Annotated in this window: 56 protein-coding genes and 1 pseudogene; 32 read left to right on the top strand and 25 right to left on the bottom strand. The window is 71.7% G+C overall.

Features of this window, described 5'->3' with window-relative positions; genetic code table 11:
- Window positions 1-224 precede the first annotated feature (224 nt).
- Window positions 225-548: a hypothetical protein gene (locus ACWEOE_RS38175; RefSeq protein WP_452018033.1), complete on the top strand. Its 324-nt coding sequence runs from the start codon at window positions 225-227 to the stop codon at window positions 546-548.
- A 13-nt stretch (window positions 549-561) separates the two neighbouring features.
- On the opposite strand, the gene ACWEOE_RS38180 is transcribed toward ACWEOE_RS38175, so the two are convergent.
- Together ACWEOE_RS38180 and ACWEOE_RS38185 are read right to left on the bottom strand one after the other, a co-directional pair.
- Window positions 562-1,533, bottom strand: coding sequence for an AraC family transcriptional regulator (locus ACWEOE_RS38180; protein WP_452018035.1), 972 nt, complete (start codon window positions 1,531-1,533; stop codon window positions 562-564).
- Between the two features lie 21 nt (window positions 1,534-1,554).
- Window positions 1,555-2,658, bottom strand: coding sequence for an LLM class flavin-dependent oxidoreductase (locus tag ACWEOE_RS38185; RefSeq protein ID WP_452018037.1), 1,104 nt, complete (start codon window positions 2,656-2,658; stop codon window positions 1,555-1,557).
- Window positions 2,659-2,783: 125 nt separating this feature from the next.
- Between ACWEOE_RS38185 and ACWEOE_RS38190 the strand changes: the two genes are divergently transcribed.
- The 4 genes from ACWEOE_RS38190 to ACWEOE_RS38205 all read left to right on the top strand — a co-directional run bounded on the left by ACWEOE_RS38190 (window position 2,784) and on the right by ACWEOE_RS38205 (window position 5,707).
- Window positions 2,784-3,113: an antibiotic biosynthesis monooxygenase family protein gene (locus ACWEOE_RS38190; protein ID WP_452018039.1), complete on the top strand. Its 330-nt coding sequence runs from the start codon at window positions 2,784-2,786 to the stop codon at window positions 3,111-3,113.
- 95 nt (window positions 3,114-3,208) lie between these two features.
- Window positions 3,209-3,508, top strand: coding sequence for a hypothetical protein (locus ACWEOE_RS38195; RefSeq protein ID WP_452018041.1), 300 nt, complete (start codon window positions 3,209-3,211; stop codon window positions 3,506-3,508).
- Window positions 3,509-3,519: 11 nt separating this feature from the next.
- Window positions 3,520-5,154: a phytoene desaturase family protein gene (locus ACWEOE_RS38200; RefSeq protein ID WP_452018043.1), complete on the top strand. Its 1,635-nt coding sequence runs from the start codon at window positions 3,520-3,522 to the stop codon at window positions 5,152-5,154.
- 100 nt (window positions 5,155-5,254) lie between these two features.
- The gene (locus ACWEOE_RS38205) at window positions 5,255-5,707 is read left to right on the top strand and encodes a hypothetical protein (protein ID WP_452018045.1); all 453 of its coding nucleotides are present in this window, start codon (window positions 5,255-5,257) and stop codon (window positions 5,705-5,707) included.
- On the opposite strand, the gene ACWEOE_RS38210 is transcribed toward ACWEOE_RS38205, so the two are convergent.
- The 5 genes from ACWEOE_RS38210 to ACWEOE_RS38230 all read right to left on the bottom strand — a co-directional run bounded on the left by ACWEOE_RS38210 (window position 5,704) and on the right by ACWEOE_RS38230 (window position 10,821).
- Window positions 5,704-6,843, bottom strand: a complete 1,140-nt coding sequence (locus ACWEOE_RS38210; protein ID WP_452018047.1) for a CoA transferase — start codon at window positions 6,841-6,843, stop codon at window positions 5,704-5,706. The two genes, ACWEOE_RS38205 and ACWEOE_RS38210, sit on opposite strands and share 4 nt — an antisense overlap.
- Complete coding sequence (locus tag ACWEOE_RS38215; RefSeq protein WP_452018049.1) at window positions 6,836-7,651, bottom strand: enoyl-CoA hydratase/isomerase family protein; 816 nt, start codon at window positions 7,649-7,651, stop codon at window positions 6,836-6,838. Before ACWEOE_RS38215 ends, ACWEOE_RS38210 begins: the two co-directional genes overlap by 8 nt.
- A gap of 341 nt (window positions 7,652-7,992) precedes the next feature.
- On the bottom strand, window positions 7,993-8,157 hold the full coding sequence (locus ACWEOE_RS38220) for a hypothetical protein (RefSeq protein ID WP_452018051.1): 165 nt from the start codon (window positions 8,155-8,157) through the stop codon (window positions 7,993-7,995).
- A gap of 208 nt (window positions 8,158-8,365) precedes the next feature.
- Window positions 8,366-9,700, bottom strand: a complete 1,335-nt coding sequence (locus ACWEOE_RS38225) for an NtaA/DmoA family FMN-dependent monooxygenase (protein ID WP_452018053.1) — start codon at window positions 9,698-9,700, stop codon at window positions 8,366-8,368.
- Window positions 9,701-9,711: 11 nt separating this feature from the next.
- Window positions 9,712-10,821 carry an LLM class flavin-dependent oxidoreductase gene (locus ACWEOE_RS38230; protein ID WP_452018055.1) on the bottom strand — a complete coding sequence of 370 codons (1,110 nt, stop codon included), beginning with the start codon at window positions 10,819-10,821 and terminating at the stop codon, window positions 9,712-9,714.
- A gap of 167 nt (window positions 10,822-10,988) precedes the next feature.
- Between ACWEOE_RS38230 and ACWEOE_RS38235 the strand changes: the two genes are divergently transcribed.
- Window positions 10,989-11,387: a DUF302 domain-containing protein gene (locus ACWEOE_RS38235; protein WP_452018057.1), complete on the top strand. Its 399-nt coding sequence runs from the start codon at window positions 10,989-10,991 to the stop codon at window positions 11,385-11,387.
- A 77-nt stretch (window positions 11,388-11,464) separates the two neighbouring features.
- On the opposite strand, the gene ACWEOE_RS38240 is transcribed toward ACWEOE_RS38235, so the two are convergent.
- The 5 genes from ACWEOE_RS38240 to ACWEOE_RS38260 all read right to left on the bottom strand — a co-directional run bounded on the left by ACWEOE_RS38240 (window position 11,465) and on the right by ACWEOE_RS38260 (window position 16,836).
- Window positions 11,465-13,714: an FUSC family protein gene (locus tag ACWEOE_RS38240; RefSeq protein ID WP_452018059.1), complete on the bottom strand. Its 2,250-nt coding sequence runs from the start codon at window positions 13,712-13,714 to the stop codon at window positions 11,465-11,467.
- Between the two features lie 125 nt (window positions 13,715-13,839).
- A complete protein-coding gene (locus ACWEOE_RS38245) occupies window positions 13,840-14,199 on the bottom strand; it encodes a nitroreductase/quinone reductase family protein (RefSeq protein WP_452018061.1) in 360 nt (119 codons plus the stop codon).
- A gap of 201 nt (window positions 14,200-14,400) precedes the next feature.
- Window positions 14,401-15,468, bottom strand: a complete 1,068-nt coding sequence (locus tag ACWEOE_RS38250; protein WP_452018063.1) for a 4-oxalomesaconate tautomerase — start codon at window positions 15,466-15,468, stop codon at window positions 14,401-14,403.
- The gene (locus ACWEOE_RS38255; protein ID WP_452018065.1) at window positions 15,465-16,169 is read right to left on the bottom strand and encodes a 4-carboxy-4-hydroxy-2-oxoadipate aldolase/oxaloacetate decarboxylase; all 705 of its coding nucleotides are present in this window, start codon (window positions 16,167-16,169) and stop codon (window positions 15,465-15,467) included. Before ACWEOE_RS38255 ends, ACWEOE_RS38250 begins: the two co-directional genes overlap by 4 nt.
- Before the next feature lie 13 nt (window positions 16,170-16,182).
- A complete protein-coding gene (locus ACWEOE_RS38260) occupies window positions 16,183-16,836 on the bottom strand; it encodes a GntR family transcriptional regulator (protein ID WP_452018067.1) in 654 nt (217 codons plus the stop codon).
- A gap of 159 nt (window positions 16,837-16,995) precedes the next feature.
- Between ACWEOE_RS38260 and ACWEOE_RS38265 the strand changes: the two genes are divergently transcribed.
- The 5 genes from ACWEOE_RS38265 to ACWEOE_RS38285 all read left to right on the top strand — a co-directional run bounded on the left by ACWEOE_RS38265 (window position 16,996) and on the right by ACWEOE_RS38285 (window position 21,733).
- Entirely contained in the window at window positions 16,996-18,357 is a 1,362-nt protein-coding gene (locus ACWEOE_RS38265; protein ID WP_452018069.1) for an MFS transporter, read from the top strand.
- A 110-nt stretch (window positions 18,358-18,467) separates the two neighbouring features.
- On the top strand, window positions 18,468-19,361 hold the full coding sequence (locus ACWEOE_RS38270; RefSeq protein ID WP_452018071.1) for a DUF1932 domain-containing protein: 894 nt from the start codon (window positions 18,468-18,470) through the stop codon (window positions 19,359-19,361).
- The gene (locus ACWEOE_RS38275) at window positions 19,358-20,374 is read left to right on the top strand and encodes an amidohydrolase family protein (protein WP_452018073.1); all 1,017 of its coding nucleotides are present in this window, start codon (window positions 19,358-19,360) and stop codon (window positions 20,372-20,374) included. The genes ACWEOE_RS38270 and ACWEOE_RS38275 overlap by 4 nt, the downstream gene beginning before the upstream one ends.
- Window positions 20,371-21,258, top strand: a complete 888-nt coding sequence (locus ACWEOE_RS38280; protein WP_452018074.1) for an amidohydrolase family protein — start codon at window positions 20,371-20,373, stop codon at window positions 21,256-21,258. The genes ACWEOE_RS38275 and ACWEOE_RS38280 overlap by 4 nt, the downstream gene beginning before the upstream one ends.
- Before the next feature lie 172 nt (window positions 21,259-21,430).
- Window positions 21,431-21,733 (top strand): hypothetical protein, encoded by a 303-nt coding sequence (locus ACWEOE_RS38285; protein ID WP_452018076.1) that lies wholly within the window; start codon window positions 21,431-21,433, stop codon window positions 21,731-21,733.
- A gap of 23 nt (window positions 21,734-21,756) precedes the next feature.
- Here ACWEOE_RS38285 and ACWEOE_RS38290 read toward each other — a convergent pair whose 3' ends face one another.
- Together ACWEOE_RS38290 and ACWEOE_RS38295 are read right to left on the bottom strand one after the other, a co-directional pair.
- Window positions 21,757-22,671, bottom strand: coding sequence for a hypothetical protein (locus ACWEOE_RS38290; RefSeq protein ID WP_452018078.1), 915 nt, complete (start codon window positions 22,669-22,671; stop codon window positions 21,757-21,759).
- 261 nt (window positions 22,672-22,932) lie between these two features.
- The gene (locus tag ACWEOE_RS38295) at window positions 22,933-23,964 is read right to left on the bottom strand and encodes an LLM class flavin-dependent oxidoreductase (protein ID WP_452018080.1); all 1,032 of its coding nucleotides are present in this window, start codon (window positions 23,962-23,964) and stop codon (window positions 22,933-22,935) included.
- Between the two features lie 140 nt (window positions 23,965-24,104).
- Between ACWEOE_RS38295 and ACWEOE_RS38300 the strand changes: the two genes are divergently transcribed.
- Window positions 24,105-25,310: an MFS transporter gene (locus ACWEOE_RS38300; RefSeq protein ID WP_452018082.1), complete on the top strand. Its 1,206-nt coding sequence runs from the start codon at window positions 24,105-24,107 to the stop codon at window positions 25,308-25,310.
- Window positions 25,311-25,313: 3 nt separating this feature from the next.
- On the opposite strand, the gene ACWEOE_RS38305 is transcribed toward ACWEOE_RS38300, so the two are convergent.
- Both ACWEOE_RS38305 and ACWEOE_RS38310 read right to left on the bottom strand, forming a co-directional pair.
- A complete protein-coding gene (locus ACWEOE_RS38305) occupies window positions 25,314-25,493 on the bottom strand; it encodes a hypothetical protein (protein ID WP_452018139.1) in 180 nt (59 codons plus the stop codon).
- A 94-nt stretch (window positions 25,494-25,587) separates the two neighbouring features.
- Window positions 25,588-26,193, bottom strand: a pseudogene (locus ACWEOE_RS38310) (LysR family transcriptional regulator); the annotation flags it as partial.
- 83 nt (window positions 26,194-26,276) lie between these two features.
- On the opposite strand from ACWEOE_RS38310, the gene ACWEOE_RS38315 reads away from it, so the two are divergent.
- A complete protein-coding gene (locus tag ACWEOE_RS38315; protein ID WP_452018084.1) occupies window positions 26,277-27,125 on the top strand; it encodes an EamA family transporter in 849 nt (282 codons plus the stop codon).
- Here the strand turns inward: ACWEOE_RS38315 and ACWEOE_RS38320 are convergent.
- Both ACWEOE_RS38320 and ACWEOE_RS38325 read right to left on the bottom strand, forming a co-directional pair.
- Entirely contained in the window at window positions 27,122-28,303 is a 1,182-nt protein-coding gene (locus tag ACWEOE_RS38320) for an RNA polymerase sigma factor (RefSeq protein ID WP_452018086.1), read from the bottom strand. The two genes, ACWEOE_RS38315 and ACWEOE_RS38320, sit on opposite strands and share 4 nt — an antisense overlap.
- 6 nt (window positions 28,304-28,309) lie before the next feature.
- On the bottom strand, window positions 28,310-28,666 hold the full coding sequence (locus ACWEOE_RS38325; protein WP_452018087.1) for a YciI family protein: 357 nt from the start codon (window positions 28,664-28,666) through the stop codon (window positions 28,310-28,312).
- 200 nt (window positions 28,667-28,866) lie between these two features.
- On the opposite strand from ACWEOE_RS38325, the gene ACWEOE_RS38330 reads away from it, so the two are divergent.
- Window positions 28,867-29,493 (top strand): DsbA family oxidoreductase, encoded by a 627-nt coding sequence (locus tag ACWEOE_RS38330; protein WP_452018089.1) that lies wholly within the window; start codon window positions 28,867-28,869, stop codon window positions 29,491-29,493.
- Window positions 29,494-29,554: 61 nt separating this feature from the next.
- Here ACWEOE_RS38330 and ACWEOE_RS38335 read toward each other — a convergent pair whose 3' ends face one another.
- Both ACWEOE_RS38335 and ACWEOE_RS38340 read right to left on the bottom strand, forming a co-directional pair.
- Entirely contained in the window at window positions 29,555-30,052 is a 498-nt protein-coding gene (locus ACWEOE_RS38335; RefSeq protein ID WP_452018091.1) for an ATP-binding protein, read from the bottom strand.
- 190 nt (window positions 30,053-30,242) lie between these two features.
- Window positions 30,243-31,619, bottom strand: coding sequence for a M20 family metallopeptidase (locus ACWEOE_RS38340; protein WP_452018093.1), 1,377 nt, complete (start codon window positions 31,617-31,619; stop codon window positions 30,243-30,245).
- A 119-nt stretch (window positions 31,620-31,738) separates the two neighbouring features.
- Here ACWEOE_RS38340 and ACWEOE_RS38345 point away from each other — a divergent pair, with 119 nt between their 5' ends.
- Both ACWEOE_RS38345 and ACWEOE_RS38350 read left to right on the top strand, forming a co-directional pair.
- Entirely contained in the window at window positions 31,739-32,248 is a 510-nt protein-coding gene (locus ACWEOE_RS38345) for a SigE family RNA polymerase sigma factor (protein WP_452018095.1), read from the top strand.
- Complete coding sequence (locus ACWEOE_RS38350) at window positions 32,245-32,916, top strand: hypothetical protein (protein WP_452018097.1); 672 nt, start codon at window positions 32,245-32,247, stop codon at window positions 32,914-32,916. The genes ACWEOE_RS38345 and ACWEOE_RS38350 overlap by 4 nt, the downstream gene beginning before the upstream one ends.
- A 499-nt stretch (window positions 32,917-33,415) precedes the next feature.
- Here ACWEOE_RS38350 and lepB read toward each other — a convergent pair whose 3' ends face one another.
- The 5 genes from lepB to ACWEOE_RS38375 form a co-directional block, all read right to left on the bottom strand.
- Complete coding sequence (gene lepB / locus ACWEOE_RS38355) at window positions 33,416-34,330, bottom strand: signal peptidase I (RefSeq protein ID WP_452018099.1); 915 nt, start codon at window positions 34,328-34,330, stop codon at window positions 33,416-33,418.
- Window positions 34,331-34,534: 204 nt separating this feature from the next.
- Entirely contained in the window at window positions 34,535-36,169 is a 1,635-nt protein-coding gene (locus ACWEOE_RS38360) for a thiamine pyrophosphate-binding protein (RefSeq protein ID WP_452018101.1), read from the bottom strand.
- Window positions 36,166-36,945 carry a cyclase family protein gene (locus tag ACWEOE_RS38365; protein ID WP_452018103.1) on the bottom strand — a complete coding sequence of 260 codons (780 nt, stop codon included), beginning with the start codon at window positions 36,943-36,945 and terminating at the stop codon, window positions 36,166-36,168. Before ACWEOE_RS38365 ends, ACWEOE_RS38360 begins: the two co-directional genes overlap by 4 nt.
- Window positions 36,946-37,015: 70 nt before the next feature.
- The gene (locus ACWEOE_RS38370; RefSeq protein WP_452018105.1) at window positions 37,016-37,735 is read right to left on the bottom strand and encodes a FadR/GntR family transcriptional regulator; all 720 of its coding nucleotides are present in this window, start codon (window positions 37,733-37,735) and stop codon (window positions 37,016-37,018) included.
- A gap of 86 nt (window positions 37,736-37,821) precedes the next feature.
- The gene (locus ACWEOE_RS38375; RefSeq protein WP_452018107.1) at window positions 37,822-38,889 is read right to left on the bottom strand and encodes an enoyl-CoA hydratase/isomerase family protein; all 1,068 of its coding nucleotides are present in this window, start codon (window positions 38,887-38,889) and stop codon (window positions 37,822-37,824) included.
- Window positions 38,890-39,018: 129 nt separating this feature from the next.
- On the opposite strand from ACWEOE_RS38375, the gene ACWEOE_RS38380 reads away from it, so the two are divergent.
- From ACWEOE_RS38380 to ACWEOE_RS38455, 16 genes are all read left to right on the top strand, one after another.
- Window positions 39,019-39,441: a cobalamin B12-binding domain-containing protein gene (locus ACWEOE_RS38380; protein ID WP_452018109.1), complete on the top strand. Its 423-nt coding sequence runs from the start codon at window positions 39,019-39,021 to the stop codon at window positions 39,439-39,441.
- Window positions 39,441-40,862, top strand: coding sequence for a phenylacetate--CoA ligase family protein (locus ACWEOE_RS38385; protein WP_452018111.1), 1,422 nt, complete (start codon window positions 39,441-39,443; stop codon window positions 40,860-40,862). Before ACWEOE_RS38380 ends, ACWEOE_RS38385 begins: the two co-directional genes overlap by 1 nt.
- Window positions 40,859-41,830 carry a methylmalonyl Co-A mutase-associated GTPase MeaB gene (gene meaB / locus ACWEOE_RS38390; protein ID WP_452018113.1) on the top strand — a complete coding sequence of 324 codons (972 nt, stop codon included), beginning with the start codon at window positions 40,859-40,861 and terminating at the stop codon, window positions 41,828-41,830. The genes ACWEOE_RS38385 and meaB overlap by 4 nt, the downstream gene beginning before the upstream one ends.
- Window positions 41,827-43,554: a methylmalonyl-CoA mutase family protein gene (locus ACWEOE_RS38395; RefSeq protein ID WP_452018115.1), complete on the top strand. Its 1,728-nt coding sequence runs from the start codon at window positions 41,827-41,829 to the stop codon at window positions 43,552-43,554. The genes meaB and ACWEOE_RS38395 overlap by 4 nt, the downstream gene beginning before the upstream one ends.
- 56 nt (window positions 43,555-43,610) lie before the next feature.
- Window positions 43,611-45,296: an L-lactate permease gene (locus ACWEOE_RS38400; RefSeq protein WP_452018117.1), complete on the top strand. Its 1,686-nt coding sequence runs from the start codon at window positions 43,611-43,613 to the stop codon at window positions 45,294-45,296.
- The gene (locus tag ACWEOE_RS38405; RefSeq protein WP_452018119.1) at window positions 45,293-45,736 is read left to right on the top strand and encodes a hypothetical protein; all 444 of its coding nucleotides are present in this window, start codon (window positions 45,293-45,295) and stop codon (window positions 45,734-45,736) included. The genes ACWEOE_RS38400 and ACWEOE_RS38405 overlap by 4 nt, the downstream gene beginning before the upstream one ends.
- Before the next feature lie 201 nt (window positions 45,737-45,937).
- The gene (locus tag ACWEOE_RS38410; protein ID WP_452018120.1) at window positions 45,938-46,666 is read left to right on the top strand and encodes a FadR/GntR family transcriptional regulator; all 729 of its coding nucleotides are present in this window, start codon (window positions 45,938-45,940) and stop codon (window positions 46,664-46,666) included.
- A 196-nt stretch (window positions 46,667-46,862) separates the two neighbouring features.
- Window positions 46,863-48,272, top strand: a complete 1,410-nt coding sequence (locus tag ACWEOE_RS38415) for an ABC transporter substrate-binding protein (protein ID WP_452018122.1) — start codon at window positions 46,863-46,865, stop codon at window positions 48,270-48,272.
- A 5-nt stretch (window positions 48,273-48,277) separates the two neighbouring features.
- Entirely contained in the window at window positions 48,278-49,321 is a 1,044-nt protein-coding gene (locus ACWEOE_RS38420) for an ABC transporter ATP-binding protein (protein ID WP_452018124.1), read from the top strand.
- A gap of 1 nt (window position 49,322) precedes the next feature.
- Entirely contained in the window at window positions 49,323-50,261 is a 939-nt protein-coding gene (locus ACWEOE_RS38425; RefSeq protein WP_452018126.1) for a carbohydrate ABC transporter permease, read from the top strand.
- Window positions 50,258-51,139: a carbohydrate ABC transporter permease gene (locus tag ACWEOE_RS38430; RefSeq protein WP_452018128.1), complete on the top strand. Its 882-nt coding sequence runs from the start codon at window positions 50,258-50,260 to the stop codon at window positions 51,137-51,139. Before ACWEOE_RS38425 ends, ACWEOE_RS38430 begins: the two co-directional genes overlap by 4 nt.
- Window positions 51,140-51,248: 109 nt before the next feature.
- Window positions 51,249-51,827, top strand: coding sequence for an HD domain-containing protein (locus ACWEOE_RS38435; RefSeq protein WP_452018130.1), 579 nt, complete (start codon window positions 51,249-51,251; stop codon window positions 51,825-51,827).
- A 64-nt stretch (window positions 51,828-51,891) separates the two neighbouring features.
- Complete coding sequence (locus tag ACWEOE_RS38440; RefSeq protein WP_452018132.1) at window positions 51,892-52,326, top strand: L,D-transpeptidase; 435 nt, start codon at window positions 51,892-51,894, stop codon at window positions 52,324-52,326.
- A 117-nt stretch (window positions 52,327-52,443) separates the two neighbouring features.
- Window positions 52,444-53,649 carry an MFS transporter gene (locus ACWEOE_RS38445; protein WP_452018134.1) on the top strand — a complete coding sequence of 402 codons (1,206 nt, stop codon included), beginning with the start codon at window positions 52,444-52,446 and terminating at the stop codon, window positions 53,647-53,649.
- Between the two features lie 84 nt (window positions 53,650-53,733).
- Window positions 53,734-54,234, top strand: a complete 501-nt coding sequence (gene tsaA, locus ACWEOE_RS38450) for a tRNA (N6-threonylcarbamoyladenosine(37)-N6)-methyltransferase TrmO (RefSeq protein ID WP_452018135.1) — start codon at window positions 53,734-53,736, stop codon at window positions 54,232-54,234.
- 117 nt (window positions 54,235-54,351) lie between these two features.
- Entirely contained in the window at window positions 54,352-55,683 is a 1,332-nt protein-coding gene (locus ACWEOE_RS38455; protein ID WP_452018137.1) for an NtaA/DmoA family FMN-dependent monooxygenase, read from the top strand.
- Window positions 55,684-55,779 lie beyond the last annotated feature (96 nt).

Below are 55,779 nucleotides of genomic sequence, written 5' to 3' on the forward strand. Positions count from 1 at the left end.
CCCCCGGATCATGGGTTCGACTGGGGGCGTTAGTCATGCCGGGTCTGGTGACCACAGCTCCTTGATCAGGAACTACGAAAAAGGTAACGGGGGGGAGCTGGGCCTGCCCTACGCGTTCGCCCACCACCTGGGCGCCCGCCGCGCCGTCGAGGCGCTCGCCGAGTAACGGCGGATCACGGTGTGCCCGACCTTGCTCAGCGTCGCCGTGATCGCAGCGGACACCGATGTGGACGCAGAGTGGCTCGCCGGAGCCGCGCCTGAAGATCCTCAGCCGCCACCACGGTCGGCGGATCCTGTTGCCGGAGCCGGAAACGGCCGCCGCGGGATTGGCCGGCTTGGATCCCGAGGAGATCCTGGCCCGGTGCGCTCACCTGGTGGTGGGTGCGCCGTCGGCCGTGGGGGAGCGGCTGCAGGACCTGCTGGACCGGGCCGGGCCGCACGAGCCGATGATCACCACGCCGGTGTTCGACCACGCGGACCGGCGGCGCTCCTCCGAGCTGGTCGCCGAGATCGCGCGGGGGCTGCGGCCGGTGCACAGCGAGCAGTGACCGTCCACTGTGGTCACCGCGCCCGGCGTGCCGTTTCCGAAGGCAGTTCCCCGAACCGTGCGCGGTAGTCCTGGGCGAAGCGGCTCAGGTGGGTGAACCCGCACGAACTCGCCACCTGCGCGACACTTCCGCCTTCGCCGCCGAGGAGGGTGCGGTGGGCGTGGCCGAGGCGGACGTCGCGCAGCAGCGCCGTCGGGGTCGTGCCGAGGCGGTGGTGGAACCGCGCTTGCAGCTGGCGCGGGCCGAGGCCGGCCACGCGGGCGATGTCCGCCACGGTCAGCGGTTCGGGGTAGTGCTCTTCGAGCCACGCGCGGGCGCGGTCGACCGCGTCGGCCGGTGCGGTGGCGGGACCCGCCAGGAGTTCGGCCGACGACGTGTGGGGGAGCCCGAGCAGGACCGCGGTCAGCAACTGGTCTTCCAGAGCCCGAAGCACGGCCGGTCCGAGGGGCACGCGGGTGTCGGCCAGCGCCAGGCAGGCCGTGCGCCACGCGGAGTCGAGCAGAGCGGGCGGGCCCGCCGCCGGTGCGCTCGGCGGGAGGAACCGCAGCGCGGCGCGCGGCGGGTGCCCCACCAGCGTGCCGAGGTGTTCTTCGACGCGGGTCATGCGTGCCGACAACACGAGCGCGCCGGCGTCGGGATCGGGGCGCATGACCGTGTGTGCGTCGGCAGCGAGGGCGAAGCCGGACGTGAGCACCTCGTCCGTGACGTCCGGCGCCGAAACCCGCATCGGGCCCAGCGGCACGGTGAGCGCTAAGCGGTTGCGGGTGGGGAAGGCGTCCACGGTCACCTGGGCGCCGTAGCGGACCACGACCAGGTTGAGCGCGCCGAGCGCCGCCACGGCGACCGTGCCGTCCGGGCGGCCGCGGCGGACGCCGATCTCGTGCACCACGGTGGCGTCCTGCACCCGGTCGCGCAGGTCGGCCAGCCGGGTGGAGCGCAGCGAAGGCGCGAGCAGCTCGGAGCTTCCCGGATGCGGCACGGTCACCGGCGGCTCCTCTCCGTCGCGTCAGCCGGCGGGGGCCCGGATCCCGCGGGCCTCCAGGCGCGGCAGCACCTCCTGGGCAAAGTAGCCAAGCTCGCCGACGTAGTCCACGAAAGACAGCGTCATCCCGGCGAACCCGGCTTCGTGGAACGCGGCGATGCGGTCCGCGACGTCGTCGGGCGTGCCGATCAGGGGGCAGCTGCCGTGGCCGGCGGCGAAGCGAGCGCGGAACGTCTCCAGCATCTCCGGCGTGAACGACTGGGCGTGCAGCCCCTGCAGCCGCATGAGGTTGTCGACGGCGACCCAGTCGGCGTGCTCGGTGGCGTAGTAGTGCAGGTACTCCTCGGCCTCGGCGCGCGTCGGACGGCAGACGACGTGACCGAGGGTGAACACGCCGGCCTGGCGTGCGTACTCGCGCTTCGCCTGGGCCCGGATCGACTCGACGATCCCGGCACCGTCCTCGGGCCCGCCGACGATGGTGAACGCGACGTCGGCGTTGCGCGCCGCGAAGCCGCGTCCCTGCTTCGACGAGCCGGCGTTGAGCACCGGCAGCGGCCCGTCGTGCGGCTTGGGCATCCCCTCGACGCCTTCGAGCTGGTAAAAGCGTCCGTCGTGGTCGAACCGGCCGTCCTCGGTCCAGATCCGGCGGACGATGTCCCACCACTCCTGGGCGAGTGCGTAACGGGCGTCGTGCTCCGTCGGCAGGTCGGCGCCCAGAGCCCGGTACTCGGGCTCATTCCAGCCGGCGACGATGTTGATCCCCGCACGGCCGGCGCCGACCAGGTCCGCGGTGGCGAGCTGCTTGGCGACCACCACCGGGTGGGTGAAGGCGGTGTGCACGGTGGTGAACACCGTGATCCGCCGGGTGCGGGCGAGCAGCGCCGCCGCCAGCGTGCTCGGGTCGAGCACGCCCTCGTGGAAGTTGGTCTCGCCGCCGTAGCCGATCCAGCGCGCGATGGGCAGCAGGAAGTCGAGCCCGACCTCGTCGGCCAGCTCGGCCAGACGCAGGTTGTCCTCCCAGCTCCCGGACCAGCGCTCGGGAATCTTCGTCACGGCCAGCCCGGACGAGCAGTTGGCCGAGAACAGCCCCAGCTTGAACCCCGAGCCGTCGGCGACGGGCTTGACCATGGCCACTCCTTGGTGGGTGCGCTGCCGATGTGGTGTGTGGAAGTCTCACCCGGCCGCCGCCGCGGGGCCATCCGTTTCGCGCGACGGGCAGCCGGATCGCGCGGGGAGCGCACCAGGAAGACGCATTGCGTACTTGTGACGATCGGCAGCTGCGGATGTTCGAGCGGGCCCGCGAGGTGCCGGGGTTCGTCGCGCTGCACCGGGTCGACGTGCCGGGCGGCCGGGAGCCGGCGATCGCGTACTTCGAGACCGAGGAGCACATGCGGGCCTGGTACGACGATCCCGAGCACCGCGCCGGGGAAACGCTGGGCCGCCGGGAGATCCTGGAGGACTACACGATCGAGATCCTCGAGATGACGCGTTCGTGCACCAAGGCGTCCTCGACGTTCGAGCCGTGCGCCGACGATCAGCGGGCGGCAGAGGAGCTGTTGTCCGGTCTGCGCGCGAAGTCGTAGATCCCGCCGGCCGAAGTCACACCCTCACCTCCGGCCGGTGCGGCAGACTCGGCGGCACGCACCTGCTGCGAGCGGGTCGGAGAGGAGAACACGGCGTGAAGGTCGTCATCAGCGCACAGCGGCGAGCGACGGTGGTCGAGGTCGGGGAGCTGACCTCCCTGTCGGTCGAACGGGCCGAGGACGTGACCGAGGCCGACGTCGACTCGGCGCTGCGGGCGGCCGGCGCGGGCACGGCGGCCGACGGGCACGCCTGGCTCACGGTGGCCTGGTTGCGGGGCGCGGGCCCGGCCGACGATCCACAGTGGACGGAGGCGTTCGGGAAGATGATCGCCTACGCCGCGTCGAAGGGCTGGACCGATCCGCAGCGGCAGTCGGTGCGGGCGCACCTGGCGTGAGGGGGCAGGAGATGCCGGACGCGATCGTGGTCGGCAGCGGCGTCAACGGGCTGGTCGCCGCGGCCGAGCTGGCCGGCGCCGGTTGGTCGGTCACGCTCGTGGAGCGCAACGAGCGGCTCGGCGGGTTCATCGCGAGCGAGGAACGCACGCTGCCGGGTTACCTGCACGACACGTACTCGTCCTGGCATCCGCTGTTCGTCTCCGGTGGCGCGTACGCGGCGCTGGGGGAGGACCTGCACCGGCACGGGCTCGGTTACCGCAACACCGAGGGGCCACTGGTCGCGAGCATCGCCGACGACGGGCGCGTCGTGGTCGCACACCGCGATCCCGAGCGCACGGCGGCGCGGTTCGCGCACGCCGAGGACCGCGGCCGGTACCTGAAGGCGCTGCAGGACTTCCTCGACCACGCCGGCCCGGTCGGCGGGTTGCTGGGCTCGGAGCTGCGGTCCCCCGCGTTGCTGTGCCACGTCGGCGGGCTCGCGCGCGGCCTCGGCCGGGGCGGCACGGAGCGGTGGCTGCGCGACTTCGTGAGCAGCGGCCGGTCGTGGTGCGCGCGGGAGTTCACCGGCACCGAGGTCGACCACCTGTGGATCCCGTGGCTGCTGCACGCCGGCCTCGCGCCCGACCAGGCGTCGGGCGGGTTCCTGGTGCCGGTGCTCGCCGCGACCCTGCACGGCTTCGGCCTGCCCGTGGTCGAGGGTGGGGCCGGGCGGTTCGTCGACGCGTTCCGATCGCTGCTCGAAGAACGCGGGGTGGAGATCCGCACGGGCGCGTCCGTGGAGCGCATCGTCGTCGAGAACGGCCGCGCGACCGGCGTGGTGGCCGGCGGCGAGACCCTGCGCGCCACGCGGGCCGTGGTCGCGTCGGTCACGCCGACGGCGCTCTACGGTTCGTTGCTTCCGGCGGAGTCCGTGCCCGCGGCGGTCGCCGACGAGACCCGCCGCTTCCGCTACGGCCGGGCGGAAATGCAGATCCACGTCGCCCTCTCCGCGCCGGCGGACTGGCGCGACGAGCGGCTGCGGGAGATCCCGCTCGTCCACGTCACCGACGGTTCGGCCAGCACCGGCATCGCTTGTGCCCAAGCCGAAGCCGGCCTGCTGCCCGAACACCCGACGGTCGTGGTCGGCCAGCAGTACCTGCTCGACCCGTCGCGGGTCCCCGCGGGCGCGGGCGCGTTGTGGCTGCAACTGCAGGAAACGCCCTTCGCCCCGTCCGGCGACGCAGCCGGCGAGCTCGACGTCACCGCCGGCTGGACACCCGGCCTCGCCCGCGCTTACGCCGACCGCGTGCTCGACCGCGTCGCCCGCCACGCACCCGGCCTGCGTGACACGGTGCTGGCCGTCGACGTGATCACCCCGCCCGACCTCGCGGCGGCGAACCCGAACGCCGTCGCCGGGGATCCGTACGGCGGATCCGCCGAGCTCGACCAGAGCTTCCTCTGGCGTCCCCTGCCCAGCGCCGCCCACCACCGCACGCCCGTCCCGGGCCTCTGGCACATCGGCGCCTCGACCCACCCGGGCGCCGGCCTCGGCGGCGGCTCGGGCCATCTCGTCGCGCAGAGCCTGGTCGCTCCTTCGCGCATCGAGGCCACGAAGGCGGCGGCCACGTCGTGGCTGAGCCGACTGTGGAGGCCGGCCTCGTCCTGAGGGATGAGGCGGCGCTCGAGGTTCGTCCGCGCGGTCGATCTTCGCCGGTGCGTGATCCGCGAGTGTCGACGCATCCGCACGCGACGGACGGAGAGACCCGATGCTGAAGACGGACTTCATCCCCGAGACACCCGAGGCGCACCGACTGCCGCAGGGCCGGATCGCCGGGCTGCCGGCGTGGTACTTCGTGCTCGTGGGCCTGCTGGCGGCCAGCGGCGACTTCACGGCGCAGTTCCAGGACCGCTACCCCTGGGTGGCGCTGCTGCCGCTCGCGGTGCTCGGCGTCCATGCGGTGCTGTGGTCGACGATGCTCATGCGGCGCCGGCAGCTGCTGCGCGCGATCTGGCGGCGCAAGCAGGCGCTCGGCCTCGTGGCGGCGCTGTTCGTCGCGCGGCTGGTCGTGCAGGTCGTGCTGACGCGGGTGACCGATAGCGTCGCGCCGCTGCACAGCTACACCCACCTGATCCTCGGCATGATGCTGCTGGTGGTCACGACGGTTGCGGCGTGGTTCGACCAGTGGCTCGTGCTGCGCGTGGTGAACAAGGACCGCTAGGCGCCGAAGACCTCCGCGTTGTGCTGGCCGACCGACGGGGCCGGGCTCGGCGCCGCGCGCATGCCGTCGACCAAGACAGGCGACTTCGGCGCCCAGTGCGGGCCGACGCCGGGCTGGTCCAGTGCGGCGAACAGATCCTGCTCGGCCAGCGCCGGATCGCGGCCGACCTCGGCGAACGTGCGGTAGCGCTGCCACAGCACACGGTGGTCGTCGAGAGCCTTCGCGACGTCGGCGAAGGGCGTGGCCTCGAACCAGCGAGCGAGCAGCGTCGAGATGAGATCGCGGTGCTCGAAGCGGGCGGCTTCGCCCGTGAAGCTCAGGCCGAGGGCTTCGCCGAGCGCGGCGAACGCGGCGGTGAGACCCGTGGCGGCGAGCAGTTTCGTCCAGTGCCGTTCGGTCAGCACGACGATCACCACGGCCACGCCGTCGGCCGTGGTGAAGTCTCGACCGTAGGTGCCGTGGATGTCGTTGCCGGACTTGGCCCGGACGTGGTCGGTGACCTGGGCTTCGGCGAGGTACCCGAGATTGCCGGCGGTGGCGAGGGCGACGTCCTCCAGCGCGACGCGCAGCGCGGCCCCTTCGCCGGTGGCGCAGCGGCGTCGCTCGGCGGCGAGCAGGCCGGTCGCGAGGTAGAGGCCGGCGGCGATGTCCCACGCGGGCAGCACGTGGTTGACCGGACCGGGCACGTCGGCCGGCCCGGTCACGAGCGGGAACCCGGTGGCCGCCTGCACCGTGTAGTCCACCGCGGCGCCCCCGTCCCCGCGACCCTCGAGCAGCGCGTGGATCACGTCGGCGCGCCGGGCGGACAGCGCGGCGTAGGTCAGCTCGGGAAACCGGTCGGTGTTGGTGACGACCACACACGGTCCACCGTGGACGACCAGGTCAGCCACCTTCGCACGATCCACTTCGGACGCCCAGTCGACCGTGACCGCGCGCTTGCCCTTGTTGAGCCCGCTCCAGTACAGGCTGGTGCCCGAGTCGGCCAGCGGCCGGCGCGTGCGGTCGGGCGCACCGCCGACGGGTTCGACCCGGACGACGTCAGCGCCCAGCTGCGCCAGGGTCAAGCCGCACAACGGAGTGGCGACGTAGCTGGAGATCTCGACCACCCGCAGTCCGTCGAGCAACGCCTCAGGCATCATCGCGAACCCGCGTGAAGTCCGGCTTGCGGTGCTCCCGGTGCGAGGCGAGACCCTCGCGCACTTCCGGGCCGGCGAAACCGTAGAACTCCAGGGCCAGCGAGGAGTCGAAGATCGCGCCGGCGATCTGCCGGTACCACGCGTTGAGGCTCTGTTTCGTCCACCGGATGGCGTTCGGGGCGCCCAGCGCCAGCTCGCGCGCGAGGTCCCTCGCCGTCGGCAGGAGCTCGTCCTCCTCGTCCACGCACAGCGAGACCAGGCCGATCCGCTCGGCTTCCTCGCCGGTCATCGGCCGGCACGTGAGCAGGTAGTACTTCGCCTTCGCCATCCCGCACAGCAGCGGCCAGCAGATCGCCGCGTGGTCCCCGGCGGCGACCCCCAGCCGCGTATGCCCGTCGACGATTTTCGCCGACTTCGCCACCACCGACACATCCGCGAGCACGCCCGCAACGAGCCCCGCACCGACGGCGGGCCCGTGGATCGCCGAGACGATCGGCTTCGAGCAGTCGATGATGTTGTAGACGAGGTCTCGCGCCTCCCGCATGGTGCGCGAGCGGACCTCGAAGTCGGTGGTCAGCATCTCGACCAGGTCGAACGAGCCGCCGGCGGAGAACCCCTTGCCCTCGCCGCGCAGCAGCACCGCGTTCACGGCCGGGTCGCGATCGAACTCGCGCCACACCTCGGCCAGGTCCCCGTGCGCGCCCTCGCTCACGGCGTTGAGGTTCGGCCCGTCGAGCACCAGCTCGACGACACCGTCCTCGTCCGGGCCATCGACCCTCAGGTGCTCGAAACGCGCGTACCGACTCATCCGGCTCCCTCCTCGGTGACCAGCTGCTCCAGTCTGCCCGACCGAGCACCTCGTCACGCGGCCCGTGGTGGCGCGAGCGCCTGCCGGCTTTGTCCACTAACCAACGCAGGTCCGCTCACCAGGGGGACCACAGCCGGACCCGCAGGGTTTTGTCCACTGACCAACGCAAGTCGGCTCACCAACGGCGACTACAGCCAGGCCCCTCCCGGCACCCCGATCCGAAGCCTCAAAGCACAGCATAGTCTACAAAGGACAACAAGAACGCAACGCCAGAGCTTGCACAAAGCTCACCCACGGAGTGCGGTAAATTCGGGGACGGGGAGTAGCTCGACCAGACGGGATCAGTCCGTCTCCGGCTGCTGCCATTCACGACCAGCGCGCTGCGCGGCAATACGGATCTCGTTACCGGTCTCCCAGCGGCCCTGCACGGGCAGCTCAGCTCGCCGAGGCGCGGGTTCCTCGTCCACGTCCGCTCGAGGGCGGCGCTCCTGTTCGGCCATGGTCATGGCGTCCTCCGTTCTCGTTGCACGACAACGATTCCGGATACCCGCCTTCGCGGCAAGCAAACGCGACACCCCTTCACCCGGACGGTGTGGCACGTGCCCACGCGGAATCGTCAGCAAACACGACCGTCCGCAAAGTTCGCAAGCCGACGACATCGGCAAACAGGAAGTCCTCAGTGGACTACCGCTGAGTTGGCCCAACGACGAGACGTCAAGCCCGGGAAAGTCCCAAGTGGTCCCGCAGCGTCGGCCCGGAGTACTCCGTCCGGAACACGCCGCGGTCCTGCAGCAGGGGCACGACCGTGTCCGCGAACTCGTCGAGCCCACCGGGCGTCACGTGGGGCACGAGGATGAAGCCGTCGGCGGCGTCGTTCTGCACGAGGTCGTCCATGGCCGTCGCGACGGTCGCCGGCGAGCCGATGAAGGTCTGGCGGCCGGTGACCTCGACGACGACCTCGCGCGCGGTGAGCCCCTTGGCTTCGGCGAGCTGACGCCACTCCTGCGCGGTGGCCAGCGGGTCCCGGTACATGCGGACGCTGGCGCGGCCCTTCGAGATGAGGTCGTCGCCCACGGCCGGGTCGAACGACGGCAGCGGGCCGTTCGGGTCGTAGCCGGAGAGGTCGGTGTTCCACAGCTGCTCGAGGAACTTCACGGCCGTCTGCTCGCTGACCTGCTGCAGCCGCACCTCGTGGGCCTTCTCGTGGGCGTCGGCGTCGGTGTCGCCGAGGACGAAGGTCGCGGCGGGGAGGATGACGAGCTCCTCCGGGGTCCGGCCGAACTTGGCGAGGCGGCCCTTCACGTCCCGGTAGAAGGGCTGTCCGGTTTCCAGCGTGCCGTAGCGGCTGAAGATGGCGTCGGCGGTGGCGGCGGCGAACTCGCGGCCCTCCTCGGAGTCGCCGGCCTGGATGGTGACCGGGCGGCCCTGCGGCGCGCGGGGCACGGGGAAGCGGCCCTCGATGGTGAAGTGCCCGTCGTGGTGGGCGAACGCGCCGGCTCCGGCGTCGGACAGGAAGCGGCCGCTCGCCTTGTCCGCGACGACCTCGTCGCCGCGCCACGAGTCGAACAGCTCCCAAGCGGTCCGCAGGAATGTCTCGGCGCGCGAGTACCGCTGGTCCTGCGGCAGGAAGCCGCCGCGGCGGAAGTTTTCGCCGGTGAAGGCGTCCCACGACGTCACGACGTTCCAGGCCGCGCGCCCGGCCGAGAGGTGGTCGAGCGACGCGAACTGCCGGGCCACCTCGAACGGCTCGTTGAACGTGGAGTTGATCGTGCCCGCGAGCCCGATGCGCTCGGTGACGGCGGCCAGTGCCGAGAGCACGGTGAACGTGTCGGGCCGGCCGACCACGTCGAGGTCGTAGATGAGGCCGTTCTGCTCCCGCAGCCGCAGGCCCTCGGCGAGGAAGAAGAAGTCGAACTTGGCGCGCTCGGCCGTCTGGGCGAGCTTCACGAACGAGCTGAACTCGATGTGGCTGCCCGCATCCGGGTCACTCCACACGGTGGTGTTGTTGACACCCGGGAAGTGCGCGGCGAGGTGGATCTGCTTCGGCATCGGGTCCCTCCTCAGGCGGCGTAGCGGTTCGCGGGGCGCGGCAGGCCGAGCAGGCCCCGCAGCGTGGTGGCTTCGTAGTCGTGGCGGAACGCACCGCGCCCGCGCAGCTCGGGCACGAGACCGCGGGTGACGGCGGTGAGGTCGTCGGGCACGGTGCCCGGGCGCAGGCGGAAGCCGGTGAGGCCCGCGGCGTGCCAGTCGAGCAGCAGGTCGGCGAGTTCGCCGGGCGTGCCGGTGAACACGGCGGCGTCGGAGGTGTACTCGGCCCCTGCGACGTCGTCGAGCCGCGCCTTGCGGGCGGCCGCGGCCCCCGGCTCGTCGTCGAGGAACACCACGAGATCCGCGAACACCCGCAGCCGTTCGTCGAGGCCGGCGCGGATCTTCGCGGCCTCGGCCCGGTCGTGCGGCGTCACATAGACGACGTCCGCCGCCTGGTCGGCCAGCCGGTAGGCCTCGTCCGTGTGGGCCAGCGCGGCGACGGGCGGCTGGCCCTGCGGCGGCCGCGGCGTGATCGACGGGCCCTTCACCGAGAACCAGCGGCCCTCGAAGTCGATGTAGTGCAGCTTGTCGCGGTCGACGAACCGGCCGGTGGCCACGTCGCGGATCTCCGCGTCGTCCTCCCAGCTGTCCCACAGCCGCCGCAGCACCTCGACGTAGTCCGCGGCCTCGGCGAACAGGTCGGTGGTCCCGCCCGGCGAGCGTCGCCCGAAGTTGCGGTATTCCGCGTCGTCGCGCGACACCTGCACGCGCACCCCCGCGCGTCCGCCGCTGACGTAGTCGAGCGTCGCGATCGCCTTCGACAGGTGGAACGGCTCGGTGTGGGTGACGACCGCCGTCGGCACCAGCCCGATGCGCGAGGTCAGCGGTGCGACGCGCGACGCGATCAGCACGGCGTCGAGCCGGCCCTGGACCACGTCCGCACGGTCCTCCACCCCGGTGCGCAGGGACAGGAAGTCCTCGAACGTGACGAAGTCCAGCTTCGCCGCTTCGGCCTCCTGAACCAGGTCGGTCCAGTACCCGGCCGTGAGCAGCTCGGCCGGTCGCGCCGCCGGCTCCCGCCACGCCGCCGGGTGCCAGCCCGCCCCTTCCAGAGCGACGGCGAGCAAGGGTCCACCTGCCATGAGACGCGTCCTTCCGCTCGGGCTGCCACTCGCAGTGTGCGCCGGTTCGCGGGGACTCGGCAGCGGCAACCAGCCCTTGGGAAGGCCGGGGTTTTCCCACCCGATCGGGAATAACGCGCCGGGAGTAGCGTCCACCTGGGAATTCGTCGCGGACGAGGGAGACAACGATGGCGGGAGAAGGCCTGGTGACGGTGGCGAGCAGCCGTCCGGTGGGCGAAACGATCGATCGGCTCGTGCAGCTGGCCGAAGGCGCGGGACTGATCGTGTTCGCGCGCATCGACCACGCCGCCAACGCCGAGGCCGCGGGACTGCAGCTGCGGCCGATGCAGCTCCTCGTCTTCGGCCACGGCAAGGGCGGCACCCCGCTGCTGGCCGACGCGCCGACGAGCGGCCTCGACCTGCCGCTCAAGGCCCTGGCCTGGGAGGACGAGCAGGGTGCGGCCCACGTGACCTACAACGACGCCGCGTGGCTCGCCGAGCGGCACCAGGCCGGCGACGGAGTCGCGGGGGTCATCGAGGCACTGGGCAAGGGCCTGTCGACGCTGGTCACGAAGGCGACCGAATAGCGATCGGCGCGCGGGCGCGGTGATCGGGTCCCCCTGATCACCGCGCCCCGGTCCGCGAAACAGACGGACGCTCGACCTCAGCCCAACAACGACGTGTGCCGCGCCGCGGTCGTGACCGGGCCCGACAACGTGGGCTGCAGCCGGCGTGCCGCGTCCAGGTGGTCGGCTGTCCAGATCATCTTCACGGCCGTCGCCGTGCCCTGGTGGTCGTGACCCGAGAGGTCGCGGTGGACGGCGGTGAGCAAGCGGGCGTCGGCGGCCGGGTCGCGCGACTTGACGGGCGGGACGGTGCCGGAGCCCCTGAGGGCGGCGGCGGTGGCCTCGTACCAGTGCGCGACTTCGTCACCCGAGGCGAGCACTTCGGCGCGGGCCGCGGTGCGGTCGCCGCCCGGGCCCCCGGCGTCGCGGCGCCAGAGGTCGAGCACGGCTTCCGCGGTGAGGCGCAGGACTGCGACGGCCGTGATCATCGCGGCGACGTCGGCCAGCGGCACCTGCTTGGGGCCGCGTTCGGTGAGGAAACCGCGGAAGGTGTCGTCGAGGCGCCGGGCCGCGGCGGCGGCGCGCCGGCTCTCCTCACCGGGCTCGGTCGTGGCGGGCACGAGCGCGTCGCAGCGGCTCACGCCGTACTCGACGGCTTCGCGCAGGTAGCGGGCGCTGTCGGCGAGGGCGTCGGCCACCGTGCGCCGCAGCTCGGCCGCGGCGCCGCGCGGCCAGAACACGAACCCGACCACGAGGCTCACGGCGCAGCCGATCGCCACGTCCTCCACCCGCACCAGCCCGAGCTGCAGCCCGGCCGGCTGGATGAGCGTGAACAACAGCAGCAGCACGACCGTGAACCCGGCCTGCCCGGCGGCGAACGAGATCACGGCCGGGGCGAGCCCGGTGAACACCACCGCGATCGGCAGCAGTACCCAGAACACCCTCGGGTCGTGGCCGAGCACCAGGATCAGGCCGCTGCCGACCACGATGCCGGCGACCGTGCCGAGCAGGGCGCGCACGGCGCTCTGCCCGGTGCTCAGCGCGTTGGACCGCAGCACCGCCATCGTCCCGAACGCGACCCAGAACGAGTGCTCCACGCCGGTCAGCCCGGCGACCAGCACGGCCAACCCGAGCGCGATCCCGCCGCGCACGCTGTTGTGCAGGGTCACCGAGTTCCACGCGACGTGCGCGCCCGTGCGTTCCTGCACCGAGGTCCACGCCGAGCCCGTCCCGTCCGGCCGCCGGCCGATCAGGTGCTCCCACCAGCTGCGCCGGCGCGCGGCCACCGTCAGCTCGATGTTCTGCGCGATCGCCGTGATCGCGAAGCTCATTTCCTGCGCGCGGAAACTCGGTTCGAGCGAGGTCACGAACTCCGCCGTGTCCGGCGCCGGCAGAGCCGAGGTCACCGCGACCTCCATCGCCTCGCGCGCCGCGCGCAGCCGGGCGAGTTCGGTCAGCAGGTGGTCGGGCGCCGACGCGGCGGCTTGCAGCAGCCCGGCGCCGTGGTCCAGCAGCACGGCCGCGGCCAGCTTCACCTCCGACACCGCCGCCGTCGTGGCGCCGTGTCCCTCGGCGACGGGCATCCGGGCCAGGATCTCGTCGAGCCACACGACCTCGTCGATGAGGCGCACGAGCGTGCGGGTCGAGGTCGTGAGCCCCGTCGGCCGGTAGGGCGTGCCGAAGAACGAATGCCGGAGCGCGGTGACCGCGGCGCTCGACTCCGCGACGACGTCGTCCACCTCCGCCACCAGGTTCGGCAGGAAACCGCAGCGCACGCACTCGACTTCGGTCCGCAGGCGTTGCGCGAGGAGCGCGCAGGCGCGGGCCGTCGCGATCCGCAGCGGGTTGCGCACCGGCGAGGGCCACAGCACGGCGATGGCGACCATCGACACGACCCCGGCCATCGCCCAGCCGAGCAGCCGGTCGGGCAGCGTCGCGAGCGAGCCGGGCAGCGACGCGGGCAGGATGAACGACACGAGCAGCGAGGTCGTCGCGCTCGCGAGCACCGAACTCACCACCGCGGCGAACAGCACCACGAACGCCACCACCACGGTGGTGGCCGCCGCGAGCCAGACGGTGCGCGACACCAGCGTGCCCAGGGAAATCAGCGCACCACCGGCGAGCACGAGTGCACCCTGGGCGAACACGCGGTCGCGAATCGGACCACCGAAGTCGACGAACAGCAGCAGCGCCACCGAGCCGACGGAGGCGAACAGGCCGGTGACGGCATCGCCGAGCACGAGGTTGCCGACCGCGAACAACGACGGCAGCACGATCGCGGCCCGGCCCGTGCGGCGCAGCGCCGAAAGGTTGTTGTCCCGGCTTTGCAGCCACCCGAGAACCGTCACGGCCGTGCCTCCCACCGGTCCGGGGGCACCCCGCGCCCGCCCGCGAGCATGGTCGGGCAAAACCGACCGTGTCAACTGCCCGAGGTCCACGGCGTGCTGGGGGTGGGTGCGTTACCCGCCCGCGCTCAGTCGAGGTCGACGCGCACCGTCAGCAGGTTGTTGCCCAGCGCCCGCACGCCCGCGCTGTTGAGGCGGGGCAACGACTTCAGCCGTGCCCGCGCGTCGTCCTCGGGCAGCACGTGGGCGGTGCCGCGGTGCCAGCGCCCGCGCAGGCGCACCCGGACCCGCGGGTCGGCCACGAGGTTGCGGACGTACTGCGAGCGAGTGCCGAACTCCGACACCAGCCAGAACTCGGCTCCGCTGCGCCGGCCGCCGATGGGCGTGCGGCGGGGGAGCCCCGACCTGCGGCCCGTGGTCTCCAGCAGCGTCTGACCGGGCAGCCGCGACAGCACGGGGTTGGCGACGCGGCGCTGGAACGTCGTCACGGCCCGGTGCCACCCGCTGCCGCGCCGCGCGGTCACGCGCAACCGCCGCGCGGCCACGCGGCGCGCCGGCCACCGGCCGAACGCGAGAAGTCCACAGTGGACGCACAGGCGAAGGTCACGTGATCCAGATTAGTGCTTGAAGGCCGCGGGTGCACGGTGGTCCCCAGGAGCACCTGGCCGGCACCCCCCGGGGATCATCCGTCAACGCGGGAATACCGTGCCGTCGAACAGCTTGCGCGCCGTGCGCACCACGCCGCTGCGGCGGACGCGCGGCGGGTTCTCGCTGTCGTCGACCTCCACCTCGACCTGCAGGTGGCCGGTCGGGTGCTCGACGTCGATGCGCGACGTGCCGGGCAGCTTCGCCAGCTCGTGCCCGACGGCGCCGGGCAGCAGCAGCGCGGTGGCCACGCTCACGGCCCCGAGCACGCCGATCGACGTGTGCGGTTCGAGCGGGATGAACGTGCGCGTGCAGATCGTGCCGCCGTCGACCGGCGGAGCGACGAGCGTGGTCTTCGGGACCGAGCTGTCGCGCACGTCGCCGAGACCCATCAGCTCGCCCGCCCGCAGCCGCAGCGACTGGATCTTCTCCCGCAGGCCCGCGTCGGCCTTGAGCTGGTCGAGCGTCTCGTAGCCGGTGAGCCCGAAGTCGGCGGCCCGGGCGAGGACGACGGGCATGCCGTTGTCCACACAGGTCACCTCCACACCGTCCACAGTGTCCACGAGCCGGCCGGTTGGGAGCAGGCCGTGGCCCGTGGAGCCCGCGGTGTCGGCGAAGTCGAGCACGACCGGCGCCGCGGTGCCGGGCACGCCCGAGATCGCCGTGTCGCCCGAGTAGTCCACGACACCCCCGGGTGTGGGGAAGCGGGCGACGGCGGTGCTGTCGGAGTTGACCATGCGGATGCGCACGGTCGTCTCACCGTCGCCGGCTGGCACGAGGCCGCGTTCCACCGCGAACGCGCCGACGCCCGCGAGCAGGTTGCCGCAGTTCTGCCGGTCGGTCACGGTCGCTTCGGCCACGCCGAGCTGCAGGAACAGGTAGTCGACGTCGGCGTCGGGTGAGGTGCTCGGCGAGATGACCGCCACCTTGCTGGTGAGCGGGTGGGCGCCGCCGATGCCATCGATCTGGCGCGGGTCCGGGCTGCCCATGACGCGCAGCAGCAGGTCGTCGCGCTCGCCCGGGTCGGCGGGCAGGTCCTCGGCGCGGAAGTACGCGCCCTTCGACGTGCCGCCGCGCATCAGCAGACAGGGCACCCCGGAGGAGGAGGTCACGCCTGCTCCTTCGCGTACTCCTCGGCGGTCACCCACCGCACACCCAGCGAAGTGAGCTTCTCGCGCAGCCCGTAGCGGTCGAGCCCCAGCTCGCCGCCGGCGAGCGCCGTCCGCGTCGCCTCTTCCTTGGCCAGGCGCGCCTTCGACGCGGCGATGCCCCGCTCGACGTCGGCCTGCGCGACCCGCAGCACGCCGTCGTCGTCGGCGAGGATCACGTCGCCGGCGTGGATGGTCTGCCCGCCGACGGTCACCGGCACGTTGACGGAACCGGCCGTCGCCTTCACGGTGCCCTGCGCGCTGATCGCCCGCGACCACACCGGGAAGCCCATCTCCTTCAGCTCGGCCACGTCACGCACGCCCGCGTCGATCACGAGGCCCCGCACGCCGCGCGACACCAGCGAGGTGGCGAGCAGCTCGCCGAACATCCCGTCCGTCGACGGGGAAGCGGTGGTGACCACGAGGATGTCGCCCGGCCGGCACTGCTCGACGGCGGCGTGGATCATCATGTTGTCGCCGGGCCAGCACAGCGCCGTCACGGCCGAACCGCCGATGCGCGAGCCGCGGTGCAGCGGGCGGTGCTCGGTGCCGACGTAGCCCACGCGCCCCAGCGCCTCGTGCACCGTGGCGACCCCGAAGCCGGCCAGCTCGTCGATCTTGTCGCCGGGCGCCCGGGGGACGTCGGTCACCACCACGTTGTTCATTCAGCCTGCTCCATCAGTTGTCGGTCTCGCGCAGCGCGGTGATCACGCTGCGCAGGTGCGCCCGGGCCGCCTGCTCGGCGGCGTCGGGGTCACGGCGGGCGATCGCGTCGATGATCGCCAGGTGCTCGGGCAGCGACACGTGCGGCCGGCCCGCCCGCATGGCGAGCCGGAACTGGTGGCGGACGATCTGGCCGTGCAGCCGCTCCAGCAGCTCCGCGGCCACGGACTGGCCCGCGATCTCGCGCACCGTGCGGTGCAGCTCGCGGTTCAGCTCGGAGTACTTCATCGACTCGCCCTCGTCGACGGCGGCCTGCAGCCGCTTCGCCAGCTCGCGCAGCGAGTCGATCTCGTCGTCGGTCACCTTCTCGGCCGCCTTGGCCGCGCACAGGCCTTCGAGCACCATGCGGCACTCGGTGATGGCCACGGCCTCCTCGATCGACACCACCCGCACCCGGGCCCCGCGGTGCGGAATACGCTCGACCAGGCCTTCCGCGGTCAGGTCGATCAGGGCGGCCCGCATGCTCGCGCGCGTGACGCCGAAGGTTTCGGCCAGCTCGGCTTCCACCAGGCGCTGCCCCGGGACGACGTCGCCCGCCAGAAGGGCGGCCCGCAGCGCATCGAGCGCGGCGTGCTTGCCGACCTCCCCTTCCTTCGGCGTGGTGGGCATCCCGGCTCCTCTCTTCGATGGATGACGCTAAGCATCCCATACGAGATTGTCAACAATTTCGTAGACGACTCTTGTGACGATCTGGGTCCACGAGTTACGTTCCCCCGGACCACTCCGGCCGCGAAGACGCGCCCGGCACGACAGGAGATGATCACGACGATGACCGGACCGGCCACGTCACCGCCCGCCGCCTCGGGGGCCAGGACTTCGACCCGCAACGCCGTCATCGGCGCATCCTTCGGCTTCTTCGTCGACATGTTCGACGTGTACCTGCCGGTGGTGGCGCTGACGCCCGCGATGAACTACTTCCTCCCGCCCTCCGTTTCCGCGGGCAGCCGGGCCGTGATCACGTCGCTGATCTTCGTGGCCACCCTGATCGGGCGGCCGCTCGGCTCGATGATCTTCGGCCGCCTGGCCGACAAGGTCGGGCGCCGCCGCGTGACGCTGTGGTCTATCACCGGCTGCGGCATCTGCACGCTGCTCATCGCGCTGCTGCCCGGTTACCACGCCGTGGGCCTGCTCGGTGTGGTGCTGATGGTGGTGCTGCGCCTGGTCGACGGCGTGTTCCTCGGCGGTGAGTACACCGGCGCCACCCCGCTCGCCATGGAGGCGGCCCCGACCGGCAAGCGCGGTTGGTACGGCGGTCTCGTGGGCATGGGCTTCCCGATCTCGTACTGCGCCATTTCGCTGGTGACGTTCGTGATGCTGAAGATCGCGCCCTCGGGTGGCGTGAACTCCGCCTACTCGCAGTGGGGCTGGCGCGTGCCGTTCATCGTGGGCGCGCTGCTGTGCGCGGTGTTCTGCGTGTACTTCTCGCGCACCGTCGAGGAGTCCGAGACGTGGAAGTCGGCGAAGAAGTCGCGCACGCCGATCCGCGACGTGCTCGTGGGTTCCTCGCGCAAGCAGTTCCTCCAGGTGTTCGTGATCATGAGCGGCATCTGGTTCGCCTCGAACCTCGCTTCGGGCCTGCTGCCCAGCGCGCTGCAGTACCAGGCGCACGTGTCGGCGCAGCAGGTCACGGCCGCGCTCGTGATCGTGCAGGCGATCCACTCCGTGCTGTTCCCGTTCCTGGGGGCGCTGTCGGAGAAGATCGGCCGGCGCAAGTTCCTCGCGTGGTCCGGTATCGGCATCGGCGTGGTCTGTGCCGCGGCGTTCGCCACGATCAGCTTCGGCTGGTGGTCGGGCTTCGGCGCGGTCCTGCTGCTCACGTTCGTGATCCGCATCTCGGGCGGCAGCACGTTCGCCGTCACGCCGTCGTACCTGTGCGAGCGGTTCCCGCCCGCCGTGCGCGGCAGCGGCTTCGGTCTCGGCTACAGCATGCCGCTGATCCTGACCTCGTTCTACGCCTACTACCAGGACTGGCTCGGACACATCATGCCCTCGGGTCTCACCGCCGCGGCGCTGCTCGTGCTCGGTGGCGCGCTGGTGTTCGTCGGCTCGCTGATCGGCCCGGAGACCAAGGACGTGGACCTCGGCGTCGCGACGGCGGGCCAGCCGCAGCCGAAGGCGGTCACCGCGTGACGCCCGCCGACGTTCGTACTCCCGCGGAGGCGGCATGAGTACCGCCGACGTTCGTACTCCCGCGGAGGCGGCATGAGTACCGCCGACGTACCTACTCGCGCGGAGGTGAAATGACCACCGTTGCTCTGCTGGGCCTCGGTGAGGTGGGTTCCGTGCTGGCGGAAGACCTGACCGGGGTGACGCTCACGGCGTGGGACGTGGCGCTGGCCGATCCGGCGAGCGCCGCCGCGCGCAACGCCGCCCGGTTCGGGCTGGCGTCCGCCGTGGACGCTCACGACGCCGTCCGCGAGGCCGATCTGGTGATCAGCGCCGTGACCGCGGCCAACGACCTCACGGCCGCGAGGTCCGTGGCTGCCGGGCTGCCCACCGGCTGCTGGTTCCTCGACCTCAACTCGGCCGCGCCGGGCCAGAAGCAGGCCGCGGCCGAGGTGATCGAGGCCGCCGGCGGCCGGTACGTCGAGTCCGCCGTGATGTCGCCGATCCACCCCAAGCGGCTCGCCGCGCCGATGCTGCTCGGCGGGCCGCACGCCGCGGAGTTCGCGGAGTTCGCGCGGCCGCTCGGGTTCACCGGGATGGAGGTCTACGCCGACGTCGTGGGCCGCGCGGCCGCCACGAAGCTGTGCCGCTCCGTGGTGATCAAGGGCGTGGAGGCACTGCTCGCCGAGTCGTTGCTGGCCGCCCGCGAGTGGGGCGTCGAGGGGCGCGTGCTCGGCTCCCTGTCGAACCTCCTGCCCGCCGACGACTGGGAACAGCTCGCCGCGTACATGATCTCGCGCTCGCTGGAACACGGCGTCCGCCGCGCCGAGGAGCTGCGGGAAGCCGCGGTGACGGTGGCCGAGACGGGTGTCGAGCCCGTGATGGCCGAGGCCATCGCGCGCCGCCAGGACTGGGCGGCCGCGCACCGGCCCGCGGACCTGGGGGAGCTGGAGACCCGGCTGCTGCCGCTGCTCGACGCGGTCCGCACGCGAATGTCCGAAGAAGACCGGAAAGGCGACACCGAGTGATCATCGACTGTCACGGCCACTACACGACCGTGCCCGCGGCCCACACGAGCTGGCGGGACGCGCAGCGCGCCGCGTTCGACGCGGGCACCACAGCCCCCGCCTACCCGGCGATCGGCGACGACGAGCTGCGCGAATCCGTGCAGGGTCAGCTGAAGCTGATGGCCGACCGCGGCGTCGACCTCACCGTGTTCTCGCCGCGTGCCTCGGCCATGGGGCACCACATCGGTGACGAAGCCGTGAGCACCGAGTGGGCGCGGGTGAACAACGACCTCGTGCACCGCGTGACCGAGCTGTACCCGGACAAGTTCATCGGCGTCTGCCAGCTGCCGCAGTCGCCGGGCGTGCCGGTGGCGCACTCGGTGGCGGAACTGCGCCGCTGCGTGGAAGAGCTCGGGTTCGTGGGCTGCAACCTCAACCCCGATCCGAGCGGCGGGCACTGGACCGCGCCGCCGCTCACGGACAAGAGCTGGTACCCGTTCTACGAGGCCATGGTCGAGCTCGACGTGCCCGCCATGGTGCACGTCTCCGCCTCGGACAACCCGAGCTTCCACGCCACGGGCGCGCACTACCTCAACGCCGACACCACGGCGTTCATGCAGTTCCTGCAGTCGGACCTGTTCACCGACTTCCCGGGCCTGCGCTTCGTGATCCCGCACGGCGGGGGCGCGGTGCCCTACCACTGGGGCCGCTACCGCGGGCTCGCCGACATGCTCGGCCGTCCGGAGCCGGACGAAGGTGTCATGCCGAACGTCTTCTTCGACACCTGCGTGTACCACCAGCCGGGCATCAACCTGCTGTTCGACGTGATCAACGTGGACAACGTGCTGTTCGGCTCGGAGATGGTCGGCGCCGTGCGGGGCATCGACCCGCGTACCGGCCACCACTTCGACGACACGCGCCGCTACGTCGACGCCCTCGGATTGTCCGCAGAGGACAAGACCAAGGTGTACGAGGGCAACGTGCGCCGTGTCTACCCGCGCCTGGACCAGGCGCTGAAGGCGAGGCTCGGGTGAGCGCGTTCACGGCCGACCCCGGCTGGCTCTCCTACGACCCGGACCCGACGAAGCCGGCCTTCGTGCTGCCGCCGGGCACCGTCGACGTGCACACGCACGTGTTCGGCCCCGGCGACGAGTTCCCGTACGCGCCGGAACGCAAGTACACGCCGACCGACGCCGGCAAGGACAAGCTGTTCGCCCTGCGCGACTTCCTCGGCATCGACCGCCAGGTGATCGTGCAGGCGACCTGCCACGGCGCCGACAACAGCGCGCTGGTCGACGCGCTCGCCGCGGCGGGCGAGCGCGCCCGCGGCATCGCGACGATCCGCGGCACCGAGTCCGACGAAGAACTCGCCCGCCTGCACGCGGCCGGGGTGCGCGGCATCCGGCTCAACTTCGTCCGCCGGCTCGTGGACCCGAAGCCCGACGCGTACTACCACGACCTCGTGGCGCGGATCGCGCCGCTGGGCTGGCACATCGTGGTGTACTTCGAAGCCGCGGACCTCGAGGCGAAGTGGGACCTGTTCACCTCGCTGCCGACCACGGTCGTGGTGGACCACATGGGGCGCCCGGACGTGACGAAACCCGTCGACGGCCCGGAGTTCGGCCGGTTCCGCACTCTGCTGCGCGACCACTCGAACTTCCTGGTCAAGGTCACCGGCCCCGAACGGCTCACCGTCGCCGGCCCACCGTACGACGACGTGGTGCCGTTCGGCCGCGCGCTCGTGGAGGAGTTCCCAGACCGCGTCGTGTGGGGCACCGACTGGCCCCACCCCAACATGAAGAGCCACATGCCCGACGACGGCACGCTGGTCGACTTCGTGCCCCGCATCGCACCGACAGCGGAGGCCCGCCAGAAGCTCCTGGTGGACAACGCGATGCGGCTGTACTGGGCTGATTGAGTGCGGCTGACTGAGTGCGGCTGAGCAAATGCCCGGGCCGGTTCGTCCGATGTGGACGGACCGGTCCGGCTTCATTCGGCCCGTCCGGCCGGCCTTCGAAGGATTTCGCACACCGCGACGGTGGCCACCGCGGAGGGTTGGTCGAGCGCCTCGCTAGCCGGGCTCGGCGTCCGTGGATGACGAGCCACGGCCGGGGGGAGCCTGGCGTGTTCCGCCGCTGATTCCGCCGGCGGCGCACCACGGCCTGCACCGCGCCGGCCGCGGCGGTCACCACGGTCGTCGCGGTGACCGCGATGCGAACGGGCCCGCCCGGGCCGAGCGCGCAGGTGATGATCGCCGCTGCCGCGACCAGCAGCGCGGCGGCGCACAGCGAGCAGGTCAAGACGAGCTCGCGGGCGCGGCGGGTGCGTTCGTCGTCGGTGAGGATGCGGTCGAGCAACTGGAGAAAGGTGAGGTTGACATCGCTCTGGTCTGATTGGTCGGCTTCCGGCGCGAGGGTCATCGGTCTGCCTCGGCCGGACCGAGTGTGCGCAGGGCGAGCGCGGCCGGCTCACCCTGCGCGCGCAGCCGGCCGACGAACCGGTCGGGCGTGGGGCTGCGGTCGACGATCTTCGCGAACGTCGTCGTCGGCCGGACGGGGCCGCGGTCGACGTCGAGCTCGAGGCTGTCGCGGATCATGCCGGCGACCGGGTGGCACAGGTCCGCCACGAGCGAGCACAACGTCGGCCCACGGTCGAGTTCAAGGTGGAGCATGGTTCCGCCCAGGCCGCTCCACACATCGAGCGAGCAGTCGCCGGCGACCAGCCCGATCCGGCGCAGGAGCGCACTGCCCAGCGCGACCGGCCCGCAGTGCTGCCAGTGGAAGTCGTAACCTTGCCGTTCGCCCGAGCTGAGCTTCGGCGAGTGCGCCAGCAGGGGGTCGACGCACCGGCCGCCGTACACGGTGGGCTGGATGCGCCGCCAGATCCGGTCCCAGGTCTTCTCGGTCAGCCGGGGCACGACGACGCGGCTCGGTGTCGGCCGGCCGTCCACGTCGAGGAGGCACAGCCGGAGGTTCCCGTGCTCGAAATCGATGCGCAGCCCGGGTACCCCGTCCCGCCCCTCGTGTGGTTCGAGCGGGGCGAGCAGGGCGCGAAAGAAGCCGGTGGCCGCGCTGTCCCCGAGACGGAGGATCAGTGCCTCGTGGCGGGGGCTCACCTTGCTGATCACCCCGGGCCGACCTGCGTACCGAACCGACAGCAGGAGCGAGGTCTCCAGAACCGACTGGTGGAGCGAATGCGCCGCGGGAATGGCTGCGTCCTGCTCGGTTTTCGCCTCGGAGAGGTCGGCGATGATGGCTTTGTGCGCTTCCTGGTGGGTTTCGCCGGTGTAGCGGCGGCGCAGGAGTGCGAGTTCGGGGACCGCGGTGTGCACGGCAGTGTCCTTCCGTCGTCGCCGCCCGGCTCGGCGCGGAGGGATCCGGCCATGGTTGGACTGGTACCCGTGGGAGGTGGTCGGTGCTGTTCGGTGGTTCGGTCGCCCGGTAGCCGGGAGGGCGACACCAGCTGTGCCCGCACGTTGCGTGGGGCAGCGTAGCCGAAGGTGACCGGGAGACGTCGCGAAAATCCGAATCGATTCACCCCCGACCAGTGCAAACAGGGCCGAGGATCACTCGGACGAGCTACACCAGGTGGGTCAGGCCGCCGGTTGCCAGCCCAGTTCCGGGCCCAGCTTCAGTGCGATATCAGTCAGGATCTGCACGTAGTCCTCGTGCTCGAAGGTGAACGGCAACGCGAACGCCACCTCCGAGACCTCCCGGAACCCGGCATCCGCGTACAGCCGCTCGGCGATCTGCGCCGAGGTGCCCACCAGGTCCTCCGCGAAGGTCATGCGGGCCGGTCCGTGCGCCTTGCCGACGCGGGGCCTGCGGGAAGAGGCATAAGCGTCGTACTTCGCGCGTTGCTCCGGCGTCGCGCTGTCGGTCGGGATGACGACCAGGCCCTGCGACACGCGAGCGGCGGCGCCGAGGGGGTGGTGGGCGCGGAACTCGCGGATCTGGGCGGCCTGGATGGCGGCGAAGTCGATTTCCGTGGCGTCGGGGTCCTCGACGCGCACGACACTGCTGGCCAGCAGGTTCATGCGGTGCTCCCCGGCCCACCGGGCCGAGCGGGTACCCGCGCCGCCGTACCAGAGCCGGTCGGCGAGGCCGGCGGAGTGGGGCTGGACGCGGGGTGAGTAGACCTCGATGCCTTCCGTTCCGCTGAAGTCGGTGGCTTCCTCGCCGCGGATGAAGGACAGGAGGCGTTCCACGCGGCGGTAGCTGAAGTCCTCGGCGGCCGCGGTGTCCGGGTACAGCGCGGGGGCGAGGTGGTCGTAGTGACGCGGTTCGCCGACGCTCAGGCCGGGGTTGAGGCGGCCGCGGGACAGGACGTCGACCGTGGCGAGGTCTTCGGCCAGGCGCAGCGGGTTCTCCCAGCCGAGCGGGGTCACGGCGGTGCCGAGCTCGATGCGGCTCGTGCGCTGCGTGGCCGCCGCCAGCACGGCGACGGGCGAGGAGATCCCGAACTGCAGGTGCCGGTGGCGCACCCAGGCACTGTCGAAACCGAGCTGCTCGCCCAGCTCGATGACCCGCAGGGTCGACTCGTGGCCGGCTGCCGGGTCGTCTTCGTCGAAGAGCCCGATGGTGAGGAAACCCAGCTTGCGCAACGGTTCCGAGGTGTTCGGCACGGCGGTCCTCCTGGCTCCGGGTCCCGGCAAGGACAACCTGGGCTCCGCGGGAATTGTTCCGGGTGTGGCCTGGACCACGCCGGCACGGCCACGTTTGGCCGGAGGGAAAACCGGTTGACGCCGATTCCATACTCGCCGGTATGGGGTCGTGGGGGCGGTTGCAGGTGGTCGCGGTGTTCGGCTCGACCGGGGAAGGGCTGGTGCTGGCGGCGATCCCGCTGCTGGCCGTGTCGATCACAACCGATCCACGCGCCATCTCACTGGTCACGGTGGCGGGGCAGGCGCCGTGGCTGGCGTTGTCGTTGTTCGCCGGCGTGGTGATCGACCGGGTGCGGCGCACGGCGGTGGTGGCGGGGGCGTACGCGGTGCTCACGGCGGCCGTCGTGACGCTCGGGGTGGCCGGGTCCCTGCACGCGCTGAGCCTGCCGCTGGTGGCGGTGGTGGCCTTCGTGGTCACCACGGCGCAGGTGTTCGGCGACGGCGCCAGCGGAGCGCTCGTCCCGGAGGTCGTGGAACCGGAACGCCTGGCGGCGGCCAACGCACGCCTGCAGGTGATCGACCGCGGGCTGGTGCAGTTCGTCGTCCCGCCGGTGACGGGCGTGCTTCTCGGCCTCGGCGCGGGCGTGCCGGCGTGGGCCGCCGCCGCGGCCGCTGTCGGGGCTTTCCTGCTGGTGCGGGGCATTCCGGCGGCATCGCCGGTGAAATCGACGGCCCACCCGATGCGCGACATCGGCGAAGGCCTGCGCTACCTGGTGGGTTCACCGCTGCTGCGGGCGATCACGACTTCCGTCGCCCTCGGGTCCTTCGCGGCCAGCGCCGGCAACGCGATGCTCGTCCTCTTCGCGACGCAGGAGCTGCACCTCGGCCCGGTCGGCTACGGCGGCCTGCTGGCGTGCCTGGCCGTCGGCTGGGTGGCGTCGTCGTTCGTGGTCGACCGCGTGGTGCGCCGGCTGGGCTACTCGTGGTCCATGCGCCTGGCCCAGAGCAGCGGTGTGGTGGCACTGCTGGCGATCGCGGTGGTCCCGCCGTGGCCGCCGCTCGTGGGGCTGGTGCTCGTGTTCCTGACGGCCGGCACGCTCGTGTGGAACGTCTGCTCCCAGTCCTCGCGCCAGCGCTTCACGCCGTCATCGCTGCTCGGCCGCGTGCTGACCAGCCACCGGGCCCTCGCCTGGGGCCTGACGCCGCTGGGCGCCCTCGCGGGTGGGTTCGTCGCCGCGCACATCGGGTTACGGGCGGTATGGGTGATGAGCGCGGTGATCCAGCTCGCCGCCGCCCTGGTGGTGTGGTGGCAGCTCTCGCCGGCCGCCTTCCGGGAGGCCGAGCTGGCGGCAGCCCGGACCGCCTGACCCTCACAGCAAGCTCAGCACCAGCGCCAACGGCGGCCACGCGGCCCGCCCCCGGCGGGTGGCCGTGAACGCGCGCAGCCGCACGTCCGGACCGGTCAACGGCAGCAGCGCCACTTCCGGCCGGGTCGGGCGCGCCACCGGGAGCAGGCCGACCCCGGGACCCGCGACGATCAGGTCCTCCACCAGGTCCAGGCTGTCGGCCAGGTGGGTGACACGGGGGGGTGAACCCGGCCATCGACGCGAGGGTGCGCAGCACGTCCTCGTCGGCGCGGTTGCGGGAGTTGCCGATCCAGTCGTGGTCGGAGAACGCGTCGAACACGGCGAGCGTGCCGGCGCCGGTCACGCGCCCCGCGTCGGCCGCCGGCACGCCCAGGCCCCACGGCGCGGTCCACAGAGGACGGACGTCGACCGAGCGGTCGGTGGTGGCGGGGGCGAGGTCGTAGTCGTAGATCAAGGCCAGGTCGACGTCGTCGGCGAGGAGCTGCGCCACGGCCTCGGCCGGTTCGTACTCGCTGATCACCAGCCGCACGCGGGGGTGCGCCCGCGCCAGGCGGTCCGCGACCGGCAGGACCGAGCGCCGGATCGCCGTCGCGAAGCCCGCCACGCGCACGGTGCCCGCGGGCTCGGCGTGGGGGTCGAGGTCGGCCCGCGCGGTCTCCACCGCGGCCAGGATGGTCACGGCGTGCTCGGCCAGCCGCTGCCCGGCCGGGGTCAGGCGGACGCGGCGGCCGGCGGGTTCGAGCAGCGGCGCGCCGGTCTCGCGAGCGAGGGCGGCGATCTGCTGCGACACCGTCGAGGTGGTGGTGTCGAGCACATCCGCGACGGCCCGCATCGAGCCGAGCCGCGACAGCTCGAGGAGGAACTGCAGCCTGCGGGTGTCCATGAGCCGATTGTCCAGGACTCCTGGACAGTACGTTCACGATCGGCACGTGGACACGAACGGTGTGCTTCCGCTCTCCTGAACGCATGTCTCCCACCCGCAGCGGCGCGGCGCTCGCCGTCGCCGCGATGCTCTGCGTGCAACTCGGTCTCGCCGTGTCGGTCGGGCTCTTCGACCGCGTCGGGCCCGAGGGGGCCGCTTGGCTGCGCCTGGCCTGGGCCGGGGTGCTGCTGCTCGTGCTGGTGCGGCCGCGCCCGTCGTCGTTCAGCCGATCGGCGCTGCTTGCGTGCGTGGGGCTGGGGGTCGTCACCGCGGGGATGACCATGCTGTTCATGGCCGCCGTCGCCCGGCTGCCGCTCGGCACGGCGAGCGCTCTGGAGTTCCTGGGGCCGCTCACCGTGGCGATCGCCCGCGGCCGCGGCGGCAAACGCCTGTGGCCCGTGCTCGCCGCGGCCGGCGTGCTGCTGCTGACCGAACCGTGGCACGGCGGGGCCGACCTGGTCGGCGTCGGCTACGCCCTCGCGTCGGCAGTCTGCTGGGCGATCTACATCCTGCTGACGCAGCGGGTGGGCGACGAGGTGTCGGGCGTGCGCGGGCTCGCGGTGTCCATGCCTGTGGCGGCGATCGTGGCGACGCTGGTGCAGGGATCGGCGGTGTTCGGGCACCTGTCGGGGGAGCTGCTGCTCGCCGGGCTGGGGCTGGCGATCCTGCTGCCGGTGGTGCCGTTCAGCCTGGAGATGCTCGCCCTGCGCCGGCTCACGGCGTCGGCCTTCGGCACGCTCATGAGCCTCGAACCGGCCATCGCGATGGCGATCGGGCTGCTCGTGCTGCACCAGGTGCCGGATGTCGCCGCCGCGGTGGGGGTGGCGTTCGTGGTGGCCGCGGGCGTCGGCGCCGAACGCACGGGTGCCCGCGAACCCGTTGCGGCGCCTTAGATCCGGGCCCGCCGGGACGCCAGGAACGCCCGCTCGGTGTCGTTCGTGGCCAGCGCGATCGCTTCGTCGTAGGCGGCCGCGGCTTCGGCGGTCCGCCCGAGCCGGGCGAGGAAGTCGGCACGGGTGGCGGGCAGCAGGTGGTACCCCGGCAGGTCGAGCTCGTCGACGGTGGCCAGCGCCGCGGCCGGGCCGTGCACCTCGGCGACGGCGACCGCGCGGTTGAGCGCGACGACCGGGGTCGGGGAGTGGCGCAGGAGCTGGTCGTAGAGCGCGAGCACCTGCGTCCAGTCGGTGGCCGGCCCGTCGGTGTGCACGGCGTTGATCGCGGCCTGCAGCTGGTAGGGCCCCGGCTGGTTGCGGCGCAGGCACCGGCGTACCAGGTCGTGCCCTTCCGCGATCAGCTCGTGGTCCCACCGCGACCGGTCCTGCTCGGCGAGCACGATCAGCTCGCCCGCCGGCCCGACGCGCGCGGGCCGCCGGGCCTCCGTGAGCAGCAGCAGCGCCAGCAGCCCGAGCACCTCCGGCTCGTCGGGCATCAGGTCGGCGAGCGCCCGCGCCAGGCGGATCGCCTCCAGGCACAGGTCCGTGCGCAGCAGTTCGCCCGACGTGGAGGTGTAACCCTCGTTGAACACGAGGTACAGCACCGTGAGCACGGGTGGCAGCCGGTCGGGCAGATCCCCCTCGCCGGGCACGCGGTAGGGGATGCCCGCGTCGCGGATCTTCTTCTTGGCCCGCACGATCCGCTGCGAGATCGTCGCCTCCGGCACGAGGTAGGCCCGCGCGATTTCGGGCACCTCCAGCCCGCCGAGCAGCCGCAGGGTCAGCGCGGTCTGCGCGAGCGGCGAGAGCGCCGGGTGGCAACAGGTGAAGATCAGGCGGAGCTGGTCGTCGCGCACGGGTCCCACCTCCTGCGGCTCGTCGGGCTGGTTCAGCAGCAACGCCTGGGCGTGGCGGGCCTCGCGCGTGGACTCCCGGCGCAGGCGGTCGATCGCGCGGTTGCGGGCGGTGGTCACGATCCAGCCGCCGGGGTTGGGCGGTAACGCCTCGGCCCACTTGTCCACGGCCACCGCGAACGCGTCCTGCACGGCCTCCTCGGCGAGCCCGAGGTCACCGAGCAAGCGCGTCAGCGTTGCGACGCAGGGGCCGTATTCGGCCCGGTAGACGCTGTCGAGATCCATCCCGGGTCAGACCTCGGGCACTTCGCCGAACGGGCGCACCTCGATCGCCTGCCGGCACGCCAGGGCGCACCTTAGCGCCCAGACCAGGGCCTGGTCGAGGTCGTCGCACTCGATCACCCAGAAGCCGCCGAGCTGTTCCTTCGTCTCGGCGAACGGGCCGTCGGTGATCGTCGTGGTCCCGCCGGCGCCGGGCCGCACCACGGTGGAGGCGTGCGAAGGCTGCAGCCCTCCGACGAACACCCACACCCCGGCGTCCTTCATGTCGTCGATGACCTGGCCGGTCCGGGCCATCTGGGCCTTGAGCTCCTCACCGGTCTCGAGCTTGGTCTCGTCGAGCTGGACGGCCAGCAGGTACTGCGTCATGGTGAGCTCCTTCGACGGGTTGCCGGTCTCTTACCCTGCCCACGAACCGGCTCGAGCCCATTCGACACCATGGCGGCGGAAAAATCCCGGTCATCCCTCGGCGAGGAGCCTTTTCACGGCTCCGCGGCCGCCGCGGCAAAGTGACCCTTACCTGGGGGTGCGTACTTCTGGTGCGTCCGGATGATGCCTAGGCTGGGGGAATGCACGTGGAAATCTGGAGCGATGTCGTCTGCCCGTGGTGCTACCTCGGGAAAGCGCGGTTCGAGGCCGCGCTCGCGGGGTTCGAGCACCGGAACGAGGTGAAGGTGACGTTCCGGTCGTTCGAGCTCGACCCGTCGCGCGACACGGTGGAACCGTTGCAGGACATGCTGGTCGCGCGGTTCGGCGAACAGGCCGTGGAGATGGAGGAGCGGCTGGCCGGCCTCGTCGCCGAGGAAGGGCTCGGGTACCGCTCGGACCGGTTCATGGGCAACACGTTCGACGTCCACCGCCTGCTGCACCTCGCGCGCGATCGCGGGCTCGAGAACGAGATGGTGAACGCGGTCTTCACCGCCAACTTCGCCGAGGCCCGCCCGCTGTTCACCGGCGACACCCTGCTCGACGTCGCGGTCGAAGCCGGCCTGGACCGCGCCGAAGCCGCCCGCGTGCTGGCCGAACCCACCGCGTACGCGGACGCCGTGCGCGCCGAGGAACGCGAAGCCGCCCAGCTCGGCGCGACGGGCGTGCCGTTCTTCGTGCTGGACCGGCGCATCGGGGTTTCCGGCGGGCAGCCGACGGAGGTGTTCGCCCAGGCGCTGGCCCGCGCGTGGAACGAACGCGCCGCCTAGGTGACTCTCCACAGGGGACGGCCCGGTCCACGCCGTGCCGTCCACTGTGGACGACACCGGCTCAGCCGGACCAGCCACTGAGCCGGTTGAGCAGCCGCTCCAGCACCTCGGGGTCGGCCGCGACCGGTGCGCCCGACACGGGCTCGTCCACGAGCGTGCGGCGTTCCTGGCGGCGCGGCAGGCGGACCTGGCCCGCCGTCATGCCGCCGGGCAGCGTCATTTCGCACCACGTGAGCCGTCCGGCGCGCAGTGGTTCCACGCCGATCCGCTCGCCCGGCGCGGTGCGCGGCGGGTTTGGGCCGACGAGGTCGTCCTCGATCTCGATCACGAGCGTCTCGCCGCGCAGCTGCAGGCGCACGGTGATGAACGCGGGCGCGGCGGGATTGCTCTGGTCCACGATGTCGCCGACGAGGCGGGCCGTGGTGGCGGTGACCTGGTCCAGCATCGGCAGGAGTGACCAGTCCGACAGGATCAGGCGGACGAACAGCTCGGTGCACGGAACCGCACTGGGCTGAGCCACCAGTCGGAGATCGTCCACCTGGGTGGTGCGCGTGCTCAAGCCTCACCTTCCTCGTCGGCTCACTGCCGCCCGGCGCGGGCGGGACCGGTTCGGGGCATCATGCCATCGCGCTCGCGCGGGTTCGCGGCGGGAGGTGCATGTCCGTGCCCGCACGGTCACGCATCCGGATTCGCTCGGTGAACGGCCCAGGTCACAGCTTCGCGGGGCTCAGGGCTCCCGCCCCTGCGGCTCAGGTGTCCTTTTCGCCCAGATCCCAGTACAGGCCGGTCATGATCGCGACGGCCTCGCGCGCCAGCGGAGCGAGCAGGTGCTCGTCGGGCGCGTGCTGGGCGCAAGCCGGGTACGAGTGCGGCAGCCAGATCGTCGGCACGCCGAGGACTTCCGCGAACGCGTCGTTGGGGATCGTGCCGCCGAGGTTGGGCAGGAGCACCGGCGCGGTGCCCGTGGTGCGGGCGACGGAGTCGGCGGCCCAGCGCACCCACGGGTGGCCCGGGTCCGTGCGCGTCGGCGGCCGGCTCTCGGTCACGGCGACCGCCACCATCGGAAAACCGTGCTCCGTCAGGTGCTCGCGCAGCGCGGGCTCGAGCCCGGCCAGGTCGGTGCCGACCACGGACCGCAGCTGCAGCGTCGCCTGCGCGCGGCCGGGGATCGCGTTGACGGGCGAGGCCGGCGAGCCCGCGAGGAACGCCAGCACCTCGACGGTGTTCCAGCCGAACAACCGCTCCGCGGGTGTGAGCCCGGGTTCGCCCCAGTCCTCGTCGACGGCCGGATCGTCGGCGCCCCCGCCCACCGGCACGGTGGCGAGCGCCTCGCGGACCGACGCGGGGACCGCCGGCGGGCGCAGTCCGGGCACGAGGATGCGGCCCTGACCGTCCACAAGGGACGAGATCGCCGCGGCCAGCGTGGTCGCGGCGTTGCGCAGCACCCCGCCCCAGTTGCCGGAGTGGTGGTCGCGTGGGCGCAGGTCGGCGGTGAGCGTGAACTGGGTGACACCGCGCGAGCCGAGGAAGAGCGTGGGCAGGTCGGCGCGCACGCGGGGTCCGTCGGAGGCGATCAGCACGTCGGCGCGCAGCTCGTCACGCAGCTGCCCGCACACCTCGACGAGGCCGGGGGAGCCGCGTTCCTCGCCGGTCTCCACGAACACCACCAGGTTGAACCCGAGCCGCCCGCGGGCCCGCAGCACCTCGCGCAGCGCGAACAGGTTGATCGTGTGCTGGCCCTTGTTGTCCGCCGACCCGCGGCCGTACCAGCGCTCGCCCTCGGCGGCCAGCGTCCACGGGTCAAGGCCTTCGCGCCACCGGGGCGCTTCACCGTTGACGACGTCGCCGTGGCCGTAGAGCAGCACCGTGGGCCGGTCGGGCGACTCGTGGCGGGTCGCGACCAGCAGCGGGCACTCGGGTGCCACCGGGTTCTCGGCCACGCGCGTGCGGCAGCCCAGGGCTTCGAGAGCGGGCGCGAGCTCGTCGGTGAGGTAGGCGCGCAGCCGTGGGTAGCCCTCGGTGAGGTTGCTCTCGGTCCGGTGCGCGACGCGGCCGGCGAGCTCGGCGAAGAGCTCACCGGCGTCGAACCGCGTCAGGGCCTGGTCGATCGTGTTCGCGCGCTGCATCGAGCACCTTCCGGTCGGGGACGCTGCCCTCGGTTCTAGCATCCGATCCCCGGAAAATGGACTCAACCTTTAAGTGGCTCCGCTCGTCTGACCGATCATGTACGCGCGCGGGGACCGGTATGGCCCGAGGTGACAGCGAGTTCGCGGACTTCGTCCGCGCGGTCTCGCCGCGGCTGCACCACGCCGCATACCTGATGTCGGGCGACCGCCACCAGGCGGAGGACGACGTGCAGACCGCACTGGTCCGCACCTACACGGTCTGGGCCCGAATCCGCAAGCAGGACCCGTTCGCGTACGCCCGGAAGGTGCTGGCCAACCACGTGATCGACCGGTGGCGCCGGCCGTACCGCGAGGACGCCACCGAGGTCGTGCCCGAGCGCGCGGTCGAGCGCGACTTCGCCGACGGCGTGGCCGACCAGCAGTGGCTCATGCGCGCGCTGGCGCCACTGAGCCCGCGGGAGCGCGCGATCGTCGTGCTGAGGCACTTCTGGGACCTGTCGGAGGCCGACGTCGCGGCCGAGCTGAAGGTCTCGCTCGGCACCGTGAAGAGCACCAACTCGCGCGCCTTGGCGAAGATGCGCGTGACCGCGGCCGAACGGCGCGCGTGCGCGGCGGGGCGGGCGTCGTGACGGATCTCGGCGAACTGCGCGGCGCCCTCGCGTCACCGCCCGGCGTGGAGTTCGCCGCGGTGGACCTGGCAGACGTGATCCGTCGCGGCCGCCGCCGGCGGCGGGTCCGGCGTCTCTCGGCCGCGGCCGCCACCGTGGTCGCCCTGGCGGGTGTCGTGGTGGGCACCCAGCTGCTGCGCACGCCCGCGGCTGCGCCGGTCACCACGCTGACCGTGACCGCAGCCCGGCCCGAACAGCGCACGGGGGCGCCGATCGGCCCCGTCGTGGGCACCAAGGTGCTGGAGCCCGAGGGCGAGGTCGTGTTGTTCTTCGTGAGCGCGCCCGCCGGGCAGGGCACCTCGCCGTACGAGCTCGTCCTCGGCCACCGCGTGACGGGCGGCCTGCTGGCCGACCTCGCCACCGGCGCCCGGGCGAACTCACCCGGCTTCCACGCCCTCACCGCGGGCCGCCCTGGCCGCGACGTCCCGCTCTACGGCTACTACTCCGGCCCCGCGACACGCATCACCGCGGAGGCGAACGGTCTGAGGTACGGCGCCGAAACCCAGCGCGTCGAAGCGCTGGGCGTGACCGTGTTCTGGTTCCCCCTGCGTGACGCCGGTGCCCTGGGCGGGATGTCGACCTTGCCGATGTACGCCTCCAGCGCGACGGGGGAGTCGTTGCCGAAGTGACGGCTCAGCCGTTGCGTGCCGCTTCCCAAGCCGGGCTGGCGCTGAAGTACGGGATCCGGGGCGAACGCACCACGGTCGTGGGCCGCGTTGTGCGGCGAGTTTTCTCTGTGCGCCAAGGAGTTTTCGTGACCGGGACTCCTCGGCGGGCCATGCCGGCACACCCGGCGCTTCGTCGCTCAGCCCAGCATCGAGCCGCCGCCGAAGAAGGCCGCGACGAACAGCACCACGAGCAGGCCGAGCTGTTCGAGCACACCGAGCGGCAGCGAGCCGTGCGGCGAACTCGTCGTCGAGCACCGAGGTGGCCGTGGTGAACAGCAGGCCGAGCACCACGAACACCTCGGCGGGCACGATCCGCACCAGCAGGTGCGCGGGGCGCCCGCACACCACCGATGGCAGGCCGCGCCGCCGGAGCCACTGTTCGGCGGCTTCGCGGTCGTAGATCTCGTCCACGTCGGATGACCTTGACGGGACCGGCGCGGCACCCGCTCGAAAACGCTGATCAGCGCCGGCGCTTGCGCAGTGCTTCCCGCGATCGGCGGCCGAGCACCAGCGTCGGCACCGCGAGCGCCGAACCCACGCCGAGCGGGATGCCCTGCTGCCACGCCGGCGCGCCGAGCGCCACCGGTGTCGCCGAGTCCTGCGCGTCGAAGTCGCTGACCCCGCCCCAGCGTGACGGCGGCAGCACGATGAACCGCGCCTTGCCGATCACGTCGTCGATCGGCACCGTGCCGTTGACGCCGCCCCCGCCCTGGCAGCGGGAGTCGCACGAGTCGTTGCGGTTGTCGCCCATCACCCAGAGGCTGCCCTGCGGCACGGTGACCGGGGCGAACGTGTCCTGCGCCGGGTTGTTCGGGTCGACCCAGTGGATGTAGGGCTCGTCGAGCGCCTTGCCGTCGACGATCACCCGGCCCTGTGGGTCGCAGCACTGCACCGTCTGCCCGCCGACGGCGATCACGCGCTTCACGAAGTCCTGCTCGTCCGGCGGTGCGAAGCCGACGAGCGAGCCCAGGCCGCGCAGCGCCTTCGCGAAGATGTTGCTCGGCTCCTGCGGCGCGATCTCGTGCTCGGTCCAGGGACCCGGGCCGCGGAACACGATCACGTCACCCGGCGACGGATCGGTGAAGTCGTAGGTGACCCGGTCGACGACCACGCGGTCGCCGAAGCACCCGGTGCAGCCGTGGAGCGTGGTCTCCATGGACTCGGACGGGATCATGAAAACCTTGGCCACGAACTGCTGGATCAGGATCGTGAGCACGAGGGCGATCACGAGCAGGATCGGCAGTTCCTGCCAGAACGGACGTTTCTTGCGCGCCTTGCGTCCGCGACCGTCCGAATCGGACGAGTCGCCCGCACCGTCCTGATCAGGACGTTCGGGGTCACTTTCGGCGGAGCCGCGGGGGATGGGGTCGACCACGGGGCCAGGCTACCGACTTCCCGTGCGGCGCCGCCGCAGCGCCACGGACCACGATCGGGGTGTCGTCCCGCTGATCGGATCGCCGGGATTGCCCGCCGTCACGCGCGCCCGGCGTGAAGTGGCCTCGACGGAGCGGAGACACCCGGGCTGAACTGCGCGAACCCTCGTGCCGCGCGAGCTGGACCCTATGCACTCCCCGGTTTCTCAGTGCCCGAACGCCTCCGCGAGCCACCACGAACCACCGTCGTCGGCGACTTTCGCGTCGATCACCAGCGGGGTTTCCCGGGGACCGGCCAGCCACGTCGTCACGGTGGTCAGATCACCGACTTCCCGCACGGTGACGCCGGTGCAGCCGAACCCGCGTGCGATCGCCGCGATGTCCGTGTCGGGGAAGCGCACGGTGTCGAGGTCGGCGTCGCCGAAATGGTGGACTTCGGCACCGTAGGCGGCGTCGTTGTAGACGACCACCACCAGCGGAAGCCGCAGCCGCACGGCGGTTTCCAGTTCGGCGATCGCCATGTGGAAGCCGCCGTCGCCGGCGCCGAGCACGGGCAGGCGGTCGGGCCGGGCCAGCGCGGCGCCGATCGCCGTGCCCAGGCCGAGGCCGACGCACTGGTAGGCCTGCGTGAAGCAGAAGCCGTTCTCGTCGGGCACCGACAGGTAAGCGCTGGGGTAGCCCATGAAGTTGCCCGAGTCGATCGACACCACTCGCCGGGCCGGCAGCAGTTCGTCGAGGCGGGCGCTGAGCGTGCGCGCGTCGATGCGGCCTTCGCCGGACCGGTCCGGGTGGGCCACGTCGTTCCAGCGCACCTCGGCGGCCAGCCGCGCGGCGAGCTCGGGGCTGCGGTAACCGTTGGCCTGGTGGCCGCGGGCCTCCAGCAGTTCGAGCACGTCGGCGGCCGTCGCCGCGACGTCGCCGACCACGCCCAGGTGCACGGGCCGGTGCGCGCCCAGCGCGGCCTGCTCACGGTCCACCTGCACGAGTCGCGCCTGCGGGCCGAGCAGCTTGCCGTGGCGCGTGGTCCACATGTTCAGCGCGCAACCCCAGCCGACCACGAGGTCGGCATCGGCGATCAGCTCCGCGGTGAGCGGGGACGAGAACCCGCCGCTGATCCCCAGCGACCATGGGTCGTCGTGGAAGAGACCGTTGGCCACGGCCGAGGTGGCGAGCAGCGCGCCGGTGACGTCGGCCAGGGCCCGCAGCGGGGTGGCCTGGCCACGCGCACCACGCCCGGCGATGAACACCGGGCGCCGCGCCCGGGACAGCAGCTCCGCCAGCTCACCCGACACGGCGGTCTCCGGCCGGATCGGCGCGGGACCGGTCAGGGGCGGCACCGCGCCCGCCGCGCCGGCCTCCTGGGCCTGCAGGTCGATCGGCAGGCTGAACACCACCGTCCGGCTCTGCTCGCGGGCCGTGCGGAACGCGCGGACCGTGTCGGCGAACGCGGTTTCGGCCGAGTGCACCCGATCGGCCACCGCGCCCACCGCGACGCCGAGCGCGTCCTGGTCGATCTTGAAATTCGACAGCACGGCGCCCGCCGCGGCGTCCGCGGTCACCACGACCATCGGGGTGCGGCTCTTCGCCGCCTCCGTGATCCCGGTGATCGCGTTGGTCAGGCCGCAGCCCTGGTGCAGGCTCAGCACCGAGACCTGGCCGCTCATCCGGGCGAACGCGTCAGCCATGCTCGCGGCGCCGCCTTCGTGCCGTGCGGCGACGAAGCGCACGCCCGCCGCCCGCAGCGCGTTGGTCACCTCGAAGTTGCCGCTGCCGACCACCCCGAAGGCCATGCCCGCTCCGAGGTCGGCGAGCGTGCGCCCGACCAGTTCGGCTACCTTCACGCGCCACGCTCGACGAGCGCGAACACCCGGGCCGGGCTGCCCGAGCCGCCGACGATCGGCAGCGGGCTGATCACCAGCATCGCGCCGGTCGCGGGCAGACCGGCCAGGTTGCGCAGCTGCGTGAGGCCGAACTTGCCCGCGCCGAGCAGCAGTTCGTGGCACGGGAACGCCGGGTCGAGCCCGGGCGCCTGGCCGGCGTCGGTGCCGACGGTCTCCACGCCCAGGCCGGCGATCGGCGTCTCCTCGGCCAGCCACTTCGCGCATTCCGGCGACACGCCGGGGGTGTGCGAGCCGGTCTCGTCGGCGTTGAGGAACTCGTCCTGATCGCTGGAGTGCACGTCCCAACCGGTGCGGTAGAGCAGCCACGCGCCCGCGGGCAGCGCGCCGTGCTCGGACTCCCACTCGCGCACGTCGTCGATCGAGAGCAGGAAGTCGGGGTTGCCCTCGGCCTTCGCCGACGCGTCGAGCACCACCGCGGGCGCGACGAGCGTGCTCAGCGGCGCCTGCGACACGTCGAGACCGTCCTTTCCGGACAGCCAGTGCACGGGCGCGTCGAAGTGGGTGCCGGTGTGTTCGCCGGTGTGGATGTCGTTCCAGTACCAGCGCGGGCCGCGCTCGTCGTAGCGGCTGATCTCCTCGAGCCGGAACGGGATCGTGTTCGCGAACGGCTCGGGCAGCTGCAGGATCGGGGTGCTCGAGGTCAGGGGAGCGGTGAGGTCGACGACCTCGATGCCGCCCCCGGTGATCGCCGCGCTCAGCTCGGCCAGCAACGACATGCGTCCTCCAGGTGCTCGTCCGGGAAACCCGGACAGACCCTATGCCCCGCAAGGGGTTGGGGGGAACCGCTCAGCCGGCGCGCAGCCCGTAGAACCCGGCGATGTGCCTGGTCACCTCGGCCGACGCGCGATCGGGGTCGCCGGAGTCGATCGCGTCGAGGATCCAGGTGTGCTCGGTCGCGAGCCGGCGCGCGGTGGCCGGCCAGTCGGCCGTGCGGGCGTACCCGGCGGTCATCTCGTCGCCCACGGCGTCGCCGAGCGAGGCGAGGAGCACGGCGGCCAGGTCGTTGTGCGCGGCGCGGGCCAGGCCGAGGTGGAAACCGGAGTCCAGCTCGCGGAAGCGCACCCGCGTCACACCGGGGCGGCCCATCTCCTCGGTGACTCCGCGCAGCTCGTCGAGATCGGCGCGCGCCGCGCCGCGCGCCGCGCCGCGGGCCGCGCGGGCCGCCGACGAGCGTTCCAGCTCGAGCCGGATCGACATCAGGTCGCCGGCGCCGAAGCGAGCGAGCGCCAAGTGCAGGCGCAGCAGTTTGTGCAGGCCCCCGGTCGGCTCGCCCGCCACGACCGCGGCCGCCGGTCCCACGGCCGCGGGTTCGAGCACGCCCGCGGCCTCCAGCGCGCGGACGCCTTCGCGCACGTGCGCCGGCCCGACCCCGAGCGCGCGGGCGAGGTCGCGTTCGGCGGGCAGGGGATCACCCGCGCCCAGCCGTGCGGTGAGGATCCAGTCCTGGATCCCGGCCAGCGCCTGGCCCGGTGACCCGAGGTACCGCACGTTGTCCGGTTGACCCATCGATCGGATCGCCTCCTCGACCGCGTTGTCGGATTTCCGGCTGGTCCGAGCCTAGGACAGTGGTGGTCAGACCACAATGTGGCCTGCTACGGATGGAGCAGATGACCGGGTTCGGGCAGGTCGAGCTCGGCGGCGGCAGGCGCGAAGAACGCCTCCACGGCGGCTTCGTCCACTTCCGCCAGCTTGCCCGGGCGCCAGCGTGGCGCGCGGTCCTTGTCGAGGATCGTGGCGCGGATGCCCTCGGCCAGGTCGGGGTGGGTCAGGAACCGGCCGCACAGCCGGAAGTCCTGGCGCAGGCACTCCTCGATCGACGTCATCGTGCGGGCCCGGCGCACCGCCTCCAGTGTCACCTTGAGCGCGGTGGGCGCGGCGGCCCTGAGCGCGGCGACGGCCTCGCGCGGCGCCGGGTCGTCGATCGCCTCCAGGCGGTACAGCACGTCCTCGACGGCGGCGGCGCCGGTGTACGCGTGGTCGATCCAGCACCGCGCGGATGCCAGCGGCGCGGGGCCGGGATCCTCGGCGTACTTCGCGGCGGTGGCTTCGGGTGGTGCGCCGGCGGCCAGGTCGTCGATCAGCCCCGCCAGCCGCCCGGCGGGCACGAAGTGATCCGCGAGTCCACAGTGGACCGCGTCGGCCGGGCCCGCGCGGTCCGCCGTCAGCGCGAGGTGCGTGCCGAGCTCCCCGGGTGCACGGGCGAGCAGCAGCGCGCCGCCGACATCGGGTGCGAGCCCGATCGCGACCTCCGGCATGGCGAGCACCGAGCGTTCGGTCACGACTCGCGTGGGCACGTGCGCGCCGATGCCGATCCCGCCGCCCATGGTGATGCCGTCCATGAGCGCGACAACGGGTTTCGGGTAGTGCGCCAGGCGGGCGTCGAGCCGGTACTCCTCGCGCCACAGCGTCAGCGCCACCGCCGGATCCCCGACGGCCGAGGAGTGGACCACGCCGATGTCGCCGCCGGCGCAGAACGCGCGATCGCCGGCGCCGTCGAGCACCACGGCGGTCACGGCCGGGTCGGTCTCCCACTCGTCGAGGGCCGCGGCCAGGGCTCGGATCATGGGCAGGTCCAGGGCGTTGAGCGCCTCCGGCCGGTTCACGGTCAGCCTGCCGATCGCACCCTGTCTGCGTGCGAGCACGGTTCTCACTTCGGTCACGTTCGCCCTCCTGCGGCCGGGTGGTGGCGGCTCCCAGGGTTGCACAATCCATGCGCCCACTTCTATGGTCAGACCACATGCAAGGCAGGACCAGATACGACAACGGTCGTGAGGCGAGGTGTGGACACGGTGGGTGAGAGCGGCGGCGAACCGATCCGGGTGATGCTGGCCAAGATCGGGCTGGACGGCCACGACCGGGGGGTGAAGGTGGTCGCGCGGACCCTGCGCGACGCGGGCATGGAGGTGATCTACACCGGCCTGCACCGCAGCCCCGAGCAGGTGCTGGAGGCGGCCGTGCAGGAGGACGTCGACGTGCTCGGCGTCAGCCTGCTCTCCGGCGCCCACATGCCGATCTTCACCCGCATCTTCGAGCTGATCGACGCGATGCCCGACCGGCCGGGGTTCGCGATCGTGGCCGGTGGCGTGATGCCGGACGAGGACGAGGAGACGCTCAAGAAGATGGGCGTCGCCGAGGTGCTCGGCCAGGACACCACCCCGGAGACGATCGTCGAGCGCATCCGCGCGCTGGCCGGCGTGACGGAGGAGGCGTGATGGATCCGGTGAACGCGATGGAACAGTGGAGCTGGCCGCCGCGCTACGACGAGACCTACCGGCCACCTTCGGGGCAGAAGCACTGGTTCCCGCACCGCGAGACCATGCCGGCGGGCGAGCGCGACGAGGCGATCCTGGCCCGCATCCGCGAGGTGATGGCCTACGCCTGGGACCACGCGCCGTTCTACCGGCGCAAGTGGGAGGAAGCGGGGATCCACCCGTCGGCCATCCGCGACCTGTCGGACTTCGAGAAGGTCCCGGTGGTGCGCAAGGAAGAGCTGCGCGCCGACCAGGCTGCCCACGAGCCGTTCGGCAGCTACCTCGCGGTGGACCCGAGCGAGGTCAAGCACGTGAACGGCACGTCGGGCACCACCGGCCGGCCCACCGCGTTCGGGATCAGCGAGCTCGACTGGCGCAGCGTCGCCAACGCCCACGCCCGCGTGATGTGGGGGATGGGCATCCGCGAATCCGACACCGTGCTCGTCGCTTCGCCGCTGAGTCTCTACTGGGGTTCGTGGGGCGCCTACATCGGCGCGGAACGCCTCGGTGCGCGAGTGTTCCCGTTCGGGGCGGGCACCCCGGGTCAGACCGCCCGCACGGTGATGTGGATGAAGCAGATGGGCGTCACCGTCTTCTACGGCACGCCCTCGTACGCGCTGCACCTGGCCGAGGTCGCCGTCGACGAAGGCGTGGACCCGGTGGATCTGGGGCTGCGCAAGCTGTTCTTCTCCGGTGAGCCCGGCGCGAGCGTGCCGACGATCCGCGGCCGCATCGAGGAGGCGTTCGGCGCCGAGGTCTACGACTCGGGCAGCATGGCCGAGGTCAGCCCGTGGATGCACCTCGGCGCAGCGAACCACGAGCCGGGTGTGTTCGCCTGGCAGGATCTCGTGTACACCGAGGTGTGCGACCCGGTGGACCACCACCGCGTGGACTACGGGCGTGAGGGCACGGCGGTGTACACCACGCTCGAACGCAACAGCCAGCCGATGATCCGGCTGCTGTCCAACGACCTCACGCGCTGGGAAGCGCCTTCGGCCGACCGCGGGCGCACGTACCCGTTCCTGCCGCAGGGCATCTACGGGCGCATCGACGACATGTTCACCGTGCGCGGTGAGAACGTGTACCCGAGCGCGATCGACGACGTGGTGATGGCCGCCGAGGGCTACGGCGGCGAGCACCGCATCGTGATCAGCCGAAAGTCCACGATGGACACCCTCGCCGTGCAGGTGGAGCACCGCGGGGTCGCGGAGTCCACTCTGGACGGCTGGGCCCGGGCCATCGAGGACAAGCTGCGCCGCGCGCTCGGCGTGGGTGCGCACGTGGTGCCGGTGGAGTACAAGACGTTCGACCGGACCGAGTTCAAGGCGCGGCGGGTGATCGACGACCGCGACCTGCTGCGCCGCCTCGGAAGTGGGTCGTGAAGACCCCGGCCGACGTGGTCGGCCGGGTGCTCGCAGGGGAGCACCCGGCCCTCGCGCGGATGCTCACGTTCGTGGAACGGCGCACCGCCGGCGTCGACGAGGCGCTCGCCGAACTGCACGGCAAGGCCGGGAACGCCCACGTGCTGGGGCTGACCGGGCCGCCGGGCAGCGGCAAGAGCACGTTGGTGAAGTCGCTGACCGAGCACTACCGCAAGGCGGGCAAGACCGTCGGCGTGCTGGCGGTGGACCCGTCGAGTGTGTTCAGTGGCGGCGCGATCCTGGGCGACCGGATCCGGATGACCGGCCTCGCGGGGGACGAGGGCGTGTTCATCCGGTCCGTGGCCACCCGCGGCGCGCTCGGCGGGCTGTCGCGCGCGACGCTCGACGCGATCACCGTGCTCGACGCCGCGGGCAAGGACGTGGTGGTGCTCGAGACCGTCGGTGTCGGACAGGCCGAAGTGGACGTGATCAGCGCGGCCCAGACCGTGGCCGTGGTGAGCGTGCCGGGCATGGGTGACGACGTGCAGGCGATCAAGGCCGGTCTGCTGGAGATCGCCGACGTGCACGTGGTCAACAAGTCCGACCGCGAGGGCGCGGCCAAGACCGTCGCCGAGCTGCGCGACATGCTGCGGCTTTCGCACCGCAAGCCGAACCAGTGGAACGTGCCGATCCAGCAGACCGTGGCCGCCACCGGTGAGGGTGTGCCGGAGCTCGCCGAGCGGTTCGCCGCGCACCTGGCGTGGATGACCGAGCACGGCGAACGCGAGCGGCGCGCCCGGCGCAACAGCGCGACCCGCATCCGGTGGGTCGCCGAACAGCTCGTGCTCGACGGCCTGCGCCCCGGCGTCCCCGCGTTCGACCGGGCGGTGGACGACGTGACCGCGCGCCGGGAAGACCCGCTTTCCGCGGCTCGCCGCCTGGTCGGGCGGCCGGGGGCCGAGACGACTGACGAGGAGGAACTGTGGTGAACGAGCACGACCCGGCCCCGGCCGAGTCCGCACCGGACTCGGCACTGACGACCGAGGCGCTCGTCGAGGCGGTGACGCGTGAGCTCGCCGGCTGGGAGTCCGACGAGCTCGCGGCGTTCGTCGGCCGGCAGCCCGAGTCGCGCGAGGTGTACCGCTCGGGCAGCGGCATGGAGGTGCAGCGCGTCTACACGCCGGCCGACCTGCCCGCCGACTGGCACGAGATCGGCCTGCCCGGCCGTTACCCGTACACGCGCGGGCCGTACCCGACGATGTACCGCGGCCGGACCTGGACCATGCGCCAGATCGCGGGGTTCGGGCAGGCGGAGGAGACCAACAAGCGCTTCCAGTACCTCATCGCGCAGGGCCAGACCGGCCTGTCGGTGGACTTCGACATGCCGACGCTCATGGGCCTGGACAGCGACGACCCGATGAGCCTCGGCGAGGTCGGGCGCGAGGGTGTCGCGATCGACACGCTGCCGGACATGGAGGCGCTGTTCGACGGCATCGACCTCGAGAAGATCAGCGTGTCGATGACGATCAACCCGTCGGCGTGGATCCTGCTCGCGATGTACGTCGCGGTGGCCGAGCAGCGGGGTTACGACCTGAACAAGCTCTCCGGGACGATCCAGAACGACATCCTCAAGGAGTACGTGGCGCAGAAGGAGTGGGTGTTCCCGGTCCGCCCGAGCATGCGAATCGTGCGCGACACCGTGGTCTACGCCAGCGAGCACATGGCGCGCTACAACCCGGTGAACATCTCCGGCTACCACATCAGCGAGGCCGGCGCGAACGCCCTGCAGGAGATCGCGTTCACCATGGCCATCACGAAGGCCTACGTGGAGGACGTGGTCGCCACCGGCGTCGACGTGGACCAGTTCGCCTCTCGCCTGTCGTTCTTCTTCGTGAGCCAGGCGGACCTGTTCGAAGAGGTCGCCAAGTTCCGCGCGGTCCGGCGGTTCTACGCGAAGATGATGAAGGAGACCTTCGGCGCCAAGAACCCGCAGTCGATGCGGCTGCGGTTCCACGCGCAGACGGCGGCGGCCACGCTCACGAAACCCCAGCCGCTCAACAACATCATCCGCACGGCGCTGCAGGCGCTCTCGGCCGTGCTCGGCGGGGCGCAGTCGTTGCACACCAACGGTCTCGACGAGGCGTACACCATCCCGAGCGAGCAGGCGATGAAGGTCGCGCTGCGCACGCAGCAGATCATCGCCCACGAAACCGGCGTGCCGAACGTGATCGACCCGCTCGGCGGCTCGTACTACGTGGAGAACCTGACCGACCGCCTCGAACAGGGCATCCACGACTACTTCACGAAGATCGAAGAGCTCGGCGGCGTGGTGGCCGCGATCGAACAGGGCTTCTTCCAGCGCGAGATCTCCGACACCGCCTACGACTACGCGCGCCGCAAGGCCAGCGGCGACCGGCCCGTGATCGGCGTGAACTCCTACGTCGACGAGGGCGAGGGCGAGAAGATCGAGACGCACAAGCTCGACCCGGAATCCGAAGCCCGGCAGCTCTCGCGCCTCAAGCAGGTGCGGGCCGACCGGGACCCGGACCGGGCGAAGGCGGCGATGGAGCACCTGCTCGCCGTGGCGGCCGATCCGGCGGCGAACCTCATGCCCGCCACGATCGAGGCCGTGAAGGCACACCTGTCCATGGGAGAGATCACCGGCGCGCTGCGTGATGTCTTCGGCTCCTACACCGAGACCCCGGTGTTCTGACCGAGCCCAGCTCCAGTCCCCACCCCTCTCAACGACGAGAGTCCCGGAGGTGACCTGTGTACACACAGGTTCCCGCGCCACTGGGCGGCAGCCTCGGCTGGTCCGCCCTCGTGTCCGCCCTGCCCCTGCTGGTGTTGTTCGTGCTGCTGGGCGTGTTCCGCGTCCGCGCCTGGCTGGCCTCGGTGATCGCGCTCGTGCTGTCGATCGTGGTCGCCATCGCGGTCTACGGCATGCCCACCGGCTCGGCCCTCGATTCCGCGCTCGAGGGCGCGGCGTTCGGCTTGTTCCCCGCGCTGTGGATCGTGCTGAACTCGCTGTGGATCTACCAGATGACGAAGGTGTCGGGGCATTTCGACGTGCTGCGGCGCACCTTCGCGAAGATCAGCGACGACCAGCGGGTGCAGGGCGTGATCATCGCGTTCTCCTTCGGTGCCCTGCTGGAAGCCTTGGCCGGCTTCGGTGCGCCCGTGGCGATCTGCTCGGTGATGCTGGTGGCGGTGGGGCTGAAACCGCTGAAGGCGGCGACGGTCGCGCTGATCGCCAACACCGCGCCCGTCGCGTACGGCGCCGTGGCCCTGCCCGTGATCACGCTCGCGAAGGTGACGGGTCTGCCGCTCGACGACCTCGCCGCCATGACCGGGCGGCAGGTGCCGATCCTCGCGCTGATCGTGCCGATGGTGCTGATGATCGTGCTCGACGGCCGGCGCGGGCTCCGGCAGGCGTGGCCGGCGGCGCTGGTGTGCGGCGTGAGCTTCGCGGTGGTCCAGTACCTGATGGCGAACTTCGGCCCGGTGCAGCTCACGGACATCGCGGCTTCGCTGGTGTCCGCGGCGGCCGTGCTGGTGCTGCTGCGGTTCTGGAAGCCCCGGCCCGCCGACGCGCCGGATCTCCCGGCCGACGACGGCGGTGTGCGACCGGTGCCCGGCGGCTCGGGTCCCGTGCGGACCGGCGGTGGCGCGACGGCGGCGGCGACGGTGGTGCGCGAGCAGACGGTGGTCGATTCGCGGACCGAGCAACTGCGGTCGTTCGCGCCGTACGCGACGATCATCGTGCTGTTCTCCATCGCCGCGATCCCCGCGGTCGCGGCCGCGCTGGCCACGACGACGAAGACGTTCAGCTGGCCCGGCCTGCACATCGCGACGGCCGAGGGCAAACCGCTGAGCCTGGTGTCGTTCAAGTTCGACTGGCTCGCCGACAGCGGCACGGTGCTGTTCATCGCAGGTGTGGTGTCGGCGTTGCTGCTGAAAGTGCCGCTGCGCCAGGCCGTGCGCGCCTACGGGCAGACGATCGTGCAGCTGCGCACCGCGGGGCTGACGGTGATGGCGGTGCTGGCGCTGGCGTACGTCATGAACATGTCGGGCCAGACGGCGACGCTCGGGTTGTTCCTCGCCGGCGCGGGTGGGCTGTTCGCGCTGCTCTCGCCGCTGCTCGGCTGGTTCGGCACGGCGGTGACGGGTTCGGACACGTCGTCGAACTCGCTGTTCGGCGCGCTGCAGGTGGCGGCCGCGCACGGGGCGCAGCTGCAACCGACGCTGATGGCGGCGGCCAACAGCAGCGGCGGCGTGCTCGGCAAGATGATCAGCCCGCAGAACCTCGCGATCGGCGCCAGTGCCGTGGGGCTCGCGGGCAAGGAAGGCCTGCTGTTCCGGCGGGTGCTCGCCGCGTCGGCGGTGTTCGTGCCGCTCATGTGCGTGCTCGTGTACCTGCAGTCCACGCCGGTGCTGTCGTGGATGGTGCCGTGACCGCCGAGCCCGCGGTCGAGGAGGTCAACGCGACGATCGGGGCGGCTCTGTCCACCTGCACGCTGCCGGCGGCCGACGAGGCGGTGCTGCTCGACCTCCAGCACGAGCTGCTCGAACTCACCGACGCGCTGGCCGCCGGGGCGGCGGTGCCCGAGCTGCCCCGGCTGTGGCGGGCGGCTCGGGAGCTGGGCCCGGTCGTCGTGCCGCGCGGGTTCGAGGTGCTCGGCGGCCCGAGCGCGGCGGCCGGGCTCCTCAACCTGGCGCGGCGACGGCCCGCCGGGCGGCGTGCGAAGCCCCGCCCGACGTGGTCGCGGTGCTGGGCCGGCTGGGTGATGTGCTGCTGGCGATCGCGGTGCGCGCCGAGGAGCGGGAGCGGTCGCTCGGGTTCGCGCGATCGTGTGCCGACTAGTGTGGTCATACCAACAAAGAGGTCATATTGACACTGGTTGCGAGCTCCGATTACCTTGAGTGAGCACTACGCGGTGCAGAGGAACTCCGGTGAGATTCCGGGCCGGTCGCGCCACTGTGATCGGACCCCGCCCGGCGGGGTTCGCAGGCAGACCCTCTCGCCGCGGCCATCCTTGAGCGGGTCGCACGAACCCGGGCTGGAGCGTGAACGCAGTGATGTCGAGGAACCGGTCATGACGACCGAGGCGGCCTGGGAGCCGGTCCGCCGGGTGCGGATGCACGAACAGGTGCTGGCGCAGATCGAGGAGAAGATCCTCGACGGCAGCCTGCGCGCGGGGGAGAAGCTCCCCAGCGAACGTGAGCTCGTGAGCGCGCTCGGAGTCAGCCGCACCAGCGTCCGCGAGGCCCTGCGCGCGCTCGAGGCCATGGGGATCATCGAGGCCCGCACGGGTTCCGGCGCCGACGCGGGCTCCGTCGTCACGGCGCGCTCGACCCCGGCTCTGACCAACCTGCTGCGGCTGCACCTCGCGCTCGCCCGGATCAGTCTGGCCGACCTGGTCGAGACGCGCGTGCAGCTCGAACGCAACGCCGCCCGCGGCGCCGCGGCCGCCCGCACGCCCGAGGACGTCGCACGCCTGGCCGAGCTGGTCGAGGGCATGCGCGAGGCGGACCAGGAGTACCAGCAGTTCAACGCGCTCGACACCGAGTTCCACGTGAGCATCGCGCGGATCTCGGGCAACGCGCTGGCCACCGACCTGATGCAGGCCCTGCGGGGTGCGGTCGAGTCGGAGATGGCGGCGGCGTTCGCGCGGCTGCCCGACTGGCGGGCGGTCGCGGCGGGCCTGGTGACCGAGCACGAGCAGATCCTGCGTGCCATCGAGGCGGGCGACGGCGACCGCGCCGCCGAGCTCGTGGCCGACCACATCACGCGGTTCTACACCGATCGCGTGCTCAATCCCTGATCGCACGGCGGCATCCGGCGCGGTCCGGGTTTCAAGGCGGCGGAGCCCGCCGGCCCGCCGAGTGAGGCAGGCCGGGGCGTCGCCGGTCACCCGCACCAGCTCGTGCCGATCGCACCGAGGTTCGATTCACGCTGCCGCGGTGCGCGACGTCGACTAGACTCGTTTGCCTCCTTTTCCCCACAGGGAGGAGTCGGTCATGAACGACTTCCCCACCTCACAACACAGCCGGCGGGATGTGCTGCGCGCGGCCGCCGCCCTCACGTTGGGTTCGGTGGCGCTGGGCGCCTGCGCCTCCGAGGAGGACACCGGGGGAACCACCGGTGGCCGGGCCCCGCAGGAGACCTTCAGCGAACCGTCCACAAAGCTGTCCGGTGATCTGAAAATCCTTCTCTGGAGCCACTTCGTGCCGAACCATGACGTGTGGTTCGACCGGTTCGCGCGCGACTGGGGTTCCCGGGTCGGTGTCAATGTGACCGTCGACCACATCGACCAAGCGCAGATCCCCACCCGGATCGCGGCCGAGATCCAGGCGCGGCAGGGCCACGATCTCATCCAGTACATCGCGACGCTGTCGCAGTTCGAGCCGAGCGTGCTCGACCAGCGGGACCTGGTCAGCGAAGCGAACGGACGCTGGGGCCAGCAGCTCCCGCTGTGCGAGAAGTCGAGCCTCAACCCCGCCACCGGCAAGTTCTACGCGTATTCGCCGGGCTGGGTCCCTGACCCGGGCAACTACCGCAGGTCGCTCTGGGAGGCCGTCGGCATGCCGAACGGCCCCACCACGTGGGACGAGCTCCTCATCGGCGCGGCGCAGATCAAGAACAGCAAGGGCATCCCGCTCGGGCTCGGAATGTCCCAGGAAATCGACTCCAACATGGTGCTGCGGGCCCTGATGTGGTCCTACGGCGCGTCGGAGCAGGACGCCAACGAGCGCGTCACGATCAACTCGCCGGAGACGATCGCGGCCGTGGAGTACATGACGAAACTCTACGGGCAGGCGATGACGCCCGAGGTCTTCTCCTGGAACGCCGCGAGCAACAACCAGGGCCTGGTCGCGGGCAAGATGTCCTACATCGTCAACTCGATCTCGGCCTGGCGGACCGCCGCCGGGTCGAACCCGGCCGTCGCCGACGACACGTTCTTCGTGCCGGCGCTGCGCGGACCGGAGACCGCACTGGCCGCGCAGCACGTGCTGTACAACTGGATCATCCCGCAGCACGCCACCGGGGTGCCGGCGGCGAAGGAGTTCCTGCTCCACTACACCGCCAATTTCGCCTCGGCGACTTACCAGTCGAAGCTCTACGACTTCTCCGCTTGGTCCCGGCTGACCCCCGAACTGCCGAACTGGCTCGCGAACGACCCGTTCGGCTCCCGGCCACCGGACAAACTGAAGCTCCTGGCCGACGCCGTCCCGTGGAGCGCCAACATCGGTCACCCGGGTCCGGCCAGCACGGCCATCGGAGAGGTGTTCAGCACCTTCGTCATCCCCAACATGTTCGCCAGGGCGGTGCGCGGCGAAGCCACCCCGCAACAATCGGTCGCCGAGGCGGAGGGGCAGATCAACGCCGTCTTCGCCAAGTGGCGTGCCGCTGGGCTCGTCGGCGGCTGAGTGCGATGGCGGTCGTCGAGGTTCGCGACCTGGTGAAGCGGTTCGACGGCGGGCGGGTGCCCGCCATCGACCGGGTGAGCCTGGCCGCCGCGGCCGGGGAGTACCTGGTGCTGCTGGGCCCGTCGGGCTGCGGCAAGACGACCCTGCTGCGGACCATCGCCGGGCTCGAACAGCCGACCAGCGGCGACGTGCTGATCGGCGGGCACGTGGTGACCGGACTGCCGCCCCGGGCGCGTCAGATCGCGATGGTGTTCCAGAGCTATGCGCTCTATCCGCACAAGACCGTGCTGGCCAACATCGTGTTCCCGCTGCGAGCTGCGGGCATGGCCAAGGAGGAACGCGAGCGCAAGGCCCGCTGGGCGGCCGGGCTCCTGGGCCTCGACCCGCTGCTGGAGCGCAAACCACGGCAGCTCTCCGGTGGTGAACGGCAGCGAGTGGCCCTCGCCCGGGCTTTGGTCCGCGACCCCCAGGTGTTCCTCCTCGACGAGCCCTTGTCCAATCTGGACGCGAAGCTGCGCGCCAGCGCCCGGGACGAGCTCAAGCGGTTCCAGGAGGACGTGGGAACCACGACGATCTACGTGACTCACGACCAGGCCGAGGCGATGGGGCTGGGCGACCGGATCGCCGTGCTCGACGCGGGCCAGGTGCACCAGGCCGGCCCTCCGGTGGAGGTCTACGACAACCCGGCCGACACCTTCGTGGCGACCTTCATCGGCTCGCCACCGATGAACCTGATCCCGCACGACGGCAAGGTGGTCGGGTTCCGCCCCGAGCACCTGCTGCCGGTCGAGAACGTCCCCGCCGGCGAGCGGGTGACGATGCCGCTCGCCGTGGAGCGGCTCGAGTACCTCTCCGGCGACCGGCACGTGTACGGCACGGTTTCGCGGATCGGCGAGCCCACCAGGGTGGTCGCCCGGCTGCCGGCCACGGTGGACACCTCGATCGAGGCGGGTGAGACGCACCAGTTCGCCGTGCTCGGCACGCGCCTGCGGTTCTTCGACTCCGACAGCGGACATCGCTGCGACCCGGTCCGCCTGGACGGTGGGTGAGGTGGCCACCACCGCCGACGCGGTCACAACTCCCGCGACCGCCCCGGCACGGCGCCGCCTGGCGGACCGCGATGGCCTGCTGGCATGGGGGTTCCTGCTGCCCAGCATCGTCTACATCGTCGCGCTGGTGGGCGTTCCGTTCGTGCTTGCCATCGCGTTCGCGTTCTCGGATGTGACGGCAGGCGACCCGTCCTACGATCTCGTCGGGTTCCGCAACTTCACGCGGGTCTTCCAAGACCCCGTGTTCTGGCGGGCGCTGGGCAACACGTTCGTGTTCACCCTGATCTCGATGGTTCTGATCGTCGTGCTGGGCAAGGTGCTCGCCAACATCCTCATCGCGGACTTCCGCGGCAAGTGGCTGGTCCGGTTCCTCGTCCTGCTGGCGTGGACGACGCCTGTGGCCCTGTCGTCGATCTCGTGGCTCTGGCTGCTGGATTCCGTCTACTCGCCGATCGACTGGATGCTGCGTCAGTTCGGCGCGCTCGGTCCGGCGGAGAACGTGTACTGGCTCGGCCGGCCCGGCCTGTCGATGGCCTCGGTGATCGCGGTCCACGTCTGGCGGCTGACCCCGCTGGCCGCGGTGATCATGATGGCTGGGCTGATGGCCATTCCCCGGGACATCGACGAGGCCGCGCGAGTCGACGGGGCGGGGTACTGGCGCCGGATGTTCGAGATCACCATCCCGCTGGTGCTCCCGGTGGCGGCGGTCGCCGCATTGTTCGGCGCGATCTTCACGTTCACCGACATGGCCGTGGTCCGCGTGCTCACCCGTGGTGGCCCCAACGACGCCACGCAGGTGCTCGCCAGCTGGGCCTTCTACCGCGGCATCGATGGCGGCGACGTCGCCCAGGGCGCCGTCATCGCGCTGTTCCTGTTCCCGCTGTTGCTCGCCGCGGCGGTGCTCATTCTGCGCGCGGTGCGCCGGATCGAGGTGCGATGAGTACCGCCGAGGAAGCCGAACGGCTGCGGCAGCGGTACGCCAGGCGCCACGTGCTCGCCCGGGTGGGCCTGTACGTGACGGCAATCGTGGCGGCTCTGATCTGCGCGGCGCCCTTCCTGTGGAGCCTGATCACGGCGTTCAAGCAGAACCGGGACCTGTACAACCCCCAGAACAACCCGTTCGTGTTCAACCGGCCGCCCACCTCGGACCACGTCGGCTACTTGTTCACCGACACGGAATTCCTGACCTTCGTGGCCAACACCCTGCTCGTCGGCATCCTGGTCGTGCTGATCACGCTCGTGCTGGGCCTGCCTGCCGCGTATGCGCTGGCCCGGCTGGACCGACCGTGGTCCGGGCCCATGGCGATCGGCATCTTCCTCGTCTACCTCGTGCCGCCCAGCCTGCTGTTCCTCGCGCTCTCGCGGATCGTGGTGGCCGTCGGGCTCCAGGACTCGACGTGGTCGCTGGTCCTGATCTACCCGACCATCACCATCCCGGTCTCGGTCTGGCTGCTCATGGGATTCCTCAAGAACATCCCGAAGGACATCGAGGAACAGGCCATGGTCGACGGCTACAGCCGGGTGGGCGCGTTCGTGCGGGCCGTCCTGCCACTGGCCTACCCCGGCGTCGTCGCGGTGGTCGTGTTCGCGTTCACCTTGACCGCGAGCGAGTTCATCTACGCTCTCGCCTTCGTCGCCCCGACGGATCAGATGTCGGTGAGCATCGGGGTGCCGACTCAGCTGGTGCGCGGTGACGTGTTCTTCTGGCAGTCGTTGCAGGGCGCCACCGTGCTGGTGGCCGTGCCGATCGCACTGGTGTTCACCTGGTTCCTGGACCGGTTCGTCAGCGGATTCACGATGGGCGCGGTCAAGGAATGAGCAGCGGAGTGGCTCCCTGACCGAGCAGGGCCACCGGATCGACCTCGGGGGTCGTGCAGCGCCCAGGGAACCGGATCGCGTGCGCAACCCCTGATCTACGCTGTCGGCCATGACGGAGAGCGCTACCTCTGCCACCGCGGCCACCGCGCTGGCGGCCTTCGGTTACGAGCTCGGGGTGCTCAAGCGCGTCCGACGCAGCGGCTGGTGGCAGGCCGGCGTGCGGGATCCCGAGTCGGTGGCCGAGCACAGCGTGCGCGCCGCGCAGCTCGCCGCGCTGCTGGCCGCCGAGGAAGGCGCGTCGCCCGAGCGCGCCGCGTTCCTGTCGCTCTGGCACGACACGCAGGAAACGCGAACGGGCGATCTGCCGCACTCCGCCGCGCCGTACCTGGCGAAGCCCGACCCACGCGCGATCACCGCGGACCAGACGGCGGCGCTGCCCGCGCGGTCGGGTTCGGTCGTGCGTGCGGCCGTGGCGGAGTACGAGGCGCGGGAATCGCTCGAAGCTCGCTGTGCGAAGGACGCGGACAAGCTGGAGATGCTCCTGCAGGCGTTGGAGTACCGGGCGGCTGGACTGTCCACTGTGGAGGAGTGGGTGGACTCGGCGTGCGCCGGGCTGTTCACCACCACTGCGCAGCGGCTCGCGGGCGCGGCGTTGGCGTTGTCACCGCTGTCGTGGCACAGTTTGTGATCTTTCCGGTTGGAAAATTGCCGCTCGGGGAATTCTCCCGGTGAGGAGAACGGGAGGCAGAACGATGAAGTGGAGGATCACGGCAGCCCTGGCGGGCGCGGCGGCGGTCGCGGCCACGATCGGTTTCGCCGACAGTGCGAACGCAGCCACCGCTCCGTGCAGCGCCCAGGCGAAAGCCTGCGTCCAGCTGCACACCGGCACGGCCTGGCTGATGGACGGCGGCAAGGTCGTCCGCGGCGGCGTCCCGATCACCGCGGGCAAACCCGCGTACCCGACGCCGGCCGGCACGTTCCACGTGCAGTACAAGGACATCGACCACTACAGCAAGCAGTTCAACGGCCCGATGCCGTACTCGGTCTTCTTCACGAACACCGGAGTGGCATTCCACCAGGGCAGCCTGAAGGTGCAGTCGCACGGTTGCGTGCACCTGTCCCACGCGGACGCGGTGGCGTTCTACAACAACCTGCACCCGGGTGACGTCGTCGAAGTGGTGAAGTAGAGGACTGTAGCCAAGTTGGCGCGATCTCGCTGATGGAGTCATCCGGAAGCCGTCGCGGCGATCCGGGAGTCCGCGTTCTCGGGGGCGGGCTCGCAGCGGTCCTGGTTGGATGGCCGGGTGGTGGTGCGGGGGCAGGGGCTGGGTAGGGACTTCGCGCGGGTCTGGGCGGCCGCGTCGGTGTCGGTGGTGGGGGACGGCGTGCGGGTGGCGGTGCTGCCCCTGCTCGCGGTCGCGGTGTCGCCGACGGCAGGGGCCGTGACGGCGGTTGCCGTGGCCGGGTCGGTGCCCTGGCTCGTGTTCTCGCTGTTCGGGGGCGCGCTGGCCGATCGGTACGACCGCCGCGCGTTGATGTGGCGCACGGACTCGGCTCGGGCCGTCCTGGTGGCGGTCGTCGGGGTGTGGGTGTTCGCCGCGCCGCCGCCGCTGGCGGTATTGGTGGTGCTGGCGTTCGTCTTGGGCAGTGCGGAAACCGTCTTTGACAACGCGTCCACCGCACTGCTGCCCGACGTCGTCGCGCCTGAGCGGCTTGACGCTGCGAACGGGCGGCTGCAGGGCAGCCAGGTGCTCGGGTTGCAGTTCGTGGGGCCTCCGCTCGGCGCGGCGTTGTACGCGGTCTCGGCCGGGGCACCGCTGGTGGTGGACGCGGCCTCGTTCGCGTTGGCCGGGCTGCTGGTGTGGTTCGTGCGGGCGCGCCCCGCCGTTACGACTCGATCCGGCCGGTCGATGCGCGCGGACATCGCCGAGGGCGTGCGCTGGCTGTGGGGCCACCGTGGGCTGCGGCTGCTCGCGATCGAGCTCGGGTTGGCGGCGCTCGCGGTCCAGCTCGGCACATCGGTGTTGGTGCTGCTCGTGGTGAAAACGTTGCGCGCGCCGGAGTTTGCGTATGGGCTGGTCCTGGCGTCGGGTGCCGCGGGCGGCGTACTGGGGTCGTTCGCCGCGGATTCGCTCAAGCGGCTGCTGCCCCTGGGTGCGCGCATCGGACTCGCGATCGCGGCCATCGGCGCGGCTCTCGTCACGGCGTCCCTGGCGACGTCCCTGGTGTTGGTGGCCGGGATGTATGCGCTGGGCAGTTTCGGCATCGTGGTCTGGAACGTCCAGGCCGTGTCGGTGCGCCAACGCCGGGTCCCGCGGGAACTTCGGGGTCGCGTGAACAGTGCCTACCGGCTGATCGGCTGGGGCGGCATCCCGGTCGGGGCGGTTCTCGGCGGAGTGCTCGGCACCGCGGCGGGCTTCCGAGCGCCGGTGTTCGTCGGTGGTTGCCTGGCGATCGCGTCGCTGGTGCTGGTCCCGAGATTGGCGAAGCTGGAGCGGGATGCTGGCTAGGCTCACGGGCATGGATGTTGCTCGACTCCAGAAGTCCGCTGTGGACGTCCCTTGTGGACCCGATTCGGAAGGTGGTGACCTGACGTGGAGTGCCCGCTGCCCGTGATCGGGTTCGTCCGCACCGCGCGCACCGAGCTGGAGCGCACGCCGGTGCAGGCCGGCGCCAACCGCGGTGAGGAAGGCGTGCTGGAGATCGCACAGGAGTACGCCGAGGGCCTCGACGGCCTGGCGCAGTTCGACTACGCGTGGCTGCTCAGCTGGCTCGACCGCCCCGACCGGCCGCTGGAGAGCCTCACCCAGGTGCCCTACCTCCTGCGCCGCGAGCGGCGGCGCATGGGCATCTTCGCCATGCGCGGCCCGCGGCGGCCGAACCCGGTCGGGCTGAGCCTTGTCCGGCTCACAGCAGTCATCGGGACCACCGTGCGGTTCGCGGGCGTCGACCTGCTCGACGGCACGCCGATCCTCGACCTCAAGCCCTACGTCGCCCGGTTCGACCGGCCGCCGGGCGAGCCGAGCAGTGGCTGGTTCGACGACGTCGCGGTGGCCGAAGGCACCACCCCGGAGGACCTCGCGCCGCCGGGCTGAGGGGGGAGGTGTCAGCCGCGCTAAGGGATCCCCTCACAGAACGCCGCTGGTCGCGGCCGCGGCGCGAACCTAGCGTCGATCGTGGCCCTGATCCCCGACGACGCCTAGGAGAACCCCGTGGCCGACGGCACCCCCTCCATGATCCTGACGGCCGCGCTCATGCACGGCCTCGGCATGCACACCGGCGCGTGGATGGCGCGCGAAGGCGACGCCGGTGACCACCTGACCCCGGTGCTGTACAAGGACATCGCCCGCACCGCCGAGGCCGGCAAGCTGCACGCGATCTTCCTCGCCGAGCAGATGACCAACCAGGAAGTGGGCACCGAGCGCCCGTGCGGCGCGCTCGACACCGTCACCGTGCTGTCGCTCATGGCCGGTATCACCGACAAGATCGGCCTGGTCGGCACCGCCTCGACCACCTACAACCAGCCCTACGACCTGGCCCGCCGGTTCGCGACGCTCGATCACCTCAGCCAGGGCCGCGTCGGCTGGAACTCCATCGCCACGCAGAACCCCACCGTGATGGAGATGTTCGGCGGCGGCGCCCACCCCGACCACGCGGCTCGCTACGCGCGCGCCGACGAGTTCATCGACGTCGTGCTCAAGCTGTGGGACAGCTGGGAGGAAGGCGCGCTGGTCGGTGACAAGGAGGCCGGGGTGTTCGCCGACCCCGACCTGGTGCACGAGATCAACCACGTCGGCGAGTTCTTCTCGGTGAAGGGCCCGATGCCGTTCGCGCGCTCGCCGCAGGGCCGGCCGGTGATCTTCCAGGCCGGCTCGTCCGACCGCGGCCGAGACCAGGCGGCCAAGTACGCCGACGTGGTGTTCACCGCCCAGCACGTGCTCTCCGACGCCGTGGCCTTCCGCGACGACATGCGCCGGCGCGCCGCCGACTACGGCCGCCACCCCGACAGCATCAAGATCCTGCCGGGCATGTCCGTGGTCCTCGGCGCGACCGAGAAGGCCGCGCAGGAGCGCAAGCAGCTGATGGACGAGGTGTTCGGCGTGACCGCGAACATCAAGAAGCTCTCCAAGCGCGTCGGCCTGCCGGTGGAGGTGCTGAAGCTCGACGAGAAGTTCCCTGCGCACCTGCTCGGGCCCGACGAGGAGTTCACCGGCTCGATCGGCTTCCGCCGCAGCATCGTGAGCCTCGCGGTGAAGGAGGATCTCACCGTCCGCGAGCTCATCGGCAGCTACGGCGGCGGGCACCACCAGGTCGTCGGCACCGCCGAGCAGGTCGCCGACCAGATGCAGGAACGCTTGCTCGCCGGCGCCGCCGACGGCTTCACCCTCATGGTCGACATGCTGCCCTCGGGTGTGCACGACGCCGTGGACATGCTCGTGCCCGAGCTGCAGCGGCGTGGCCTGTTCCACACCGACTACGAGCACGACACCCTGCGCGAGAGCCTGGGCCTGCCGGCTCCGGCTTCGCTGCTCACCGCCCGCTGAGAGGACTTCCCAATCGTGATGTCAAGCGGTTGCGGTGACGGGAGGTGAAGCGTGGTAGCACTTCCCGTCGCGGATCATCGCCCACAACACGTTGAG

The organism is Amycolatopsis sp. NPDC004368, from assembly GCF_053602515.1.

What these genes read in the sequence shown, in the direction of transcription:
- ACWEOE_RS38200 (WP_452018043.1), top strand. Translation starts at nt 3,520, where the DNA reads ATGCCGGACGCGATCGTGGTCGGCAGCGGCGTCAACGGGCTGGTCGCC.
- ACWEOE_RS38230 (WP_452018055.1), bottom strand. Translation starts at nt 10,821, where the DNA reads ATGGCAGGTGGACCCTTGCTCGCCGTCGCTCTGGAAGGGGCGGGCTGG.
- ACWEOE_RS38365 (WP_452018103.1), bottom strand. Translation starts at nt 36,945, where the DNA reads ATGTCGTTGCTGGCCGAGCTGAGCGCGGCGATCACCGGGGGCGGCATC.
- ACWEOE_RS38315 (WP_452018084.1), top strand. Translation starts at nt 26,277, where the DNA reads ATGTCTCCCACCCGCAGCGGCGCGGCGCTCGCCGTCGCCGCGATGCTC.
- ACWEOE_RS38300 (WP_452018082.1), top strand. Translation starts at nt 24,105, where the DNA reads ATGGGGTCGTGGGGGCGGTTGCAGGTGGTCGCGGTGTTCGGCTCGACC.
- ACWEOE_RS38325 (WP_452018087.1), bottom strand. Translation starts at nt 28,666, where the DNA reads ATGACGCAGTACCTGCTGGCCGTCCAGCTCGACGAGACCAAGCTCGAG.
- ACWEOE_RS38205 (WP_452018045.1), top strand. Translation starts at nt 5,255, where the DNA reads ATGCTGAAGACGGACTTCATCCCCGAGACACCCGAGGCGCACCGACTG.
- ACWEOE_RS38185 (WP_452018037.1), bottom strand. Translation starts at nt 2,658, where the DNA reads ATGGTCAAGCCCGTCGCCGACGGCTCGGGGTTCAAGCTGGGGCTGTTC.
- ACWEOE_RS38210 (WP_452018047.1), bottom strand. Translation starts at nt 6,843, where the DNA reads ATGCCTGAGGCGTTGCTCGACGGACTGCGGGTGGTCGAGATCTCCAGC.
- ACWEOE_RS38370 (WP_452018105.1), bottom strand. Translation starts at nt 37,735, where the DNA reads ATGGGTCAACCGGACAACGTGCGGTACCTCGGGTCACCGGGCCAGGCG.
- ACWEOE_RS38220 (WP_452018051.1), bottom strand. Translation starts at nt 8,157, where the DNA reads ATGACCATGGCCGAACAGGAGCGCCGCCCTCGAGCGGACGTGGACGAG.
- ACWEOE_RS38345 (WP_452018095.1), top strand. Translation starts at nt 31,739, where the DNA reads ATGGCCCGAGGTGACAGCGAGTTCGCGGACTTCGTCCGCGCGGTCTCG.
- ACWEOE_RS38215 (WP_452018049.1), bottom strand. Translation starts at nt 7,651, where the DNA reads ATGAGTCGGTACGCGCGTTTCGAGCACCTGAGGGTCGATGGCCCGGAC.
- ACWEOE_RS38260 (WP_452018067.1), bottom strand. Translation starts at nt 16,836, where the DNA reads ATGCCCACCACGCCGAAGGAAGGGGAGGTCGGCAAGCACGCCGCGCTC.
- ACWEOE_RS38415 (WP_452018122.1), top strand. Translation starts at nt 46,863, where the DNA reads ATGAACGACTTCCCCACCTCACAACACAGCCGGCGGGATGTGCTGCGC.
- ACWEOE_RS38235 (WP_452018057.1), top strand. Translation starts at nt 10,989, where the DNA reads ATGGCGGGAGAAGGCCTGGTGACGGTGGCGAGCAGCCGTCCGGTGGGC.
- ACWEOE_RS38410 (WP_452018120.1), top strand. Translation starts at nt 45,938, where the DNA reads ATGACGACCGAGGCGGCCTGGGAGCCGGTCCGCCGGGTGCGGATGCAC.
- ACWEOE_RS38440 (WP_452018132.1), top strand. Translation starts at nt 51,892, where the DNA reads ATGAAGTGGAGGATCACGGCAGCCCTGGCGGGCGCGGCGGCGGTCGCG.
- ACWEOE_RS38270 (WP_452018071.1), top strand. Translation starts at nt 18,468, where the DNA reads ATGACCACCGTTGCTCTGCTGGGCCTCGGTGAGGTGGGTTCCGTGCTG.
- ACWEOE_RS38175 (WP_452018033.1), top strand. Translation starts at nt 225, where the DNA reads ATGTGGACGCAGAGTGGCTCGCCGGAGCCGCGCCTGAAGATCCTCAGC.
- ACWEOE_RS38430 (WP_452018128.1), top strand. Translation starts at nt 50,258, where the DNA reads ATGAGTACCGCCGAGGAAGCCGAACGGCTGCGGCAGCGGTACGCCAGG.
- ACWEOE_RS38340 (WP_452018093.1), bottom strand. Translation starts at nt 31,619, where the DNA reads ATGCAGCGCGCGAACACGATCGACCAGGCCCTGACGCGGTTCGACGCC.
- ACWEOE_RS38385 (WP_452018111.1), top strand. Translation starts at nt 39,441, where the DNA reads ATGGATCCGGTGAACGCGATGGAACAGTGGAGCTGGCCGCCGCGCTAC.
- ACWEOE_RS38225 (WP_452018053.1), bottom strand. Translation starts at nt 9,700, where the DNA reads ATGCCGAAGCAGATCCACCTCGCCGCGCACTTCCCGGGTGTCAACAAC.
- ACWEOE_RS38265 (WP_452018069.1), top strand. Translation starts at nt 16,996, where the DNA reads ATGACCGGACCGGCCACGTCACCGCCCGCCGCCTCGGGGGCCAGGACT.
- ACWEOE_RS38330 (WP_452018089.1), top strand. Translation starts at nt 28,867, where the DNA reads ATGCACGTGGAAATCTGGAGCGATGTCGTCTGCCCGTGGTGCTACCTC.
- ACWEOE_RS38320 (WP_452018086.1), bottom strand. Translation starts at nt 28,303, where the DNA reads ATGGATCTCGACAGCGTCTACCGGGCCGAATACGGCCCCTGCGTCGCA.
- ACWEOE_RS38420 (WP_452018124.1), top strand. Translation starts at nt 48,278, where the DNA reads ATGGCGGTCGTCGAGGTTCGCGACCTGGTGAAGCGGTTCGACGGCGGG.
- ACWEOE_RS38255 (WP_452018065.1), bottom strand. Translation starts at nt 16,169, where the DNA reads ATGAACAACGTGGTGGTGACCGACGTCCCCCGGGCGCCCGGCGACAAG.
- ACWEOE_RS38435 (WP_452018130.1), top strand. Translation starts at nt 51,249, where the DNA reads ATGACGGAGAGCGCTACCTCTGCCACCGCGGCCACCGCGCTGGCGGCC.